Source organism: Methanoculleus horonobensis, assembly GCF_001602375.1.
Taxonomy (GTDB): domain Archaea; phylum Halobacteriota; class Methanomicrobia; order Methanomicrobiales; family Methanoculleaceae; genus Methanoculleus; species Methanoculleus horonobensis.
Genome location: NZ_BCNY01000015.1, coordinates 223,110 through 278,940 on the forward strand (window position 1 = coordinate 223,110; position 55,831 = coordinate 278,940).

Annotated in this window: 56 protein-coding genes (2 of these 56 only partly in view); 34 read left to right on the forward strand and 22 right to left on the reverse strand. The window is 62.9% G+C overall.

Annotated features, from left to right (window positions below; all coding sequences use genetic code 11):
- On the forward strand, positions 1–427 hold the end of the coding sequence (locus MCUHO_RS08760; protein WP_067076980.1) for an RNB domain-containing ribonuclease. The gene continues 1,040 nt to the left of window position 1, outside the view; only the last 427 of its 1,467 coding nucleotides appear in the window; its start codon lies beyond the left edge, outside the window; its stop codon occupies positions 425–427.
- A 31-nt stretch (positions 428–458) separates the two neighbouring features.
- Here the strand turns inward: MCUHO_RS08760 and MCUHO_RS08765 are convergent, their stop codons facing one another.
- Positions 459–1,280 carry a mechanosensitive ion channel family protein gene (locus tag MCUHO_RS08765; RefSeq protein ID WP_067076984.1) on the reverse strand — a complete coding sequence of 274 codons (822 nt, stop codon included), beginning with the start codon at positions 1,278–1,280 and terminating at the stop codon, positions 459–461.
- A 167-nt stretch (positions 1,281–1,447) separates the two neighbouring features.
- Positions 1,448–2,140: a lactate utilization protein gene (locus MCUHO_RS08770; RefSeq protein ID WP_235808225.1), complete on the reverse strand. Its 693-nt coding sequence runs from the start codon at positions 2,138–2,140 to the stop codon at positions 1,448–1,450.
- 121 nt (positions 2,141–2,261) lie between these two features.
- Here MCUHO_RS08770 and MCUHO_RS08775 point away from each other — a divergent pair, with 121 nt between their 5' ends.
- Positions 2,262–3,221 (forward strand): cache domain-containing protein, encoded by a 960-nt coding sequence (locus tag MCUHO_RS08775; RefSeq protein ID WP_067076988.1) that lies wholly within the window; start codon positions 2,262–2,264, stop codon positions 3,219–3,221.
- A 36-nt stretch (positions 3,222–3,257) separates the two neighbouring features.
- On the opposite strand, the gene MCUHO_RS08780 is transcribed toward MCUHO_RS08775, so the two are convergent.
- From MCUHO_RS08780 to MCUHO_RS08790, 3 genes are all read right to left on the reverse strand, one after another.
- Positions 3,258–3,551: a hypothetical protein gene (locus MCUHO_RS08780; protein WP_067076992.1), complete on the reverse strand. Its 294-nt coding sequence runs from the start codon at positions 3,549–3,551 to the stop codon at positions 3,258–3,260.
- 164 nt (positions 3,552–3,715) lie between these two features.
- Positions 3,716–5,221 carry a glutamine synthetase family protein gene (locus MCUHO_RS08785; RefSeq protein WP_067076996.1) on the reverse strand — a complete coding sequence of 502 codons (1,506 nt, stop codon included), beginning with the start codon at positions 5,219–5,221 and terminating at the stop codon, positions 3,716–3,718.
- A 207-nt stretch (positions 5,222–5,428) separates the two neighbouring features.
- Positions 5,429–6,433 (reverse strand): M28 family metallopeptidase, encoded by a 1,005-nt coding sequence (locus MCUHO_RS08790; protein ID WP_067077000.1) that lies wholly within the window; start codon positions 6,431–6,433, stop codon positions 5,429–5,431.
- A 217-nt stretch (positions 6,434–6,650) separates the two neighbouring features.
- On the opposite strand from MCUHO_RS08790, the gene MCUHO_RS08795 reads away from it, so the two are divergent.
- The gene (locus tag MCUHO_RS08795; protein ID WP_067077003.1) at positions 6,651–7,082 is read left to right on the forward strand and encodes a DUF61 family protein; all 432 of its coding nucleotides are present in this window, start codon (positions 6,651–6,653) and stop codon (positions 7,080–7,082) included.
- A 12-nt stretch (positions 7,083–7,094) separates the two neighbouring features.
- Here MCUHO_RS08795 and MCUHO_RS12655 read toward each other — a convergent pair whose 3' ends face one another.
- Positions 7,095–7,325 carry a hypothetical protein gene (locus MCUHO_RS12655; protein ID WP_153020029.1) on the reverse strand — a complete coding sequence of 77 codons (231 nt, stop codon included), beginning with the start codon at positions 7,323–7,325 and terminating at the stop codon, positions 7,095–7,097.
- Between the two features lie 177 nt (positions 7,326–7,502).
- Positions 7,503–8,102, reverse strand: coding sequence for an ELKS/Rab6-interacting/CAST family protein (locus MCUHO_RS08800; protein ID WP_235808226.1), 600 nt, complete (start codon positions 8,100–8,102; stop codon positions 7,503–7,505).
- Positions 8,103–8,224: 122 nt separating this feature from the next.
- On the opposite strand from MCUHO_RS08800, the gene MCUHO_RS08805 reads away from it, so the two are divergent.
- Positions 8,225–8,908: a M48 family metallopeptidase gene (locus MCUHO_RS08805; RefSeq protein ID WP_067077009.1), complete on the forward strand. Its 684-nt coding sequence runs from the start codon at positions 8,225–8,227 to the stop codon at positions 8,906–8,908.
- An 8-nt stretch (positions 8,909–8,916) separates the two neighbouring features.
- On the opposite strand, the gene MCUHO_RS08810 is transcribed toward MCUHO_RS08805, so the two are convergent.
- The 6 genes from MCUHO_RS08810 to MCUHO_RS08835 form a co-directional block, all read right to left on the reverse strand.
- Complete coding sequence (locus tag MCUHO_RS08810; protein WP_067077013.1) at positions 8,917–10,473, reverse strand: PAS domain-containing protein; 1,557 nt, start codon at positions 10,471–10,473, stop codon at positions 8,917–8,919.
- A 160-nt stretch (positions 10,474–10,633) separates the two neighbouring features.
- Positions 10,634–11,308 carry a small multi-drug export protein gene (locus MCUHO_RS08815; RefSeq protein ID WP_067077018.1) on the reverse strand — a complete coding sequence of 225 codons (675 nt, stop codon included), beginning with the start codon at positions 11,306–11,308 and terminating at the stop codon, positions 10,634–10,636.
- Between the two features lie 35 nt (positions 11,309–11,343).
- Positions 11,344–11,793 carry an adenylyltransferase/cytidyltransferase family protein gene (locus MCUHO_RS08820; RefSeq protein ID WP_067077022.1) on the reverse strand — a complete coding sequence of 150 codons (450 nt, stop codon included), beginning with the start codon at positions 11,791–11,793 and terminating at the stop codon, positions 11,344–11,346.
- Positions 11,790–12,161 (reverse strand): Mov34/MPN/PAD-1 family protein, encoded by a 372-nt coding sequence (locus MCUHO_RS08825; RefSeq protein ID WP_067077026.1) that lies wholly within the window; start codon positions 12,159–12,161, stop codon positions 11,790–11,792. The genes MCUHO_RS08820 and MCUHO_RS08825 overlap by 4 nt, the downstream gene beginning before the upstream one ends.
- A gap of 90 nt (positions 12,162–12,251) precedes the next feature.
- Positions 12,252–13,220 (reverse strand): fasciclin domain-containing protein, encoded by a 969-nt coding sequence (locus MCUHO_RS08830; protein ID WP_235808227.1) that lies wholly within the window; start codon positions 13,218–13,220, stop codon positions 12,252–12,254.
- 204 nt (positions 13,221–13,424) lie between these two features.
- Positions 13,425–14,849: a dihydropteroate synthase-like protein gene (locus MCUHO_RS08835; RefSeq protein ID WP_067077035.1), complete on the reverse strand. Its 1,425-nt coding sequence runs from the start codon at positions 14,847–14,849 to the stop codon at positions 13,425–13,427.
- Positions 14,850–14,892: 43 nt separating this feature from the next.
- On the opposite strand from MCUHO_RS08835, the gene MCUHO_RS08840 reads away from it, so the two are divergent.
- From MCUHO_RS08840 to MCUHO_RS08875, 8 genes are all read left to right on the forward strand, one after another.
- Positions 14,893–15,558, forward strand: a complete 666-nt coding sequence (locus MCUHO_RS08840) for a CehA/McbA family metallohydrolase (protein ID WP_067077039.1) — start codon at positions 14,893–14,895, stop codon at positions 15,556–15,558.
- Positions 15,555–16,346 (forward strand): tRNA pseudouridine(38-40) synthase TruA, encoded by a 792-nt coding sequence (gene truA / locus MCUHO_RS08845; RefSeq protein WP_067077042.1) that lies wholly within the window; start codon positions 15,555–15,557, stop codon positions 16,344–16,346. Before MCUHO_RS08840 ends, truA begins: the two co-directional genes overlap by 4 nt.
- A 441-nt stretch (positions 16,347–16,787) precedes the next feature.
- Positions 16,788–17,942 (forward strand): glycosyltransferase family 2 protein, encoded by a 1,155-nt coding sequence (locus tag MCUHO_RS08850; protein WP_235808228.1) that lies wholly within the window; start codon positions 16,788–16,790, stop codon positions 17,940–17,942.
- Positions 17,943–17,979: 37 nt separating this feature from the next.
- On the forward strand, positions 17,980–19,059 hold the full coding sequence (gene wecB, locus MCUHO_RS08855) for a non-hydrolyzing UDP-N-acetylglucosamine 2-epimerase (protein WP_067077047.1): 1,080 nt from the start codon (positions 17,980–17,982) through the stop codon (positions 19,057–19,059).
- A gap of 19 nt (positions 19,060–19,078) precedes the next feature.
- Entirely contained in the window at positions 19,079–20,452 is a 1,374-nt protein-coding gene (locus MCUHO_RS08860) for a nucleotide sugar dehydrogenase (RefSeq protein ID WP_067077052.1), read from the forward strand.
- Positions 20,453–20,532: 80 nt separating this feature from the next.
- Positions 20,533–21,741, forward strand: coding sequence for a glycosyltransferase family 4 protein (locus MCUHO_RS08865; RefSeq protein ID WP_067077056.1), 1,209 nt, complete (start codon positions 20,533–20,535; stop codon positions 21,739–21,741).
- The gene (locus MCUHO_RS08870; RefSeq protein WP_067077060.1) at positions 21,726–22,916 is read left to right on the forward strand and encodes a prenyltransferase/squalene oxidase repeat-containing protein; all 1,191 of its coding nucleotides are present in this window, start codon (positions 21,726–21,728) and stop codon (positions 22,914–22,916) included. Before MCUHO_RS08865 ends, MCUHO_RS08870 begins: the two co-directional genes overlap by 16 nt.
- Entirely contained in the window at positions 22,913–25,060 is a 2,148-nt protein-coding gene (locus tag MCUHO_RS08875) for a bi-domain-containing oxidoreductase (protein WP_067077064.1), read from the forward strand. Before MCUHO_RS08870 ends, MCUHO_RS08875 begins: the two co-directional genes overlap by 4 nt.
- A gap of 433 nt (positions 25,061–25,493) precedes the next feature.
- Here the strand turns inward: MCUHO_RS08875 and MCUHO_RS08880 are convergent, their stop codons facing one another.
- On the reverse strand, positions 25,494–26,702 hold the full coding sequence (locus tag MCUHO_RS08880) for an archaeosine biosynthesis radical SAM protein RaSEA (protein ID WP_153020030.1): 1,209 nt from the start codon (positions 26,700–26,702) through the stop codon (positions 25,494–25,496).
- 458 nt (positions 26,703–27,160) lie between these two features.
- Between MCUHO_RS08880 and MCUHO_RS08885 the strand changes: the two genes are divergently transcribed.
- Together MCUHO_RS08885 and MCUHO_RS08890 are read left to right on the forward strand one after the other, a co-directional pair.
- Positions 27,161–28,588, forward strand: coding sequence for a phenylacetate--CoA ligase family protein (locus MCUHO_RS08885; protein WP_067077069.1), 1,428 nt, complete (start codon positions 27,161–27,163; stop codon positions 28,586–28,588).
- A gap of 10 nt (positions 28,589–28,598) precedes the next feature.
- Positions 28,599–29,993: a phenylacetate--CoA ligase family protein gene (locus tag MCUHO_RS08890; RefSeq protein WP_067077074.1), complete on the forward strand. Its 1,395-nt coding sequence runs from the start codon at positions 28,599–28,601 to the stop codon at positions 29,991–29,993.
- 4 nt (positions 29,994–29,997) lie between these two features.
- On the opposite strand, the gene MCUHO_RS08895 is transcribed toward MCUHO_RS08890, so the two are convergent.
- The 3 genes from MCUHO_RS08895 to MCUHO_RS08905 form a co-directional block, all read right to left on the reverse strand.
- Complete coding sequence (locus MCUHO_RS08895; RefSeq protein WP_235808229.1) at positions 29,998–31,056, reverse strand: GNAT family N-acetyltransferase; 1,059 nt, start codon at positions 31,054–31,056, stop codon at positions 29,998–30,000.
- A gap of 27 nt (positions 31,057–31,083) precedes the next feature.
- Positions 31,084–31,374, reverse strand: coding sequence for a hypothetical protein (locus MCUHO_RS08900; protein WP_067077083.1), 291 nt, complete (start codon positions 31,372–31,374; stop codon positions 31,084–31,086).
- Between the two features lie 118 nt (positions 31,375–31,492).
- Positions 31,493–32,509: a GNAT family N-acetyltransferase gene (locus MCUHO_RS08905; RefSeq protein WP_067077086.1), complete on the reverse strand. Its 1,017-nt coding sequence runs from the start codon at positions 32,507–32,509 to the stop codon at positions 31,493–31,495.
- Positions 32,510–32,710: 201 nt separating this feature from the next.
- Between MCUHO_RS08905 and MCUHO_RS08910 the strand changes: the two genes are divergently transcribed.
- The 7 genes from MCUHO_RS08910 (at position 32,711) to MCUHO_RS08940 (ending at position 38,465) form a co-directional block, all read left to right on the forward strand.
- Complete coding sequence (locus MCUHO_RS08910; RefSeq protein ID WP_067077090.1) at positions 32,711–32,902, forward strand: hypothetical protein; 192 nt, start codon at positions 32,711–32,713, stop codon at positions 32,900–32,902.
- Between the two features lie 161 nt (positions 32,903–33,063).
- On the forward strand, positions 33,064–34,416 hold the full coding sequence (locus MCUHO_RS08915) for a phenylacetate--CoA ligase family protein (protein ID WP_235808230.1): 1,353 nt from the start codon (positions 33,064–33,066) through the stop codon (positions 34,414–34,416).
- 5 nt (positions 34,417–34,421) lie between these two features.
- Positions 34,422–35,531 carry a CapA family protein gene (locus MCUHO_RS08920; protein ID WP_067078796.1) on the forward strand — a complete coding sequence of 370 codons (1,110 nt, stop codon included), beginning with the start codon at positions 34,422–34,424 and terminating at the stop codon, positions 35,529–35,531.
- Between the two features lie 151 nt (positions 35,532–35,682).
- Entirely contained in the window at positions 35,683–36,597 is a 915-nt protein-coding gene (locus MCUHO_RS08925) for a thiamine pyrophosphate-dependent enzyme (RefSeq protein ID WP_067077095.1), read from the forward strand.
- Positions 36,591–37,703 carry a transketolase C-terminal domain-containing protein gene (locus tag MCUHO_RS08930; RefSeq protein WP_067077099.1) on the forward strand — a complete coding sequence of 371 codons (1,113 nt, stop codon included), beginning with the start codon at positions 36,591–36,593 and terminating at the stop codon, positions 37,701–37,703. The genes MCUHO_RS08925 and MCUHO_RS08930 overlap by 7 nt, the downstream gene beginning before the upstream one ends.
- Positions 37,696–38,223: a 2-oxoacid:acceptor oxidoreductase family protein gene (locus tag MCUHO_RS08935; protein ID WP_067077104.1), complete on the forward strand. Its 528-nt coding sequence runs from the start codon at positions 37,696–37,698 to the stop codon at positions 38,221–38,223. The genes MCUHO_RS08930 and MCUHO_RS08935 overlap by 8 nt, the downstream gene beginning before the upstream one ends.
- Positions 38,220–38,465: a 4Fe-4S binding protein gene (locus tag MCUHO_RS08940; RefSeq protein ID WP_067077107.1), complete on the forward strand. Its 246-nt coding sequence runs from the start codon at positions 38,220–38,222 to the stop codon at positions 38,463–38,465. The genes MCUHO_RS08935 and MCUHO_RS08940 overlap by 4 nt, the downstream gene beginning before the upstream one ends.
- Here the strand turns inward: MCUHO_RS08940 and MCUHO_RS08945 are convergent.
- Positions 38,443–38,829 carry a hypothetical protein gene (locus tag MCUHO_RS08945; RefSeq protein ID WP_067077110.1) on the reverse strand — a complete coding sequence of 129 codons (387 nt, stop codon included), beginning with the start codon at positions 38,827–38,829 and terminating at the stop codon, positions 38,443–38,445. The two genes, MCUHO_RS08940 and MCUHO_RS08945, sit on opposite strands and share 23 nt — an antisense overlap.
- A 159-nt stretch (positions 38,830–38,988) precedes the next feature.
- On the opposite strand from MCUHO_RS08945, the gene MCUHO_RS08950 reads away from it, so the two are divergent.
- The 3 genes from MCUHO_RS08950 (at position 38,989) to MCUHO_RS08960 (ending at position 42,141) form a co-directional block, all read left to right on the forward strand.
- A complete protein-coding gene (locus MCUHO_RS08950; RefSeq protein WP_067077114.1) occupies positions 38,989–39,291 on the forward strand; it encodes an Hsp20/alpha crystallin family protein in 303 nt (100 codons plus the stop codon).
- 127 nt (positions 39,292–39,418) lie between these two features.
- Complete coding sequence (locus tag MCUHO_RS08955) at positions 39,419–41,584, forward strand: thioredoxin domain-containing protein (protein WP_084385981.1); 2,166 nt, start codon at positions 39,419–39,421, stop codon at positions 41,582–41,584.
- 14 nt (positions 41,585–41,598) lie between these two features.
- Positions 41,599–42,141 (forward strand): OsmC family protein, encoded by a 543-nt coding sequence (locus MCUHO_RS08960; protein WP_067078802.1) that lies wholly within the window; start codon positions 41,599–41,601, stop codon positions 42,139–42,141.
- 19 nt (positions 42,142–42,160) lie between these two features.
- Here the strand turns inward: MCUHO_RS08960 and MCUHO_RS08965 are convergent, their stop codons facing one another.
- Together MCUHO_RS08965 and MCUHO_RS08970 are read right to left on the reverse strand one after the other, a co-directional pair.
- Positions 42,161–43,564 (reverse strand): MBL fold metallo-hydrolase, encoded by a 1,404-nt coding sequence (locus tag MCUHO_RS08965; protein WP_067077118.1) that lies wholly within the window; start codon positions 43,562–43,564, stop codon positions 42,161–42,163.
- 130 nt (positions 43,565–43,694) lie between these two features.
- Positions 43,695–45,731 carry an acetate--CoA ligase family protein gene (locus tag MCUHO_RS08970; RefSeq protein ID WP_328585633.1) on the reverse strand — a complete coding sequence of 679 codons (2,037 nt, stop codon included), beginning with the start codon at positions 45,729–45,731 and terminating at the stop codon, positions 43,695–43,697.
- Positions 45,732–46,043: 312 nt separating this feature from the next.
- Between MCUHO_RS08970 and MCUHO_RS08975 the strand changes: the two genes are divergently transcribed.
- The 5 genes from MCUHO_RS08975 (at position 46,044) to MCUHO_RS08995 (ending at position 50,910) form a co-directional block, all read left to right on the forward strand.
- Positions 46,044–47,198, forward strand: a complete 1,155-nt coding sequence (locus MCUHO_RS08975; RefSeq protein WP_067077126.1) for an iron ABC transporter substrate-binding protein — start codon at positions 46,044–46,046, stop codon at positions 47,196–47,198.
- Positions 47,199–47,447: 249 nt separating this feature from the next.
- Positions 47,448–48,602, forward strand: coding sequence for an iron ABC transporter substrate-binding protein (locus MCUHO_RS08980; protein WP_067077130.1), 1,155 nt, complete (start codon positions 47,448–47,450; stop codon positions 48,600–48,602).
- 30 nt (positions 48,603–48,632) lie between these two features.
- The gene (locus MCUHO_RS08985; protein ID WP_067077134.1) at positions 48,633–49,745 is read left to right on the forward strand and encodes a FecCD family ABC transporter permease; all 1,113 of its coding nucleotides are present in this window, start codon (positions 48,633–48,635) and stop codon (positions 49,743–49,745) included.
- The gene (locus tag MCUHO_RS08990) at positions 49,742–50,509 is read left to right on the forward strand and encodes an ABC transporter ATP-binding protein (RefSeq protein ID WP_067077137.1); all 768 of its coding nucleotides are present in this window, start codon (positions 49,742–49,744) and stop codon (positions 50,507–50,509) included. The genes MCUHO_RS08985 and MCUHO_RS08990 overlap by 4 nt, the downstream gene beginning before the upstream one ends.
- Positions 50,510–50,577: 68 nt before the next feature.
- Positions 50,578–50,910: a DUF1622 domain-containing protein gene (locus MCUHO_RS08995; protein ID WP_067078804.1), complete on the forward strand. Its 333-nt coding sequence runs from the start codon at positions 50,578–50,580 to the stop codon at positions 50,908–50,910.
- 13 nt (positions 50,911–50,923) lie between these two features.
- On the opposite strand, the gene MCUHO_RS09000 is transcribed toward MCUHO_RS08995, so the two are convergent.
- Together MCUHO_RS09000 and udg are read right to left on the reverse strand one after the other, a co-directional pair.
- Entirely contained in the window at positions 50,924–51,355 is a 432-nt protein-coding gene (locus MCUHO_RS09000; RefSeq protein ID WP_067077140.1) for a bis(5'-nucleosyl)-tetraphosphatase, read from the reverse strand.
- 7 nt (positions 51,356–51,362) lie between these two features.
- Positions 51,363–51,980, reverse strand: coding sequence for a type-4 uracil-DNA glycosylase (gene udg, locus MCUHO_RS09005; protein WP_067077143.1), 618 nt, complete (start codon positions 51,978–51,980; stop codon positions 51,363–51,365).
- A gap of 428 nt (positions 51,981–52,408) precedes the next feature.
- On the opposite strand from udg, the gene MCUHO_RS09010 reads away from it, so the two are divergent.
- The 5 genes from MCUHO_RS09010 to lysS all read left to right on the forward strand — a co-directional run.
- Positions 52,409–52,993, forward strand: a complete 585-nt coding sequence (locus MCUHO_RS09010) for a hypothetical protein (RefSeq protein ID WP_067077146.1) — start codon at positions 52,409–52,411, stop codon at positions 52,991–52,993.
- 106 nt (positions 52,994–53,099) lie between these two features.
- Positions 53,100–53,792 carry a hypothetical protein gene (locus MCUHO_RS09015; RefSeq protein ID WP_084386020.1) on the forward strand — a complete coding sequence of 231 codons (693 nt, stop codon included), beginning with the start codon at positions 53,100–53,102 and terminating at the stop codon, positions 53,790–53,792.
- An 88-nt stretch (positions 53,793–53,880) separates the two neighbouring features.
- Positions 53,881–54,468 carry a hypothetical protein gene (locus tag MCUHO_RS09020; protein ID WP_011845170.1) on the forward strand — a complete coding sequence of 196 codons (588 nt, stop codon included), beginning with the start codon at positions 53,881–53,883 and terminating at the stop codon, positions 54,466–54,468.
- Positions 54,465–55,058: a hypothetical protein gene (locus MCUHO_RS09025; protein ID WP_067077152.1), complete on the forward strand. Its 594-nt coding sequence runs from the start codon at positions 54,465–54,467 to the stop codon at positions 55,056–55,058. The genes MCUHO_RS09020 and MCUHO_RS09025 overlap by 4 nt, the downstream gene beginning before the upstream one ends.
- 663 nt (positions 55,059–55,721) lie before the next feature.
- Positions 55,722–55,831: the 5' portion of a lysine--tRNA ligase gene (gene lysS / locus MCUHO_RS09030; RefSeq protein WP_067077157.1), read on the forward strand. It continues 1,417 nt past the right edge of the window; 110 of the gene's 1,527 nt are visible here — the first part of the coding sequence; the start codon lies at positions 55,722–55,724; its stop codon lies off the right edge, out of view.

Genomic DNA, 55,831 nt, shown 5'->3' on the forward strand with positions numbered 1-55,831 from the left:
CGGCCACTTCGCCCTCGCCGTCACCGACTACACCCACGGCACCGCCCCGAACCGGCGCTACGTCGACCTCGTCATCCAGCGGCTGGTGAAGTCCGTCGTCGGCGAGCACGACCCGCCCTACACGCCGGCGGACCTCGACGACCTCGCCGCACGGCTCACCGGCCGGGAGAAGGCATCGCAGAAGGTCGAGCGCTACGTCCGGAAGGCCGCGGCCGCCGTCCTCCTCCATGACCGGATCGGCGAGACGTTTGAAGCGTTCGTCACCGGCGCCTCTGAGAAGGGAACGTATGTCCGGCTGATCGACCCGGCCGTGGAAGGAAGGGTCGTGCTGGGCGAGCAGGGGCTCAGGGTCGGTCAGAGGGTGCGCGTCCGCCTGATGGCGGCCGACCCCTACAAAGGCTTCATCGACTTCGGGCGCACCCGGTGAGGAACAGGGATCGGTGCAAAAAAGAAGAGATTTATTGAACCCGGTTCAGGTGGACGTCCACCTGCGGGAAGGGAATCTCGATGCCGGCATCCTTGAACGCCCTGACGACGTCGCGGTTCAGGTCCCACTGGACGCCCCAGAAGTCCGCCGTCTTTGTCCACGCCCGGAGAGCGAGGTTCACCGAAGAGTCGGCGAGTTCGGTGACGACGACCACGGGTTCCGGGGACGGGAGCACCCCTTCGTGGGCCGCCATCAGGTCGGTGGCGACCCGGATCGCCGTACCAAAGTCGCTGTCGTAGGCGACCCCGACCTTGACGTCGGTACGGCGGGTCTCCATCCGGGTGGAGTTGATCACCGGGCTCCCCCAGACGAGGGAGTTCGGGATGGTGATGTAGGTGTTGTCGGGCTTCAGCAGCTCGGTCGCCATGATGCCGACCGAGGTGACCGTCCCGGATATGCCGTTGACCTCGACGAACTCATCCTTGTCGATGGGGCGGAACGCCGCCAGCCAGACCCCGGCTGCGAGGTTGGTGACGGTGTCCTGGAGGCCGAAACCGAGGATGAGCCCGATCACCGCCGAGAGCCCGAGCACCATGGAGGAGACGTCGAACCCGAGCGTCGCGAGGACGATGAGGGCGAGGATCACGTAGAGCAGAACCGAGAAGAACCGAACCAGGAACTCGACGACCAGGCCGGGCAGTTTCGAGGCCCGGGAGAGCATCTTTGTAAAGACGGCTGTGAGCACCTTCACCATGATCCACCCGATGATCGCGACAAGCACGGCGAGAACAACGCTTTCGAGTGTGATGTCGGAGAGCGGAACAGTGACGTTGAGGATTTCTGCGATCTCCATACATCAAGGTAGCACGGGAGTTCAGATATACTGAACCCTCCGGATAGAGGAGAGGAGGGGCGGAACTCGCGGAGGTGGCCGGGTCCCGGGGAGAGGATGCCGGGCATGGGCCTGCCGCATTATCCTTTACCAGGCAGGCCCGGTGCCGCTATGCGGGTCAACAGGGTTCAGTATCCAAGCGGCTGGCGGATCAGGACGAGCGTGATCCTCCCCTCGACGTCTTCGCGGTCGAGGATCACGTGCTTGCCGATGTAACTCCCGACGCCGTAGGTATGCTGTGCACGCTGGTTCTCGAGGGGGAGGCAGTACTCCCGGCACCGCCGGAGCCCCTCGTCGACGGTCGGCACGATCTTGTTCGTCCCGGAGACGAGGACGAGATGCGCCGCCGCGTGAGGCCATGCCCCCATCCGGCTCCCGGTCTTGTCGCACCCGACGATCTCGCCTGAGGCGGCGATCGCCTGCACCCCGGAGAGGAAGTAGTCCGCGGCGACGCTTTTCCGGCGGAGCGCGTGCCGCTTCTCGGTGTCGTTCTCGGCGGTGATGACCGCGTGGTAGTCCCGCCATCCCTTCGGGTTCTCTTTGAGCACCCGGTCAAACCCCATCTCGACCAGGGTCGTCGAGTAGCCGTTCATGACCTCCGCCCCCTCGGGGAGCAGGTCGACGAGCGCCCGGAGGGCATCCTCCGTCGAGTCAACGAGGATCACTCTGACGTTCCGGACCTCGATTGCCTCGATCGTCTTTCTGAGCGTCGCTTCGTCCGGTGCCCGGTTCCACCGCTCCACATCGACTCCGGCATCGGCCATCAGGTTGGCCGCACTGTATTCCGTGGCCTTCTCCATCTGCTGGATAACGTTCGCCATTCGATCACCTCGCGGTCGGGGGATGCGATCCCACATATACCTCTCGATGAGGAGGTCGCACCGATCTTACGGTGAGGGAGGTTCCGGCGGCTTTTTTGTCTATTCCATCACACAGACGAGTATGAATAGATTCTACCTCATCGGTCTGGTTCTGTTTCTGGTGTTCGCGGCCGGGTGTACCGGCCCTGCCGGAACGGAGGCCCCAGAAGAGAATATCACCCACGCGGATCTCGCGGGCTTCGTCCAGGAGGCCGCCGCCTACGCGGAGACTGCCGGAGAAGACGCAGCACTTGCCGAGTTCAACAACGAGGCGGGCAGGTTCACAGAGGGAGCCCTCTACGTCTACGCTTACGACTACAACGGGACGCTCCTCGCCCACCCCTACGAGAAGGATGCGATCGGTTCCGACCGCGGAGACTGGACCGACGTCCGGGGGCTGCCGGCGATCCGCATCGGTGCGGATACGGCGGCAAACGGTGGCGGATACATCGCCTACCTCTACCCGGCACCCAAGAACGGTTCGATCGACGAGGCGGCGGGAGATACCTACATCCCGAAGCTCGTCTACGTCGCCCCTGCCGGTGAGACGTGGTGGGTGGCCTCAGGCGTCTACCTCTCCGACGTGGCCGGGCACGGAGTCGAACCGTATCCCGAACCCGTCTCCGCGATGGTCGACCTCGTCGAGCGCGGCGCCGCCTACGGCCGCGAACAGGGAACACAGGCGGCGTTTGCCGAGATCTCGAATGCTTCGGGAGAGTTCGTCGACACAGAAGGGCACTACCTCTACGCCTACGACTACAACGGAACGCTCCTTGCCCACCCCCACCTGCAGGACGCGATCGGGACGAGCCTGATCGAGCGGCAGGACCCGTACGGGATGAAGAACATCCGGGCGCTCTGTGGCACCGCAGAGTCGGGAGGGGGGTTCATCGTCTTCATCTGGCCGAACCCCGCCCAGGAGGACCGCAACGAGCTCAAGATCGGCTACGTCCTCCCGGTCGATGATACCTGGTGGGTCGGGTCGGGGGTCTACCTCTCCGAGATCACCGAAAGCGGATCGCTCCCCTCCCCGGCGCCCTGAAAACTCGTTTTAGCGGCCGGACCGCCTGTGAAACGTTCAGGGGGCCTGACCGGCCCCCACCTCCTCGCTGTCCCATACGAGGGTGCTCTTCATCTCGGTCATGATCACCCTCGATCCCGGGGGAACCTGGATCGCGTCGCCGATATCCTCGGGCGCCCGCGCCCAGACGACCTGGTGCCTGAAATCCCCGTCGGGCAGCAGCACCACGACGCTGTAGGTGTTCATGCCCTCCTCGGGGGCACCCTCCTCCTCTCCCGGGGTGACGCGGTAGCACGTAAACGTGACCGGCCCCGCTTCTTCTGCCATCATCTCTTCTGATTCGCCTCTCATACGCGTTCCTCACCACCCGGGTGAGCGCCGGGGAACCCGCCTCACGCCCGGGAGCCACCTCCACTGGTGCCCTCCTGATAATAAGCTTGCCCCATGCCGGAGCCCGGGGATGAGCGTGGCGGCCAGGCCAATGCCGACCGTCGAAAAAAAGGATTCTTCTCTTCTCACGCGACGTGAAGGAACTCTTCGACCAGTTCCCGGATCGCATCGTTGTTGCCGTAGAGCCGCTCGCTCAGCCCCCGGTCGTCGAAGGCCTTCAGGGTGGCGATCCAGCTCTCGATCATCCCTGCCGGGAAGATCCCGTTCTCTTCGAAGATCGCCCGCTTCGCCTCGAGTGCCTCGGCGGACTCGACGCAGGAGGCCGGGAGCTGCCGGAACCCGGCAAGCCGCTCCCTGAACTCGGGGCGGAAGATGTTCCCGCTGACGTAGAGTCTCTCGGCCGCCTCGAGCGCGCCGGGCATCTCGATCCCGCGGAGCGCCGCCACGACGAGGCCGGCGACGATCAGGTAGGGATCGGCCGAGCCGTCGGCGACCCGGTACTCGAACGTCTGCTTTGAGGGGCGGTTCGCCGCACGGCCGTTCTCGCCGGGGTTGGCGTCACGGGTCATGCCGTCGGCCCCGACCCAGCCGAGAGGCACCCGGACCACGACCGAGCGGTTGCGGTCGCCCCAGCAGACCGTCGTCGGCGCTTCCTGGTGGGGGACGAGACGGAGGTAGGAGGTCGGGATGGTGTTCCCGAAGGCCGTCAGGGCGTCGGAGGCGTCGAGGATGCCGGCGATCATCTTCCGGGCGAGCGGGCTCAGTCTGCCCTCCTCGACCAGCAGATTCTTGCCGTCCTTCTCGACGAGCATGTGGAAGTGCATCCCGCTCCCGGCCTTGCCGACGGTGATCTTCGGGGCGAAGCTGATCTCGACGCCGTACTGGTTGCCAAGCATCCGCAAGACCCACTTCGCGACGATCAACTGCTCGACCGCCTGCTCCACCGGCATCGGCAGGAACTCGATCTCGTGCTGCTCGTAGTAGGTGTCGTCGTTATAGAAGCACCCCACCTCGGAGTGGCCGTACTTGATCCTGCCTCCGGCCCGGGCAATGAGGCGCATCGCCTCGTCCCGCAGGTCCGCGAACTTGACGAAGGGTTCGGCCGAGTGGTAGCCTTTCTGGTCGCGGCCGGGGTAGAGGTCGTCCCGCGGGCTGATGACGTAGTACTCGAGCTCGCCGAGCGTCTTGAAGGTGTATCCGGTCCGGCGGGTGAACTCCTCGTCCGCCTTGCGGAGCACGTACTCGGGCGCGCTCTCGAGGGGTTTCCCCTCGCTGTCGTAAAACGAGCAGAGGAACTCGAGCGTCGGCACCTCGGCAAACGGGCTCAAGAACGCCGTGCGGTACCGGGGGATGACGTAGAGATCGCTGCTCCCCGCCTCGATGAACGAGAAGAGGTTGCTGCCGTCGACGCGCTCGCCGTCCGAGAGGATGGTATCGAGGTGTTCTTTTGAAGAGACGACAAAATTGAGGGTCTTGAGTTTACCATCTTCGGCGGCGTAACGGAAGTTGATCATCTCAATCCCGTTCGCCTCGCAAAACCGTATTATGTCCTCTTTTGTAAATTCCGCTGGATCCTTCTTGAGAAAACGTACCAGCTCGTTGGGGTTCATCAGGATCTCAGAATCTTTCATATTTTTTTAACGTTGGCTTCGACCGTATAAAAAAGAGTCTTCTCCTCCCCGCATCAGGTCCGACAGAGGCACCGTGCTCCCGGATATCGGGGGGATAGATTGCCATATAGAGGAAGGTAGCAGCCCTCCGGGAGGGGAAAGCGGTTGCATAACCGCCTCACACCGCCTGCGCGACGGATAACGGCTCCGTTCCGATCGCTGGCCTGCTCAGTCCAGCCTTCCGGAGAGATCCCACACCAGCATCGGGGCTTTCGGGATAGCGTTACCGGCATCCTCTCCCCGGAACCCGGCCACCTCCGCGAGCACCGCCAGACCGAGCCGGGCGTTCCTCGCCGCATACCCGAACGAGACATGCTCGATGGTGTCGTCCGGGGTATGGCCCGGGCCGTGCCCCTCGCAGTGGGTCGTCACGGCCGGATAACCCTGTTCCCGGAAGGAGATGTGGTCCGAGGTGCAGGAGTAGGTGTTCTCGGTCAGGGTGAAGTTCGTAGAGTAACGGGCGTTGCAGTCGGTCATGAGTGCCGCGATATCCGCAGAACGCTCGTCGTAGCCGATATCGAGCACGGAACGGTTAAGGGGATCGTAGCAGGACGAGTCGTAGTTGAGGTAGAGCACGATCGGGGCCGCCGCCCGGGCAGCGTGGTCGATGCTGCCGAGACGCCCAACCTCTTCGCCGTTCCAGAACCCGAACTCGACCGTCCGATCGAACGAGTGCCCGCTCATCACCCGGGCGAGTTCCAGGACGATCGCGACGCCGCAGCCGTTGTCGGTGGCCCCGGGCGCGCGGGCGGGGTCGAACGACTTGCTGTCGTAGTGCGCCCCCACCACCACGACTCCGTCGGAGGCGTCGCCCCCGGGGAGCGTGGCGACGATGTTGTTCTGTTCGCCGCCCCCGGACTCCACCTCGAGCCCGGGGATGGCCGCAAGCCTCGCGGCGAGGTACTCGCCCGCCTCCCGGTTCCCGTCGGTGGCGTATGCCCGGGTCGAGAAGTTCTGCAGGTCGTAGGTCGTGTTCCGGAGTTCGGATTCATCGATCTCTGCGAGCATCGCGGCGATCCCGGGGTCGTACTCCACCCCGGGCGTGCCGGTGGCGGCTGCCGGGGGGGCGGCAAGGAGAACCACCATGCCGGCGAAGAGTAACATGCGGAACGGCATCCCGGTGAACCGGGCATACCGTCGGGTATGCTTTCCGTGCGCTGAATCCCGTTTCATGCATGATCACGTAGATTGCGTCGAAAGGAGAGGGAGAGATATATACTTTCTCCTGGCCGAACAGGGGATTACGATCGAGGAAACGAGTCGACCCCGACCGGAATCGCCAAAAAAACGCCCGGGGTAACCTTCATGGACGACGCAGATCTCGGGGCCAGGTATATATTGCATGCAACAGAGAGGTCTCCTGAAACGACGGATCGCAATAGGTGCATGCATGCCCGACCGACCATCAGCAAGCGACGAGTCGACCCTCTTACGATGGATGCGGCTTGAGATCGGCAGGATCAACGACGGCATCGTTTCGGAGCGTAAACGCCTCTCCCGGCTCCTCGCGGAGGAACACCCGTCGTCGGTCACGAAGGGGGGGAGCCGCTACGACTTCGACCGGGACGTCCTTCTTCACCTGGAGAGGACACTCCCGGGCGAGCTGCAGAGACGGCTCCGGCTCCCGATCCTCTTCTACTTCGACTCGACGGTTCCGGACAGTTTCTTCCTCGCGGACGAGGCCGCGGTGCAGGCACTCCAGACCCTCGGGGAGATCAGTAGCCTCAGGAGGATGCAGGGCGGGAGACTCTGGATCGCAAAACCCCTCGTCTACGCCGTCATGAACAGATACCCGACGGTCATGCAGATCGTGATGGGGTAGGGGAACTGTCCCCTACGAAAAGAGGATGAACGTCTCCCGGGCTCCCGACAGGATACCCGCCGCCTGGTGGCCGACGATGGGATACTCGGCCGGTGAGGCGCTTGCCATCCGGTCACCTGCATACCCCGCCTCGGTGATCGGCGGGATCACGGGAGACGACCGATCCTGTGTTCCAACAACAATACAGGCTATTAATCCGCCGACAATCAGTGCCTGAATGGCGACGGTCAATACTTGGGCCATCTTCTGCTGGGAGATTCTATCACCTCGCGTGCCGGAGGCGGGGAAGATATTTAAATTTTGTTATTTTTATACCTATGAATAATATATATTGCTACATATGCTTCGCGAGATAGCGGAGGGAGAGCAGCCGGACATTCTGCGGCTCACCATGGCCGCACCGCCGGAACCGACAGCCCGTCAGCCGGAACGGCCCGAAGACGGGGCGGAATCGCTCTTCTTCGCGACCGTCCTCCGGAACCGGTCAAGCACCGGGCGGGTGGCCTCGTCCATCTGCCGGTCGAAGTAGTCCACCCATTTCGCGATGAGGGCAAGCTGCTGCTGCTGCGCGGAGAGACGCTCCTCGAGGTCGGCGACGGCCTTCTGGAACCGCTCGGCCTCCTCGGCCCTCAGGTCGCGCTCCAGTTCGAGGTCTTCGGCCAGGCGAGCGATCCGGCGCTCCTGCCGGGCCAGCGTATCCCGCATCACCCCGAGATCGATCACCACCTCGGGTGGGAGCGGGGCGGCTGTCCGGTCGATCTCTTCCGCCGGTTCTTCTGCCGCATCCGACTTCCTGCCGGTTTTGACCTCTTCGGCGATCTCATCGGGCGAGAGCCCCCGCCCGGAGAGCTCCGCGAGTTCCCGGACGACCTTTACCGCCTTCTGCGGGAAGAGCCTGGCCTGCCCGATCTTCCGGTAGGTAAAGAGGCTGTCATAGGTCTGGATGAGCGCCCGGACATCCTGCTCCGAAAGTCCGGTGAGGTGCGCGATATCACCGATCTTCAATTCCTTCTCGTGCATGCTGCCATCCTCCGCGCCCGCCCGCATCCCGGGGCGGGAGCCCTACGTAATTCTTTGTCGCCATCAGGTATAGGTACGTGCCGGATCACGTTTTTTCCCGCCGGCGCCCCAGTACTGGTATCATGAGCCGGGGAGAGAGGGAGAGCGTCGCGGGCAAAACGACCATCGTCTTGAAGGCGGTGCGGTCCGCCCGCCTCCAGGTGAGGCCGGACGGAACCCTGCGCGTGGTCGCCCCCCCGTCGTTCGACGTCGAGGGGTTCCTGCAGCGCAACGCGGCCTGGATAGAGAAGCGGCGGCGGGAACTCGACCGCCTGGCCGCCGAAGGGCGCGGGCGGGAGGAGATGCTCCTCCTGCACGGGCGGTTCTGCCGCGTGGTTCCGGGCGCGCGGTTCGCGGTCGACGAGGCCGCGGGTACCGTCACCTTCCCCTCCGTCCCCGCTCTCCGGCGAGGGCTCTCCCGGATGCTGAAAGAGGAAGTGCTCGAACGGCTGAAGGCCTGCCCCGACCTCGCCGGCCGGTGGCAGGGGCGGATCGCGGTGAAGATGCAGAAGACACGGTGGGGGAGTTGCTCGACGCTCGGCAACGTAAACGTCAACCTGCGCGTCGTAGCCCTTCCGGAGACGCTACGCGAATACGTCGTCGCCCACGAGGCCGCCCACCTCCGCGAGCAGAACCACTCGAAACGGTTCTGGCGCCTCGTCGGCGAGCATTATTCCGATTACCGGACGGCGGAAGCCGAACTGCGCCGCTACTGGATCATCCTCGAGCGGAACAGGGTCTGGGGGACGCTCCGGGAGACGCGGTGAGCGGGGTATCAGGAGTACTTCCGCCAGAACATGGAGAGCTTCCTCGATTCGCCCCACCGCTCGTCGAGCTGGTCGATAATCCCGTTGATCCGCTGCACCTGCTGGCGGATCTTCTCCGTCGTCTCGATATCGTCGAGAAGTTCGGCCCGTCCCATGATCGCCTGGAGCGGGTTCCGTATATGGTCGGCCAGCAGGGCGAACTGCTCCATGTTCCTCTCGATCTGAGCGTAGGCTTTCGATTTCAGGTCTTCGATCTCTCTCTGGGCGGTAACGTCTCTCGCGACGGTGACGACCCTCGCGACCTCGCCGTGCTCGAAGATCGGGATCCGCATCTCCCGCATGATCATGGTCTTATCGCCCGAGACGAGAGACCGCTCCGACGTCAGCGGCCGGCCGGTCCGAATGACCCGCTCGTAGAGCTGCCGCGTCGCGGGCGGAAAGAACGGCACGACGGTGAAGAGATCCTTTCCGACGACGTTCGTCTCGAGTCCGAGGTCTTCGCACCAGGCGACGAAGGCGTCGTTCGCGAGAAGAACGGTGAGATGGGTATCGACGACGGTGACGGTGTCGGTGATGGCGTCGAGGACGATCTGGTAAAGATCCTCCGACTCCCGGAAGACGTACTCGGACTGTTTCCGGTCGAGCGCGCCCGCGATGATGTGAACGGCCGCAGAAAGAAGCACCACATCTTCGTCCGCAAAACAGGCCCCATCGACGTCCCTATCGCACCCGACGAAACCGACGACCGTCCCGTTCAGCAGAAGCGGGATCATCAGAGCCTCGGTTGCGCCGTGCCGCTCCAGGAACTCGCGCTCCTCCCTCTCAGGCCGCCCGTCCCCGGAGACCCCGTTCACGATCACGGTCTCGCCTTTGAGAACCCGCACCGCCCACCGGGGCGGCTCACCCTTGAAGAGGTTGCGCGACTCGCCCCGCAACGGAGCCTGACCCGCCCGGCACCACTCGTGCGTCGTGCCGAGAAGCGTTCGCTGATCGTTGAAGAGAGCGAGGTAGACCCTGCACGCCCCACACGCGCGGCCGAGCTCCTCGAACGAGTCGTCGATCGCCGGATCGATCGCCACCGGGTCCATGAACCGGGCGGGCATCGCCGCGATGGCCCGTTCAAGGCTGCGGCGGTGGTCGGGCGCATCTTCGGTTCCGCCCTTCACACCGGCCTCGATGCAGGAGAGGAGGAGCCAGACGTCGGCGGTTCCGGGGTCATGAACGGTGCTGAGCGCGATCCGGGAGTAAAACGAGGATGCATCCCCCCGCCGGGCGGCAATCGTCCCGGTCCACTCTCCGGCGGAGAGCGCGTGGTCGATGCAGTCCCGCCCCTCTTCGGGGGAGAGCCAGAGACGGGTCACCGGTTTTCCGACTACCTCTAAGAGGTTGTATCCCCATATGGCAAGCAGCGAAGCGTTGGCAAAAGCGATGCATCCCTCCTGATCGACGATACAGATCCCGGAGAGCGAGGTCTCGATCACCTGTTGCAGCATCGCAGCGGTGACATCAGGCGACGCGTGGGGAGTCTCGCCGGCCACCAGGCGACTTGTCGTATTCTTATTCATACCCAGACCGTCCCGGGCGACGGATCAAAGCCGCCCGCGGTCGTCCCGGAGAGCATCGACATGCGACCTCTCCGGATGACCTGGATGATTAATCCCCGGGGCGGGTATTATAACTTTTCGTTTCCGCTGCACCGACTCCTGCCCCGCAAAAACCCCGGGATCAGGCGCTTGCCTCAGCCCTTCGTGAATAACTCCGGTAGGTCACGAGGAGTGCGATGCCGATCAGGAGGAAGACGGCAAGCGAGACCCAGAACCCGGCTCCCGGCGGGATGAGGTTCACGACGTAGTCGATGCCGAGGGCGATGGCAAAACTGCCGATGAAGCCACCGACGGCGATGCAGGAGATGACCTCCATCTTCGTCATCCCGAGCATCCTGCCGACGACGGAACCGACGATGCTCCCCGACCCGTCGAAGGGGAGGGCCAGGAAGGCGACGAGACCGACGAAGTAGAGCCGTTCGAGCCACGGCCGCCGGTCGAGGAACGCCCTGCCCGCCTCCGTAAACCGGCGAACCCAGGGGCCGATGTAGGGGATGCGGAGAACCAGCGGGAAGTTCCAGGCCATGAAAAGCCCGCCGGCGAAGTCCAGGAACGCCAGGGCGAACGCGGCCAGCCACCATGGAATCCCGCAGAGGATGCAGACCGGGATGATCGTCTCCCGGCCGAGCGGGGGGACGATGTAGGCAACCATCATCCCGAAGAGGAGGAGCCACTGCTCCGCCGGAAGGAAGAACCATACGACAGCAAGGAAGAGCCCGCAGAGCAGGAACGGAATCGAGACCTTCAGCCAGCTCGTCGTATCGTCGCCGTCGCCCCAGATCTCGATCTGCCGCATAATCGCGTCACCTGCGGGTGATCCGGGGGCCGGAGTCACTCCTCACCGGCAGAGCCGGCGGGATCCGGAGAGCCCCGGGTGTTCAGGATGCGCTCGACGATCTTCGACGAACTGGCAAGCGAGCCGGGATACCCGGGTATCCGGACGACGTCCGCGTCGAGCCCGCGTTCCCTGAGCTTCTGCCGGAGATGCTCCTCGTCGAAGTGCTGGTTGAACCCGAGCGTGATGATATCCGGCCGGAGCTCCGCGATCGGCCTGAACATATCGTTGAGGTCGCCGAGGAGCGCGTGGTCGACCGGCCTTAACGCCCGTACCATCCGGAGCCGCTGGTCTTCCGGGAGGATCGGCCGCGGCTTATGCTTCACGTTCGCGTCCCGCGCCACGATCACAAAGAGTTCGTCGCCGAGGTTCCGGGACTCCTCGAGGTAGTAGAGGTGTCCGGGGTGGAGGATATCGAACGTCCCCGTTGCGACCACGCGGATCACTCGACCACCTCGAGGCGCGTCGCGCTGCCGTCAGCCCGGTAGCACCGCCAGTCCCGCTTCCCGTAGGGGTAGCCGACGATGATGTGATACCGCCCCACCGTGGGGAAGAACCTGAGATCCGCCGACGACGGGGAGAGGACGCCGTTCGGGTGGCTGTGGGCGCTGCCGGCCTGGTGGGTGTCCAGCGGGAGCATATCGATGAAGAACGAGGCGCTCTCTTCCCCGACGATGGTGCCGGGCACCAGGTCGAGGTCCCGGATAACGCCGTCCCGTTCCCGCAGCACGGCAACGAATTCGTCCGGGTGGTGTTCCCGCCCAAGTTCGAAGAGCATCGAAAGCAGATCCCTGCTGATCCCGCATATGGCCATTCTACTGAATGGTAGGGGAGATGGGGACATAAGCCCTCGCGTTGGATATACATGCCCGGGCCGCGGGGTCTTCGCGAAAAAGAGGATCGGTTAAGGAATGACCCGTTGCTCCTCCACAGGAGCCTCCGGCGTCACGTTCTCCATGAGGGTCACGTTCTCTTCAGAGGTCACATTCTCCACCGGAGTTACGTTCTCCACGGGAGTCACGTTCTCTTCAGGGGTCACGTTCTCCGGCGGCAGGAGATCCGGCGGCATCAAGACCATGTCAATGACGTGGACGACACCGTTCTCGGCCGTAAGATCGGAGACGACGAGGGTTGCATTCCCTACCGTGAGGTTGCCGTCGGCCGTGCTGACGTTGAGGCTGTCCCCGGTGAGGGCCTCAAGAACCGTCTCGTTGGTGGCGTTCGCCTCCCCCATCAGGTCTTCTGCGGTGTAGTTCCCCCTCACTACGTGGTGCAGGAGCAGGGTATCGAGCAGCTCCGTGTCGTTCAAGAGCGTAGCATAGGTCTCGTCATCAAGAGCCTCGAACGCGGCATCGTTCGGAGCAAAGACCGTGTACGGCCCGCCGGCGGAAAGAACCGTCCGCGTGAGCCCGGCCATCTCGACGGCATCCGCAAAAGAGGTCAGGTTCTCATCCCCGGCAACCAGATCGGCAAGCATCATCCCCGCCGGTTCCTCCTCTGTTGCATTCCCGTTCTCCTCGACCATCATCCCCTCCGGGACGACGATGACGACACCCTGCATGGGTGTCCGCCGCGTCGAGGCGTTGAGCGTACAGCCGTACGGGAATGTCCCCGTATCGGCAAACGAGTAGTTGAACGTCTCATTCTGCTCTATCGGCCCGGAGTCGAAGACCTCGCCCGTGCTGGTGACGGTATGGCTCACCTCATCGTAGTTCGTCCAGGTCACCGTTGTATTGCTCTCGACCGTGAGCGAGGCGGGGATATACTCCCCGCCGCGTATATCGACATCGGCGGTCGCCGCGAGAACCGGCAGGGCAACGAGCCCGATGGCCAGGACGGCTGCGATCCCGAGGATGGTTGAATTCATTCTCATGCAGTCTCACCACATTTAAGAGTCCTGGCAGGGAGAACAGCCGGGACCATCCCGGAAGAGAACCAGGATGATTCGGCACCGCTCGCCGCTGCCACGGGAGGAAGAATAAGCACGCAATTATATAAGTATTGCCATAAAATTCCGGGACCGGCACCCCCGGCGGTCTCTGCCTCGCAAGCATAGGAGTCTAGGGGAACAGGCCGCTCAGAACGGCCCGTCCTGTTCGAAACTCCTCTTCATCCTGATGGCGAGTTCCGCCCTGGAGAGCTCTTTTCCAAGGTAGGCGGCGTGATCGAGCCGTGAGAGGCTTGCGTTTGCAAGAAGCGCGTGAAAGACGTCTTCCCACCGCTTCCCCCGCACGGCACGACCATTATGGACCGCGACGATCCAGTCCTCCTCGACACCGATGCGGACGCATCCCAGGGGATCGTAGATGATCTCGTCCGGCACGGGAAGCGCATCCTCGATGCTCTCGTACTCAAGCGGAGGTTCCCGCCGCCGCCGCTTCTCCTTCAGGACGAGAAGGTCGAGCCCCAGGTCTTTGGGATACGGGCGACCGGTCATGAGGGCCATCATCTCGGTTGCCCGCCGCATCTCCGCGACCGAACCTCGCGTCTTGTCGCTGTGCTCGCTCGTAAAGACGACAGCGGCCCCGACCTCGTGCGCCATCCCGGCGAGGAGGGCATTTGCCCCCGGAGAGTCGGCATCCAGCAGTTCCACGACGTTGCCCGCCCCGAAGAAGAGCGGACGGGAAGCGTCGGAGAACCCGGCAAGTGAGTCCGTCAGCCCGGAACCCGCGGGCTGGAGGAGGGGATCGGCGATCAGGCAGCGGATTCCGGCTTCCCGTGCTGCCGCAAGGTTCTCTTCAAGCGTCCGCTCACGCGGCACCACGACCGCCGCCGCTCCAGCCTCCGCGACCGCCCGGCCGACGGCGGGGATATTCCCCTCGTGCAGGGAGAGCACAAGGTCGGCGCGGAAGAGTGCCGCCGCGATGAGATCGGGGTCCTGCGTATCGACGGCGAGCGGCCCTTCGACATCAGCGAGGAGCGAGAAGCACCGCGCGACATCGCCGGGGGTCGCGTCGAACCCGAACCCCAGGTCGACGATATCGGCTCCGTCGGTAAAGAACCGCCGGACGTCGGCGAGGAGATCGTCGCGCTTCTGCGCATCCATAATCTCCGCGAGCACCTTCATCCTCGAACCCCCGCCGACCTTCACGCCGCGGACGATGAACTCCGCCTCCGCCTCCCCTTCCCGGATCGCCACCTGCCGGCAGGCCTCCTCACGGCGGGTCTCCGCGAGGAACTCATCGGCGGGGACGGTCTTTGAGAGGGGTGCGGCCTCCAGCACCGAGAGAACCGGCACGAGATCGGCCGCATGGCGCGGGCCGCGGTAGACCGGGACGCCGGTCTCGCGCTCGACGTCGGCAAACGACGCGGTGCACATCCCGGAGACGATCGCCATGTCGTAGTTGCCGCCGGCAAGCAGTCTCCGGAGTTCTCCGGGGGCAAGAAACGATGCAATTTCGCCGGTGACCACCACATCGATCTCGTAACGATCGGAGAAGCGCCGGGCCGCCGACTTCACGATGCCGACCGTTGCCGATCCGGTCGGGAGGAGAATGTGCATACACTTCACTTATTATTCAGAGGATGACAAATAATCTGATCTCATGCTGCGGTGCGATCTGCATGTCCACACGAAGTTCTCCAAGGACGGAGAGAGCAGTGTGGAAGAAATTCTCCGGCGAGCGGAGGCGGTCGGCCTCGACGCCATCGCGATCACCGATCACGATACGGTGGAGGGTGCCCTCTACGCCCTCGATTGCGACACCTCCGTGACCGTGATCCCGGGCACCGAGGTCTCGACGAAACAGGGCCATCTCCTCGCACTCGGCATCACGGAACCCCTCCCGGACGGTCTTGACTTCTTCGAGACCGTCGCCGTCGCACGTGTGCGGGGTGCTCTCCTGATCCTCCCGCACCCCTACCACCGCTGGCGCCACGGTGTCGGGAGGAGACTCGCGGCCGGTATCGGCGCGGTGGACGCGGTGGAGGTCTTCAACAGCCGCTACATCACCGGGTCGGCGAACCGGAAAGCCGCAGTCATAGCAAAGAGGTTCGGGAAACCCGGCGTTGCCGGGAGCGACGCCCATAACGCCCGTTATGTCGGGTTCGGGGTCACCTACGTCACGGCCGAGCCCGATGCTGCCTCCATCCTCGCCGCGATCCGGGAAGGCCGGACGATGGCGGGAGGGAGGATGACCCCGCTTCACACCTACACCCGCCAGTCCATCAAGGGCGCCCTCCGTAGAATCCGGCGGACGGTACACCGATGAACCTGGCGTTCCGCTTCTCGTATTTCGGCGACCGGTTCTTCGGTTCGCAGATGCAGCCCGATCTCCCCACCGTGGAGGGAGAGTTCATCGGGGCCTGCAGGCATCTCGGGCTCTTCGAAGACTGGAGGGAGGCCTGCTTCGCCACCGCCGGCCGCACCGACCGCGGGGTGCACGCCCGGTGCCAGGTCTGTTCCTTTTTGACCGATAAGCCGGAACTGGCTATCGAGGCGCTGAACAGGGTGCTCCCGGCGGACATCTGGTGTACCGGGTGGGCCGAGGCCCCGGAGGGGTTCCATCCACGGTATAGCGCCGTATCGAGGACATACCGCTACTACTTTGTTGCCCCCGGCGATGTCGCTGCCATGCACGAAGCGGCACAGGAGTTCGTCGGGCGGCACGACTTCTCGGCGTTCGCCCGTGCCGGCGACCGGAACCCCGAGCGGAGGATCCTCGCGTCACGGGTCTTGATCGACGGGCGGTTCGCCGTATTCGAGGTGACGGGCGAGAGTTTCCTCTGGAACATGGTCAGGTGCATGGCGACTGCGCTCGGACGGGTGGGAAGGGGCGAGGCTGAAGCCACCGAGATCGCACGGCTTCTTGCCGGGCCGGCGGAGCAGAGAGTCGCCGCGGCACCCCCCGAGGGGCTGATCCTCTGGGATATCGATTACGGGATTCCCTTCACACCGCTTTCGATCGACGCCAGAAGCAGCCGGTATCTGGACGACCGTCACCGTTACCACGTCCTCATGGCGGAGGTCTCCGCACACCTCACGTCGGATCTCCGGTAGGCCCGACACACCCGGAATATAATACTTCCCAATGAAGCACAATGCTTCAGAGGGGATCGGGAAACCGACCCACCATATTATCGCTGCTTTGAAAGGATCAGGCCACAGGCGATGGATCTTCCGGAAGCGGTGCGGCAGGGGAAAAAAGCCGTTCCGCCCATCATCCTGAATCGCTTCACTTAACTCTTCCGGAAATCGACATCCGATAGAAGCGGACATCGCCGGAATCACGATGTGAGGAGTTCCTCCCCGCCCCCGGCAGGAGCTGGCGGCCATTCCCCTCCGGAAAGAAACATTTTAATAGTAAGACACGGGGCTAGGAGCCCCTTAGTAAGCAATATCCAATTTACTTTCGAAATAAGTTTAGCATTTTTACTTAATAATAACCTATTAATATATGCCAGCACAGTCCCGTTTCAGTACGTCAAGAGGGGAAAGTGGATGTACGACAAGGATCCGGTTCGGGCGAGGCCACCCGCTCACCTCGAGGGGTGTTTCGCCGAAGAAACAACTGTGCCGTTGCCGCAGTACTTAGATGCAGAGAGAGACAGATGGATCGACCGACATATCCCCCGGAGCGTCGGGCAGGAGAGCGCGATAGACGTCCCGGCCGTCCGCTGTGAGGTTCAGGAGCAGGTCAACCCCCTGAGGACGCCCGTGGCCCCGGGGAACCGGCGAGTGGTGAACGAGACCACCGAGGGTTCCGCCGTTGTGACCCGGCGGCCGAGCAGGATGCGGACGCTTGCGGCTATCCCCTGTCTCGACGAAGAGGTCGCGATCGGCTCCGTCGTCCTCCGGGCCCGGCAGCACGTCGACGAAGTCCTGGTGATAGATGACGGGTGCACGGACAACACCGCAAAGGTTGCCCGGGATGCAGGGGCAACCGTCATCTCGCACGGAACCCAGAGGGGGAAGGGACAGGGGATCAAGAGCGCTCTACGGTATGCTGTCGATCACGACTACGACTGCCTGGTCTTCATGGACGGCGACGGCCAGCACGACCCCGGGGAGATACCCCTCCTGATCGAGCAGATCCGCGCCGATACCGCCGATCTCGTCATCGGCTTTAGAACCTTCGACCAGATGCCGTTTTACCGGCGGTTCGGCCGGGCGGTACTCGATGTCGTCTCCAGTAACGGAAGTTCGATAACCGACTCGCAGTGCGGCTTCCGGGCACTGAACAGAAAGAGCATGGAATCGATGCTCGGAACGCTTCGGATGGACGATTTCTCGACGGAGTCGGAGATGCTCCAGATCGCCCAGGAGAGACGCTTGCGTATCGGGGAGACACCGATAAACTGCAAATACGGTGATTTCGATACATCCACAAAGAACCCCCTCTCTCATGGAATGGAGGTGCTCGGCTCGATATTCTGGCTTACCGTGGAGAGAAAACCACTTCTCCACATAGGTCTGCCCGGGCTTGCCGCGATGCTTGCCGGGATCTTTTTCTTCCTCCAGTTCCTCCGGGGATTCAGCGAGACCGGTCTCGTTCCGATCGAACAGGGCATGCTTGCATCGATCTTCCTGATCCCGGGGACCGTCGCACTCATGCTGGGCCTGGCGCTTGCCCTCGTTGCAAGGGTGCGGAAGTGAACAGGGTGAATTATACGATGCAGAGGAGGCATGAAGAATGATTGGAGTGATACTCGGCACGCGGCCGGAGATCATCAAGATGTCCCCCGTCATCAGGGAGTGCGAACGCAGAGGTATTGACTACTTCCTCCTTCATACCGGGCAGCACTACTCCTACGAGATGGATCGGCTCTTCTTCGAGGAACTCGAACTCCCCGAACCGAACTACAGCCTCGACGTGGGTTCCGGCACCCACGCTGGCCAGACGGCGAAGATCATGACCGGTGTCGAGGACGTCCTGGTAAAGGAGGCTCCCGACGTCGTTCTGGTGCAGGGGGACACGAACACCGTCATGGCCGCGGCTCTCGCGGCATCGAAGTTGCACACGAGGGTGGGGCATATCGAGGCAGGGCTCCGGAGTTTCAACCGCTGGATGCCGGAAGAGATCAACCGGGTGCTCACCGACCATATCTCGGATTACCTCTTCGCCCCGACGGAGAGCGCGAGAGAGAACCTTCTCCATGAGGGGATCGCCGAGCGGAAGATCTGCGTGACCGGTAACACCGTCGTCGATGCGGTATACCAGAACCTCGGCATAGCCCAGAAGAAGAGCAACGTGCTGAAAGAACTCGACCTCGAGCCCCGTGAATACTTCCTCGTCACCGCCCACCGGCAGGAGAACGTGGACAACCGCACGAGGCTCAAAGAGATCTTGAAAGGGCTCGAAGGGGTGCAGAAGGAGTTCTCCCTGCCGGTCGTCTTCCCCGTCCACCCGCGGACCGAGAAACGGATCAAGGAACTCGGCATCGGCGTCGACGGGCTGAACCTCACCAAACCCTTCGGGTTCCTGGAGTTCCTGCAACTGGAATCGCAGGCGAGACTCGTGCTGACCGATTCCGGCGGGGTCCAGGAAGAGGCCTGCGTTCTCGGCGTCCCCTGCGCTACGATGCGTTACGACACGGAGCGGCCCGAGACGCTGGACGTCGGATCGAACGTCCTGGTCGGTGCCGACTCAAGAAAGATACTCGAAGCGGTTCGTTCCTTAGAATCCTGGAAATGCGGATGGAAGAACCCCTACGGCGATGGAATCGCCGGAAAAATGATTATCATGGTCTGTGCTGCCGCACGGTCCCAATGATTGCCCGAGGAGAATGCACATGAAGATCTGTGTACTGGGATTAGGATACATAGGATTGCCAACTGCACTGTTGTTTGCGGCTCACGGAGCGGATGTTGTAGGCGTCGACGTGAAGCAGAGCGTGGTGGATTGCCTGAACCGTGGGAGCCTGCCGTTCGCAGAGCCGGGGCTCGAAGACCTGTATAGCGAGGCTAAAAGCCGGTTCCTCGTCAGAACCGAACCGGAGGCTGCGGACGTCTTCCTGATTGCCGTGCCGACACCCCTGGATCCGGCAACGAAAGTCTCCAACCTCGCCTACGTCAAGAGTGCCGCCGACATGATCGCCCCCCATCTTCGCAGAGGGAACCTGGTCGTCCTCGAATCGACCGTTCCTCCCGGAACCAGCGAACGGGTCGTCATCCCGCGGCTCGAGAAGAGAGGCGTTGCCATCGGGGACTTTTTCTACGCCCACTGTCCCGAGCGGGCGATACCGGGGCGAACCCTGCAGGAGATGCCGGGCAACAACCGCATCATCGGCGGCTACGACCGGGACTCCACCGACCGGGCGACCGCGATCTACCGGACCTTCGTCCGCGGGCAGATATACCAGACCGATACGAGGACGGCGGAGTTCGTCAAGTTGATGGAGAACACCTGCCGCGACGTGAACATCGCGCTCGCAAACGAGTTCGCCCAGCTCGCGGAAGAGTGCGGGATCAATGTCTGGGAGGCCATCACCCTCGCAAACAAGCACCCCCGGGTCACCGTCCTCAACCCCGGCCCGGGTGTCGGGGGGCACTGCATCGCCGTCGATCCCTGGTTCCTGACCGAGAACTCGACCCGGTGCAGGATGGTCTCCACCGCACGGGAGATCAACGACTCCATGCCGAACTACGTGCTGCATGTTGCGCGCGGCCTGCTCGCCGGCGTCCGGGACCCGACGATCAGTATCCTCGGCGTCGCCTACAAGGGCAACGTCGGCGACACCCGGGAGAGCCCGGCGTTCAAGTTCATCCAGCTCGCCGAGAACGAGGGATACGCCGTCCGGTGCCACGACCCGTATGCGGCGGAGTTCGCACACCCTCTCATGAATCTCCCGGAAGCGACCGCAGGGAGTGACTGTATCGTTATCCTTACCGATCACGACTGCTTCCGGGGACTCGATCCGGCAACGCTCCAAGTGAGGAACAAACTCGTCATAGATGCCCGGAACATCCTCGACCACGAGAAGTGGACAGACCAGGGCTTCGCCGTCCGGGTGCTGGGGGACGGTTCATCGGTGCAACAGACGGTTCCGGGAGATATCGCGGCCCCGGCAGGGCTGTATTCCGCAGGCGCCGCACGGTCGATCGCATCCTCATCGCCGCCGTCCATATCCTTGCTCTCTCCGAACGGGCGGGAGGGCTTCCTTTAGGCCTCCTGTTCAGGTTTCGCAGGGCAGGGATCGCCGACCGCGCCCCCCCACGACCCCATTCAGATACTATGAGGAGTTGCATGAAACAGGTATGCATCGTATCGCAACACTTTCCGCCGGAGAAATCGGGAAACGCATCACGCATCCACGACACCGCCGCGCACCTTGCAAAACTGGGTATCGGCGTGACCGTGCTTGCGCCGCACCCCACGTTCCCGACCGGCTCGTTCCCCCGCACCTGGAGACGCTCGGACGTGCAGGAGGTCGACGGGATCCGGGTCGTCCGCCTCTGGACATGGCAGCCGGGCTCCGGTGATCCGGGGTTTGTTAGCAGGATGGCCTACTACCTCTCCTTTCCCATCCACGCCGCACTCTGGCTCCTCTTCACCCGGAACCGGTTCGACGCAATCATGACGTCGGCGCCGCCGCTCTTCACCGGGATCCCGGGGTACGTCCTGAAACGGACATCACGGGTGAAGTGGATCCTCGATATCCGCGATCTCTGGATCGATGCATCGATCGGCCTCGGGTTCCTCAGAGAAGGAAGCCTCTACGAGAGGCTGAGCCGGAGGTTCGAGCAGGCCTGCCTTGACCGGGCGGATCTCGTCGGGGTCACGACGGAGGAGCTCGGGCGGAGGATCTCGTCGCGCTACCGGGTTACGGCGCCGATGGAACTGATGCCGAACGGCGTCAACACCGACTTCTTCTATCCCGCGAACGGCGGAAAGAAACGCCAGATCATCTACGCCGGAAACGTCGGGCACGCCCAGGATCTCGATAAGGTGGCCCTCGCCGTCAAGTCGATGAACGGCACCTACAACCTGAGGTTCGTCATCGTCGGCGACGGCGACACGCGGGAGAGCCTTGAAGCGCTGGTGAAGGCGGAGAGCCTGACCGACTCCGTCATCTTCACGGGCACCCTTCCGCGCGAGGAGATACCGCGGCTGATCTCCGAATCACTCGTGGGGGTTGCGCCCTTGAAGAGGCTCGCGAACCTTGAGTACGCCGCCCCCACCAAAGCCTACGAGTACATGGCCTGCGGGATACCCTTCGTCGGCTGCGGAAACGGTGAGATTGCCCATCTCGCGAAGGAATCGGGTGCGGGGGTCATCGCCGAGAACACGCCGGAAGCGATCGCCGCGACGCTTTCTGCGCTCCTCGACAACCCGGAGGAGATGGAGGAGATGGGCCGCCGGGGCAGGGAGTACGTCGCGGAACGCTACGACCGGCGATCGGTCGCCCTGAAACTGAAGCAGTGTATCGAGAGGATGACATGGACGGGCGTGTAAGATCGCTTCTTTCCCGCATTGCCGGGGAGGTTCGGGCGCTCGCCGTCGTCGACGGCGAGACCGCATACATCCGCGACCCGGTCTTTCCTGTCATCCGGAACCGCGTGCACGCCGAGGTCGCAAAAGCGATGCTCCGTCTCGGGGGTGATCCGCTCGTGGGTCCGGTCCTGAACTATGCCGTAGGGTGCCAGAACCCGGACGGATCCTGGAACGAGGTTCACGTCAACTACAACGAGCCTTCGGCTCTGATCACGGCGTTCATCGGCGACGCGCTCCTGGAAGCGGCGGAGCCGTATCCGCACGAGGAAGCACTCCGAAAGGCCCGGGACTACGTCCTCGCCGCCGAGAGGAGCCCCGGGTGCTTCCTGAAGTCCCGGGGATACACCGCCGACCACCTGAACGTCGACGCCTCCTGCGGGGCGTTCCTCGCCCGATACGCGGGGCGCTACGACGACGAGGAAGCCCGTGCGGCCGCGCTGCGGGCGGCGGAGAACGTCGTCAGCCACCAGCACCCCGGCGGCGTCTACCCCTACGCGGTCGATAAAGGGACCTATCCTTTCGTCTTCGATCTCCCCTGCGTGCACTACCAGGGGGTGACGGCTTACTACCTCGCAAAGGCAAACGACGTCTTGTGCGACGAGCGGATCGACGAGAGCATCGCAACGGGCATGCGGTGGCTCGCGAACGCCCAGCGCCCCGACGGGCGGTTCGACTGGTCAAAGAGCGGCCTCTCCTTCGCCTACTGCCTCTCCGGGGCGTACGCGTTCGGCCTTGCCTCGTTCGTCTACGCCTCGCGGGCGGACGAGCGCTACCGGGAGCACGCCGACCGCTGCCTCGAACGGCTCGAGCGGGACGTGCAGGGACTCGCCCCCCGGTGGGAGCCCGGCTCCTGGCCCGGTCTCGTCCCGTCCATCGCCACGGCGGCGAAGGCGGCGTCGCTCGGGCACTACCCGTTACAGCACCGGGCGTTCCGGTTCGGCTACGGCATGTACCGCGAGATCGCCCGCCGCCGGTACGGCAGAACTGCAGAGACACGGTCGTTCGAGGCCCTCTGCCGGCTGCTCCGGATCCGGTCATCGACCGTGGAACCGTCGAATAACTTCCCCGATCTCTTCATGACCTCGGAGGTGCTCGACTGTCTCAGCCAGTCGGGCGTATGGGAGAACCACGCATGAAACAAGTATTGCTCGACCTGCAGTCAGGGTCCATCCAGGTGGAGAACGTCCCCGTTCCCACCGTAACGAGGGGGGTCGTCGTCGAGAACGCCTATTCCCTCATCAGCGCCGGCACCGAGTCGTCGCTCATCAATCTCGCACAGCAGTCGCTCGTCGGCAAGGCAAAGGCACGCCCCGACGACGTGAAGAAAGTCCTCCAGAAGGTCGGAACGGACGGCCCTCTCTCGGCCTACCAGCAGGCGATGAGCCGTCTCTCCAAACCCGAACCGCTCGGCTACAGTTCTGCGGGCACGGTGGTGACGACGGCATCCGACGAGTTCGAGGTCGGCGACCGCGTCGCCTGCGCCGGGGCCGGGTATGCGGTGCATGCCGAGTACGTCTCGGTGCCAAAGAACCTCTGCGTCAGGATCCCCGACGGCGTCGAATTCCGGGAGGCGGCGTTCACGACCGTGGGAGCGATCGCGATGCACGGCGTCAGAAACGCGAACGTCACCGTGGGCGAGAACGTCGCGGTGATCGGGCTCGGGCTGATCGGGCTTCTCACCGTCCAGATCCTCAAAGCCGCGGGGTGCCGGGTGATCGGGATCGACATCGACCCCGAAAAACTCGCGCTTGCGGCTGACCTCGGCGCGGACGTCGCTTCAAACTACGACGGCCTCTTCGAGAGGGTGCGGGCGTTCTCGCCGTTCGGGGCGGACGCGGTCATCATCACCGCGGCCACTAAATCAAGCGCACCCATCGAGGCCGCCGGCCGCCTGGTTCGGGATAAGGGGAGGGTCGTGGTCGTCGGGAACGTCGGCATGGATCTGCCCCGCGACGTCTTCTACGAGAAAGAGGCGGAGGTCGTCGTCTCCCGATCCTATGGCCCCGGCCGCTACGACAGGAACTACGAGGAGCGGGGGATCGACTACCCGATCTACGTCAGGTGGACGGAGAAGAGGAACATGGAGGCGTTCCTCGAACTGGTGCGGCAGAAGAAGATCGATCTCGACCGCCTGATCACGCACACCTTCCCGCTCGACGACGCGCCGGGGGCCTACGACCTCATCAACACCGGAAAGGAACGGTTCATCGGGGTTCTCCTGCAGTACAGCCCGAACGGTTCGGGCGCCTCCGGCACCGTCGTCAGCCTCGCAAAGCCCGGCGCACGGAAGCGCAAGGTTCCGGCCGCGGCCCGGACGCTCGGGTGCATCGGCGCAGGGGTTCACGCCCAGAGCGCCCTCTATCCCCTCCTGCCGAACCTCCCGGTGAACCTCGGGGGGCTTGCGACCGCGACGGGACTCTCGGCGCAGACGGTCGCAAAGAAGTACGGCTTTTCCTACTGCACCACCGACTACCATAAGATCCTCGACGATCCCGATATCGACGCGGTGATGATTGCGACGAGAAACGATCTCCACGCGCCGATGGCGATCGACGCGCTCTATGCCGGAAAAGACGTCTTCGTGGAGAAGCCGCTCGCGACCGATATCGAGAGTCTCCGCCGGATCGTCGAGGCCAGAAACGAGTCCGGGCAGCGGCTGATGGTCGGGTTCAACCGCCGCCACTCCCCGCTTGCGGTGAGGATGAAGGGGTTCTTCGCAAACCGGGCAACCCCCACCGTCATGCACTACCGGGTCAACGCCGGGCAGATCCCGCCCGAACACTGGGTGCACGACGACGAGCAGGGCAGCGGGATGCTGATCTCGGAGTGCTGCCACTTCATCGACTTCATGCAGTACATCACCGGTGCGCGGCCGGTTCAGGTCGTCGCCCGGGCGATCGAACCGACCGGAACCATCCAGAAGTACGACAATTTCCAGGCGACCCTGACATTCGACGACGGGTCGCTCGGCACCGTCACCTACACGACGCTCGGCGACCGGTCCTACCCCAAAGAGACCGTCGAGGTCTTCGCCGGCAACGCTGTCGGGAGGATCACCGACTTCCGCGACCTCGAACTCCGGCGGGAGGGGAAGGCATCGAGGGAGAAGCGGTGGCTCACCCAGGAGAAGGGGTTTGCCGAGGAACTCCAGGCGTTCGTGAAGGGCGAGGAGCCGGACTTCGCCGGAAGCGTCGCGACGACGCTCGCTACATTTGCTGCATGGGAGTCGATCGATACCGGGGCGGCGCAGGAGATCGATCTCGGGCGGGTGGGGTTGTAGGACTGTCCCGGAGGGGCCCCCCACCGACCCCTTCGTCAGGCTCTGTTGAACTGTTACCCCTGCTCACTTTCGTATACGTCCACCAACCAATCTCTACCCGGCTGCATCATCCGCACGTAACGATGCATAATTCCTGTTCTATGACATTCCGTGCATCACACCAACCAAATCGTGTTAATTGCGCCCGGTGTATAGTGTCACGTTATTTTAGAGTTTGATGCATGAGACGTAACGCCAATAACCGCACGCGCAGAGGGCCAGGAGATCTCTAAATTCAAGATGGCGAAAAGCACTAGCACGGATGTATTGGGAGTATCACCGCACCTCGCACCTGGCGGTGCTCCCGCTCCGGCCGCTCGCTACGCTCACGCCCGTCGCGCAAAAAAAACACCCGGGGAGAGCCCGGGCCCCCCGCCTGATACCGGCTCAGCGTTTACAGAGACGAAATCCGGGTGTTCTGGATATACGCCAGCTGTTCGCTGATTCGCTCCGGGATCGTGCGGGCATCCTGCCCCATAACGGCCTCATGCCACTCCTCCCGGCACGAGCAGTCCAGTCCGTCGAACTCCGACGTATCGAAATGGGAGTTGTAGCGCTGGATCGCTTCGGTGATCTCGGTATCGCACTTCCCGCAGTTCCGGGCCCAGTCGAGCGACTCGACCGAGTAGTTCCAGGGGCTGACGTAGACGTGGGCACGATCCCCGAACCGCTCCCGGCACTGCTGCAGGAGTTCGACGAGCGTCCAGAGCCACGGCGGGCGGTAGAGATCGTTCTTCCAGAGTTCGTGCACGACGGTGTTCTTCTCGACCGTCGTCACCTCGAGGTCGACGGAGTCGATCCCGCGGGAGACGCAGTAGGAGATGGTCTGCAGGATATCGTCTATCGCCTCGCCTTCGGCGAGGAACGGCGGTTTCACCAGGAGAAGCGGTTTCGTCAGCACGCCCATCCCTCGCATCCTCGAATGGAAGACGTCGAAGTTGTTCGCCGAGAACCCCTTGTTGATGCAGAGGTTCATCACCTGGGCGTTTGCAGACTCGAACCCGAACGCCACCTCGAGCTGCCGCCCGTTTAAGGCTTTCTTCATCCTTGCCACGTGCTCGTCGGGGGAATAATCGATCCTCGATTCGACGACCACCCTCTTGATGTTTTTGTAGCCGTCGATGTACGAGCAGATCTTCTCGATGGCGGCAACCGGCATCTCTCGTTCGTTAAAGATATTGCCGTCGTTGTAGATCGAGACGATCGGGTAATCCCCGAGATCGACGGCGTCCATCACGTGCTCGAACTGCGCAACGTATTCGTCCGCCGAGACCTCCCTGCCCCGGGAGGTTGCACAGTAGAATCCGCACATGGTGCACCCCCCCGTCTTCTCGACCCACTCGCACCCCGTGGAGCGAAGGAAGATGATCAGTCTTCGTATGGGCTGATCGTCGAGATGTCCGATCCGCTCCTCCCACCCGATGGGAACCGTAAAATCGAGGTCTTGTGGAGCGTTTCCATTCCGCTTGCGCAGGCCCCCGGCCAGTGCCCGGATCTCGTTTAAAATGTCATTCTCCGATGAGTGACCCGTGAAGGTCTCTGCGCTGCTACTGCTATCAGGTACGGCCCGATCTAGAATAATTATCCCCCCTGCTCCGGGCATGCGCCCTCATGCCGACGGCACACGTTCCCGGTGACTGTCGCCTTATCTTACCAAGACATACCCCTGATAGGCTTTCGCATATTTAAAGTTTGTCCAATTCGCCAGATTATCGGGTCATGTTTCGGAAAAGGTATTCTCTGACAGGAAATCCAGGAAATCAGGCAGTTCGTTGAGAAGAACCGGATCCCGGCGCCCGCCGTATTTCATCCGGAGGGCGATCCGCTCATCCATAGAACCCTGATCCCGAAGGGGAGAGGTGACAGCATGCCAATTTTTATATACGTTGTTTGGGGGTATACTATCCCGATGCACCGGTGGACGGCCGTCCGGGGAATCTCCCCGGGAAACAGCCGGAAAGAGCCCGGTGAAGACCGGAAAGCAGCGGGGAGAAGAGGCGGGATGACCGTGCGTTTTCGGTACATACGGCAGAAGACCGCACGAGATGGAGAACAACGAGTATGATTCGTCTGGGAGAAAGGATCTGCGGCAGGGAATCGTTCACTACAAAAGCTCTCGGGCTTCTCCCGGCTTACAGCGTCTATCGAAGAACCTACGCCTTACTCCAGGAGTCCCAGAGGTGGAGCCGGGAAGAACTCGCGGCCTACCAGGCCCGGGCGCTCTCGCGCCTGCTCGACCACGCCTACGAGAATGTCCCCTACTACCGCCGGGTCTTTCGGGAGCGCGGTCTCGTCCCGGAGGACATCCAAAGCCCGGAGGATCTCGGACTCCTCCCGTTCCTGACCCGTGAAGACCTCCAGACCAACCTCCCCGACTTAAAAGCCCGGAACTACCCCGACTCTGCGTTCGAGTACGTCACCACCGGCGGCTCCACCGGGATCCCGGTCGGCTTCTACTACGAGAAAGGCGTCTCCCGCGCCCGGGAATGGGCGTTCATGAAGACCCAGTGGGACCGCGTCGGCTACCGGTTCACCGACCGCTGCGTCGTCCTCCGGGGCTACACCATCGAGTCCGCCCGAGACGGTGTCTACTGGAAGAAGACCCTCTGCGGCCGGTGGCTGCTGATGTCCTCCCATCACATGACCGAGGAGACGCTGCCCGCCTACATCGACCGGATCAAGAGGTTCAAACCCCGGTTCATCCAGGGATACCCCTCCACGGCCGTGATACTCGCTCGGTATATGCGGGAGCACGGCATCGAACCGTTCCCGACCGTCAAAGCCATCCTCTGCGGGTCGGAGAACCTCTACCCCTGGCAGCGCGACCTCCTCACCGGGGTCTTCGGGTGCCGCGTCTTCTCCTGGTACGGCAACTCCGAGCAGACGGTGCTTGCCGGCGAGTGCGAGGAGAGCACCCACTACCACATCTTCCCCGAATACGGGATCGTCGAACTGATCGGCAGGAACGGACAGCCCGTCCAGGGCACAGGAGCCATGGGCGAGGTGGTCGCGACCAACCTCACCAACTTCATCTGCCCCCTCATCCGCTACCGCACCATGGATCTTGCCACGGCGGCCGGGGGGCCCTGTTCCTGCGGGCGGAGTTACCCGATACTCGAACGCGTGGAAGGAAGGGTCCAGGACTTCATCGTGACGGGCAAAGGCGAACTCCTCTCCGGGATCGCCATGAACATCGATACCGACGCGTTCGATAACGTTAAACAATTTCAGTTCTACCAGGAGAAGGTCGGAGAGGTCATACTGAATATCGTGAGAAAACCAGCGTTCAGCAAGCAGGACGCGGAGTACCTCTACCAGGAGGTGAGCAGGAGTTGCGGCGACGACGTTCGTATCGCCATCAGGTACGTCGACAACATACCGCTCACCGCTCGCGGCAAGTACCGCTACTTTGTTCAGGATCTGCCGATAAACTTCAGCGACCGCGAAGGGGGGATCGTCGAACATGTCTCTCCCGACCTGCTCGCCTGACCAGGGAGGTATGCATACGAAGACAGGGCTTCATCGATGGGTGTCGCGTGCAAACCCGCTCACCGTCAAAGCACTCAGTCTGGTGCCGTCTTACCACACCTACCGGCAGATGTATGCGCTCCTCCAGCGGTCACAGTGGTGGAGCCGGGAAGAACTCGCGGCCTACCAGTCCCGGGCGCTCTCGCGCCTGCTCGACCACGCCTACGAGAATGTCCCCTACTACCGCCGGGTCTTTCGGGAGCGCGGTCTCGTGCCCGGGGACATCCGGAGTCCTGAAGATCTCGGACTCCTCCCGTTCCTGACCAAGGAGATCGTCCAGGCCAATCTCCCCGACCTGAAGGCCAGAAACTACCCCGAGTCCGCCTTCGAGTACGTGCGGACGTCCGGCTCAACCGGCACCCCCATGGGGTTCTACTACGAGAAAGGTGTCTCCCGCGCCCAGGAATGGGCGTTCATGAAGACCCAGTGGGACCGCGTCGGTTACCGGTTCGGCGACCGTTGCATCGTCCTCCGGGGGCATGTCGTGGACGCAGCGGCGAGCGGCAACTACTGGAGGCGTGCGCTCTTCGGCCGGTGGCTGATCATGTCCTCCCACCAGATGACCGAGGAGACGCTGCCGGACTACGTCAACCGGATCCAGAGGTTCAAACCCCGGTTCATCCACGCCTACCCTTCCACGGCCGTGATACTCGCCCGGCATATGCGGGAGCACGGCATCGAGCCGTTCCCGACCGTCAAAGCCATCCTCTGCGGGTCGGAGAACCTCTACCCCTGGCAGCGCGACCTGCTTACCGAGGTCTTCGGGTGTCGCGTCTTCTCCTGGTACGGCAACTCCGAGCAGACGGTGCTTGCCGGCGAGTGCGAGGAGAGCACCCACTACCATATCTTCCCCGAGTATGGGATCGTCGAACTGATCGGCAGGAACGGACAGCCCGTCCAGGGCACAGGAGCGATGGGCGAGGTGGTCGCGACCAGCCTCACCAACTTCGTCTGCCCCCTCATCCGCTACCGCACCATGGACGTCGCGGTTCTCGGGAAGGACTCCTGCACCTGCGGAAGACAGTATCCCTTGCTCGATAAGGTGGAGGGGAGGCTCCAGGAGTTCATCGTAACCCGGAGCGGGCACCTGATCTCCGTCACCCCCATCAACTACGAATCCGAAGCGTTCGAGAATATACGGCAGTTCCAGATGTACCAGGAGGAGGTTGGCGAGCTCATCATGAAAGTCGTCAGGAAACCGGCTTACACCGAGAAGGACACCCGGCAGCTGACCGCTGAACTCCGGTGCCAGCTCGGTGACGGGGTGAACGTCCACGTCCGGTTCGTCGACGAGATCCCCCGCACCCAGGGCGGGAAGTTCCGGTACCTCATCCAGAAACTCCCCATCTCGCTCGGCGACCTCTGACTGTTCAGTCGATGTAGGAGACGAACCGGCGTTTCAGCCAGGGTTTATTGATGACGTTGCTGTATGCCCATTCCGCCAGCGTCCCGACAGCATCCTTCTGAAAGACCTCCATATACATGCCGAGACTCGAACAGAACTTGGATTTGAAGAAGTTTAGATCCGGTGTGTTCGCTCCGATGTTCTCCAGGTACGAGTAGCCTTCGGCCTTTGCACGCTGGATCAGGAGCCACTGGAGATACTCGTTCCCGGCATGAGCCCCTTCGAACCGCGGCGTCCCGATCCAGAGCAGGAACCGCTTGTACTCCTGCGTGGCGACGGCTCCCGTGAGGGCGCCTTCCCGGTCGTAGAGGTAATAGGCCGCGAGATTCTCCGGGTACGCCCGGAAGAGCTCCTTGAAGTAGCGCCGGCTGATCATCGGGATCTTCATCTCCGGCTGACTGAACCGCTCGGCGAGCGACGCATACAGCGCTGAAACATCGGCGCTTCGCACGAGATCCATCCCGGCCTTCTCGGCCTTCCGGAGCTTGTTGCGAAGTTTGTAGTGAAAATCGCTCCAGATCGTCTCGGCCGGCCGCGAGATGTCGACAACGTAGGTGTAGTGAATCTTCGGGTCGTATCCGCGCCAGAGGAACTGCCTGACGTCGGTGAGGCCGGGGACGAGGGTCAGGGAGAAGTAGTGCGGCGAGATAGCATCGATCTCCGCGGAGAGATCCCCCGCGATGAGATCCATGATCTCCTCCTTCTTGCCCAGTTTCAGCGTATCGAATGACTTCGCCGGGACGAATCCCTGGTAGGGGACGACCGCCTGCATGGGCGGCGGAGAGAAGAGCATCTTCACGCCATGTGTGCTCTTTACGTAGAGCGGAGCGAGGCAGACCAGTTCCTCCCCCTTGTAGATCCCGTAGGGGAGGAGCCGGTAGCCTGCGTGCTCTGCGGTGATCGTTATGTAGTCCCACCTGTGGAAAAGCAAACCATACGTGCTTGCATCTACGAAAGAATCCCACAATTCCCGGTCTTTGATGATCTCGAGCACCATAGAGCCTGCCATCCGGCGATCGGCCATGCCGAACCGCGCCTGCTACTGGATACCTCAAACGGGATATTTATATCTTTCCCGGGCACTGCCGGGAGCGATGGCCTGAAGGTTTTTCGACCGGCCGGGAAGCCCCGCTGCCCCGGGAGAGCACTCTCCGGTTCGGTTGATGGAAAGGACAGACCTCTTCTCGATCAGCGGTGCAAGGCCGATCGTATACGGGTAGTCAGTCGCGATCCGGTAGCCATCCCGGGTGAACCGGCGGATATCGTGAAAGCCCGGGACGAGCGTCATCGAGAGATAGTTCGGCGCGAGACCCCGGATCGCCTTCCCGGAGCCCGTCGACAACCGCCTGCAGAAGAGGGACAGACCGCGAGCAGTTCTCCACCCCTGGAAATGCCGCAGGGAAGAAACGTATCCCCGGTATGCTGCCCTGTGCCGTGAGGCACCGGGACGGCGGTAAACCCTAAACCCTGCCGGTCGCCATCATCAACCGTTTCACAAAGGAGCGATATGCCCACTCGGAGAACGCACCGAGGCCGTCTTTCTTCTCGACCTCAAAGTACATCGTGAGATCGGGGTTGAACTTCGATTTGAAGAAGGCCAGATCGGGGTTGTTCGCACCCATATTCTCGAACGTCCGGTAGCCCTCGGCACGTGCACGCTCTATCAGGAGCCACTGGAGATACTCGTTCCCCGCGTGAGCGTTCTCAAGCCTCGGCGTCCCGATCCAGAGCAGGAACCGCTTGTACTCCTGGGCGGCCACCACGGCCGCGACCTCGTCCTCCGCATCGTAAAGGGTGTAGATCCCGATCCGGTCCGGATAGGCACGCACGAGATCTTCGAGGTAGTCGTGCTTGATCGGCGGGATGTCGAGCGACGGGTCACGGAAACGCTCGGAGATGAGCGCATAAAGCGTGGAGATATCGCCGGACCTCTCCAGCCGGAGACCCGCTTTCGACTCCTTCTTCAGTTTGTTGCGGAGTTTATAGTGGAGGTTGTTCCAGATCTCCTCGAGTGGCCGCTCCAGGTCGATGGTGTAGGTGTACCTGACCCGTGCATCGCACCGGTCCCAGAGGTAGTGGCGTATATCGTCGAATCCCGGGACAAAAGCGATCGAGAGGTAGTTCGGCGATATCTCCTGGAGTTCCCGGCGAACCTCACCTGCGATCAGCGCGAGAAGGGATTCTTTCTTGCTCCGTTTGAGCGATCCGAACTTCCCGCTCATCACGCACCCGAGGTGGGGGATCACCGTGAGGGGCGGGGGTGAGAAGACGGCGTTGATCCCATGCATCCGCTTCCAGAAGAGTGGGAATACGCAGAGCGGTTCGTCGCCGTGATAGATCGCGTACGGAAGAAGCGTGCTATTCGTATGATTTGCCGTCAGGTGCAGGTAGTCCCACCTGTGAAAGAGAAGGCCCGATGGGCTCTCGTCGATGAAGGTATCCCATGTATCTCTGTCCTCGACCCTGATCGCTGTCATCCCTTCCGTCACTCCGGTGCTGTCATGCAGTCTGCGGCTCGGTGACCTCTAATCATCTCCCGGACTCATATAAACCTTTCCAAGGCTCTGCCGGATCGCGCAGCCGGTTGCCGCGAGGCCGGGCACAGCAACCCCGCCCGGTCGGCGAGCCCGGCCTCGCAGGCAGGAATCATTATATACCGGAGCACGTGAGGTAGGGGCATGGTCGCACTCCGCCTCCTCGCCATGGACGATGTTTCGTTCCGCTCGTGGGAAGGCAACGGTTCCGATGCATACGGCGACATCTGGGTGCTCATCCCGGAAAACAGCCTTTTTCCGGAGTTCCTGAAGCATTTTTCTCGTGCATCCGGCCGGGATCTGATCTCAATACCCTACTCTGAGAACTTCTTCTGAACGCTCCCGGTCTCCGGGCATGCCGGTCGCCTTCACCGTGCTGCCGGTGTGATCCAACCGTACCGGGAGCAAAACGTTTAATGCCGAGTATAGATATGAGCACTTCGATGGGTGTGCGGATGAACTATCGGGGGTTGCGGCCTCTCCGGCTTGAAAATTCTGTGACGGCGAGGGCACTCCGGATCCTCCCCGCATACTCTGCATACATAAAGACCTACACCCTCCTCCGGGAGTCCCGGAGATGGAGCCGGGAAGAACACGCGGCCCACCAGGCCCGGGCGCTCTCGCGCCTGCTCGACCACGCCTACGAGAACGTTCCCTATTACCGCCGGGTCTTTCAGGAGCGCGGTCTCGTCCCGGAGGACATCCAAAGCCCGGATGATCTCGGACTCCTCCCGTTCCTGACCCGTGAAGACCTCCAGACCAACCTCCCCGACTTAAAAGCCCGGAACTACCCCGACTCTGCGTTCGAGTACGTCACTACCGGCGGCTCCACCGGGATCCCGGTCGGCTTCTACTACGAGAAAGGCGTCTCCCGCGCCCGGGAATGGGCGTTCATGAAGACCCAGTGGGACCGCGTCGGCTACCGGTTCACCGACCGCTGCGTCGTCCTCCGGGGCTACACCATCGAGTCCGCCCGAGACGGTGTCTACTGGAAGAAGACCCTCTGCGGCCGGTGGCTGCTGATGTCCTCCCACCACATGACCGAGGAGACGCTGCCCGCCTACATCGACCGGATCAAGAGGTTCAAACCCCGGTTCATCCAGGCGTACCCCTCGGTGGCGACGATACTCGCCCGCTACATGCGGGAGCACGGCATCGAGCCGTTCCCGACCGTCAAAGCCATCCTCTGCGGGTCGGAGAACCTCTACCCCTGGCAGCGCGACCTGCTTACCGAGGTCTTCGGCTGCCGCGTCTTCTCCTGGTACGGCAACTCCGAGCAGACAGTGCTTGCCGGCGAGTGCGAGGAGAGCACCCACTACCACATCTTCCCCGAATACGGGATCGTCGAACTGATCGGGCGGAACGGACAGCCCGTCCAGGACCCGGGAGCCATGGGGGAGGTGGTCACGACCAGCCTCATAAACCCCATCTGCCCCCTCATCCGCTACCGCACCATGGACGTCGCGGTTCGCGGGACGGACTCCTGCACCTGCGACCGTGCCTACCCGCTCCTCGAGCGGGTCGAGGGGAGGCTCCAGGAGTTCATCGTGACGAAGAACCGCCGGTTCATATCGATGACCGCGGTGAACATGCACTCCGACATCTTCGACAACGTTGCACAGTTCCAGTTCCACCAGGAGAAGGAAGGCGAGGCCCTGCTTCGAATCGTGAAAAAAACCGGATACGGCGACCGCGACACGGAACGCATTCTCCGGGAGCTCGACAGAAAATTCGACGGCGACGTGGATGTGACCATCCGCTTCGTCGATGAGATTCCCCGCACCCAGCGCGGTAAATACCAGTTCTTGACACAGGAACTCCCGCTGGATCAGTGGGGCATTTCGGTGTGAGAACCATGCAAAAACTCAGGCTAATTGCAGTAGGAGACATATGGGTTCGGACGGCGAACCATCGATACCCGTTCGGGGAGGTCGGCCATCTTCTCGAGGGCAAGGACGTCCTCTTCGGGAACCTGGAGACCACCCTCTCGGATACGGGCGAGCCGGCAGAGAAGCACCACGTGATCTTCACATGTCCGGATGCGGCCCGGTACCTGAAGGAGGCGGGGTTCGACGTCATGAGCGTTGCAAACAACCACTCCGGCGACCTCGGGCCCCAGGGGTTCAAGAACACCCTGAGCGCACTCGAACGACGGGGGATTCTCGCCGTCGGCGGATCGGCGACCGAAGACCGGCAGGGGCCGGTCATCCTCGAGAGGAACGGCGTCTCGATCGGGTTTGCGGGCTATACGATCGGCAAACTCGCCATCTCGCGCGAGGTCTCGGTCAACCGGCTGGTCGAGGAGGATGTCCTCAAGGATATCGCCTCCCTCAAAGGCCGGTGCGACCATATCGCCGTCTCGCTGCACTGGGGAACGGAGATGGCCTACTACCCGTCTCCCGAGCAGATCGACCTCGCGCACCGGTTCATCGATGCAGGGGCCACCCTGATCCTCGGGCACCACCCCCATACCATGCAGGCGATCGAACGCTACCACGGCGGGCTCATCGCCTACTCGCTCGGCATGTTCCAGTTCGAGCCGCGCTGGCCCCACAACATCTCGCGGGAGGCGATCATGCTCTCGGTCGACCTGCAGAAGAACGGCGTCGTCGGGGCGCATGAGACGGTGCCGCTCATCATCGACGACGATTACATACCCCGTCCGGCGGAAGGGGCGATGGCCGAGGAGATCCAGAACTTCCTATCCGAGATCTCGCGGCCGGTCGCCGAGGGGAGGCTCACCAGGAGCAGGTGGTTTGAGGAGATCGCGCCGGTCTACATGAAGATGAACCTCGAGAGTTACCGCTACCGGATACGCCGCAAAGGCCTCTTCCCGCTCCTGGAGATGGGGGCCTGGTTCTTCACGCCGTTCTGCCTGAAATGCTGCGCCGGCCTCGTCCGGCGGTTATTTCGCCCGGAACTTGCGCGCAGGAGGCGCGCCCCGGGACAGAACGCCGGGAACTGAGCGAAGGTGAATACGGGGGCGCAGAGGAGTCCGGTTTAACCGGACACCGCCCCGGGCCTTTTCTTCACCGCATCCCTCATTGCAGCCGGCCGTTTCCGGGGAAGACCATCGGGCGCCCGGCGCCCGGATCGCAAAACCCTCATTACAATTGATGACAGATATAAACGCGAGGAGTGTAACCAATTTGTCAGCGATTCCAAAGGAAGAGTATCTCTATAAGTGCACGTCCGCCTGCGCGGGGTGCAGCTCTTCCCTATGTCTGCGTTACGTGCTCAAAGCCGCCGGATCCGACTCCGTCCTGGTCGTACCCGCCTGCTGCACCAGCGTCATCCAGGGGATCTACCCCGGCACCGCGATGAACGTCCCCGTCTACAACGTGGCGTTTGCTGCAGCTGCGGCCTGCGCATCCGGCATGAGCGAGGCGTTTGCGGCAATGGGGAGAGAGACCAACGTCATCGTCTACGCGGGCGACGGTGGAACGGTCGATATCGGGATTCAGGCCCTCTCCGGAGCTTTCGAGCGCGGCACCAATTTCCTGTACATCTGCTACGACAACGAGGCATACGGCAACACCGGCATGCAGCGGTCGGGTTCGACACCGCTCGGGGCGCGCACCACCACGACTCCCGGCGGCAAGCCCACGACCAAGAAAGACCTCGACAGGATCGTCGAGGCGCACAACCCGCCCTACATGGCGACCGCCTGCAGCGCCTACCCCCTCGATCTCTACAAGAAGGTCGAGAAGGCGCTCTCGATCGAGGGGCCCAAGTTCATCCACATCCTCGCACCGTGCCCGCCGGGGTGGCGCTACCCCACGGAGAAGACGGTCGAGATGGGGAAACTCGCCGTGAAGACCGGGACATGGATCCTCTACGAGCGCGAGTTCGGGAAACTCTCGATCAGCGGCCCGTCGAAGGCTGCCATGAAGCGGCCCGCCCTGCTTGAGGACTACATCAAGGGCCAGGGCCGGTTCAAGAACGTGAGCCCCGAGACCCTCGATCTGATGCGCCAGCAGGTGCAGCAGAACATCCAGCGGCTCGCCCGCGAGGAGGCAGGCGTATGCTGACGATCGCGACCGGCAACAGGGCGGTGGCCGACGCGGTGAAGGCCGCGAAACCCGGCGTCATCGCCGCATACCCGATCACCCCCCAGACCGAGATCGTTGAGCAGATCGCCGAGTACGTTACCGCCGGCGACCTTTCAAGCCGCTACATCCCGGTGGAGAGCGAGCACTCGGCGATGGCGGCCTGCATCGGGGCGAGCGTCGGGGGCGTTCGGACGTTCACGGCGACGAGTTCCCACGGCCTCCTCTACATGCACGAGATGGTTCACTGGGCCGCGGGCGCGCGTCTCCCCATTGTGATGGCGAACGTCAACCGCGCCCTCGGGCCCGGGTGGAACACCTGGGCGGAGCATACCGACGCCTTCTCCCAGCGCGACACGGGCTGGCTCCAGGTCTTCGTCGGCACCGTCCAGGAGGCCTACGACGCCACCCTGATGGCGTTCAAGATCGCCGAGGACGAGAGGGTTCTTCTCCCGGTGATGGTCAACCTGGACGGGTTCACGCTCAGCCACATCACGCAGTCGCTCGATACGGTGGAGATCGGCGACTTCCTGCCGCCCTTCCATCTCCCGCACGCCATCGACACGGCAAACCCCCTCGGCTACGGCCCCATGACCGGCCCGGCCGACCACTTCCGGTTCCGGTGGGACATTGAGCGGTCGATGCGCGACTCCCGGGGCGTTATCACGGAGGTCGAGCACGAGTTTGCTGAGCGGTTCGGCCGCTCTTACGGCCCCACCGAGGACTACCGGTGCGAGGATGCCGACGTCGTCGTCGTCGCGATGGGAACCCTCGGCAAAGAGGCGGAGGTGGCGATCGACCGTCTCCGCGACGAGGGGATCAAAGCAGGATCCATGCGCCTGCGCTGGTTCCGCCCCTTCCCCGACCTCGATCTTGCCGGGCGGGAGGTCGTCGTCATCGACCGCGACTACTCCTTCGGCTTCGGCGGCGTGGTGGCGCACTCGATCAAATCGAAGACCGGCATCCAGCCCTACAGCGTCATCGCCGGCCTCGGCGGCCAGGAAGTCACCTACAACGATATCGCAGACTTTGTTCGGAACCGGCATCCCGGCGAGGAGATGTGGTTCGGGGTGAACGACCATGTATGAGATCAGGATCCACTCCCGGGGCGGGCAGGGCGGCGTCACCGCCGCGAAACTCCTCGCTCTCGCGGCATTCAGGGACGGCAGGCACGCAACCGCCTGCCCGTTCTACGGGGCGGAGCGGCGCGGGGCGCCGGTCGTCTCGTTCGTCAGGATCGACGACGAACCGATCAAGGTATACAGCCAGATCCACGAGCCGGATCTCGTGATAGTCCTCGATACGAGCATCATGGACGTGGTGGACGTCCTGGACGGCCTCAAGGCCGACGGGACGGTTCTCTTGAACAGCGCCCATCAGGTTGCCGGGTACAACGGAACCTGCCGTCACGTCGACCTGACGGGGATCGCGCTCGCGCAGAACCTGGTGGTCGCGGGAAGCCCGATCCTGAACACCCCGGTGCTCGGGGCGCTCGCGAAGATGGGGATCGTCACCCTCCCCTCGGCGGAGCAGGCGATCCGCGAGATGTTTGCCGACGAACGGAACGTAAAGGCTGCCAGAGCGGCATACGAGGAGCTGAAGGTATGAGAGAGAGACTTGCGCTCAGCAGGCCGAAAGAGGCCGCGTCGGGGAAGACCGGGACGTGGCGGACGTTCCGGCCCGTCGTAGACAGGGAGACGTGCAACGCCTGCGGGCTCTGTGCCCAGTACTGCCCGGACGGGGTCATCGACGAGGAACTGAACATCGACCTCGACTACTGCAAGGGGTGCGGCATCTGCGCGAACGAGTGCCCCAAAGGGGCGATCGCTATGGTGCGGGAGGAGCGCTGACCTCCTCGTCGATAGGACACCGTGCCATATACTCCAGGTTGAACCGGTAGAAGTGGGTGTAATTGCAGTTGCGGCACCGGGTCGTGAACTGGTTGCACCCGATCGCGAGGGCGTGCGGGCCCGTGACCCCACAATTTTTGCATCGCCCGTCGTCCTCGAACGTCCAGAGATCGTAACGCCCGATCGGGGTGCAGGTTCCGACCGCCCCGGTGTTCTCGAACCGCGGAATGAATATCCGGGTCGCTCCGCAGGCTGAGCAGATCACCTGAGCCTGCGCGGAGACCGCTTTTACGATCTGGTCGGCCTCCTCCCCGCAGTGGTAGCAGCGGGTGCGATTCCGGGTGAAGATGAACCGCTCGCTCATGCATCCTACTTGAGGAGCGCAAGATAAAACCTCCGCTCCGGGGTACGGCCGCCCCCGCTCCGGGACGGCAGGTCGGTGTCGCGTTCGGGCCGGGTCACGGGGAGAGGGAAACGTTAAATAGCACACCCGTACCTCTGTTGCCGAATAGGAGGTTATGAGATGGCAGCGTTGAGAGTTGCACCCTATGTCTGCGCTTACTCGGATGAGAACGAAGAGAACTTGCACATCGAGATAGAGCTACCCGGGGTCGATAAGAAGGACATCACGTTCAAGATGCAGGAGACCAGTTTTTCCATCGATGCGACCCGCGGTGACGTCCGCTACGTCGGCACCTATGCGATCGGATGCCCGGTCGACACCAGCGGGGCGAAGGCGACATTCCGAAACGGCCTCCTCGCCGTGGATGTCCCCTACGTGCAGCCGGCCGCGGAGGAGACAAAGGAGATCCCCATCGCGGAGTGAGGGGCGCACTATTTTTTACCGCCGGTGCTCTCCGCCCCGGTAGCGGGAGAGAGGTGTCTGCACCCCGTGGCCCCTACGTCCGCCGGGAGGAGTCACCTTTATTAGCCTGCATCCGCACGTCAGGGATATGAACCCGGCACGCGGATACGACCCGGAAGCACCGGAAGCATCGGTGCGGGAACGATCACCACCGAACCGGCTGGCGAGCGAACAGAGTCCGTACCTGCTCCAGCACGCCCATAACCCCGTTGACTGGTACCCCTGGGGCGAGGAGGCCTTTCTTCGGGCGCGGGAGGAGGGGAGACCGATATTCCTCTCCATCGGCTACTCGGCCTGCCACTGGTGCCACGTCATGGAGGAGGAGTCGTTTGCCGACCCGCAGGTCGCGAAACTCTTAAACGATGTCTTCGTCTGCATCAAGGTGGATCGCGAGGAGCGGCCGGATATCGACCAGGTCTACATGGCGGCCGCCCACGCCCTGACCGGGACAGGAGGATGGCCGCTCACCATCTTCATGACCGCCGATAAAAAACCCTTCTTTGCCGCGAGTTACATCCCGAAAGAGAGCCGCTACGGGATGACCGGCCTTTTAGACCTCGTCCCCCGGATCAGCAAGGTCTGGCAGACCCAGCGGCAGGAGCTCGAGAACGCCGGCGACCAGGTGCTGGAGGCGCTGCAGAGCGCGGCGAAGACCCCGCCCAAGGAGGGCGAACTCGGCGAGGCGGCCCTCGACGATGCCTATAACACCTTCTTCCGGGTCTTCGACGGGGAGAACGGGGGGTTCGGGGACGCGCCCAAGTTCCCTACCCCGCACAACCTCATCTTCCTGCTCCGGTACGGGAACCGGACCGGGAAGGAGCCGGCATACACGATGGTCGAGAAGACGCTGCACGCCATGCGCCGGGGCGGGATCTTCGACCAGGTCGGCTATGGGTTCCATCGTTACTCGACGGACGCGGAGTGGTTCGTTCCGCACTTCGAGAAGATGCTCTACGACCAGGCGCTCCTCGTCATGGCGTATACGGAGGCTTACCTCGCGACGGGGAGGGAAGAGTTCGCGAGAACCGCACGGGAGACGATCGCCTACGTCCTGCGCGACATGACCGATCCGGATGGAGGCTTCTACTCGGCGGAGGATGCCGACAGCGAGGGCGAGGAGGGGAAGTTCTACCTCTGGACGAAGGATGAGATCCTCGGCGTCCTCGGGGAAGAGGACGGCGAACGGTTCTCCCGGATCTTCAACGTCATGGAGCCCGGGAACTACCGGGAGCAGCCCGGCGGGAGGAGAACCGGCAAAAACATCCTTCGCCTGCGCCGGCCCCTCGCATCCTGGGCGCACGAGTTCGCAACCTCGGAGGAGGATCTGGCGTGGTTCGTGGAGGAGGGCCGGCAGAAACTCCTTGCGGCCCGCGACCGGCGTGTCCGCCCGGGCAAGGACGACAAGATCCTCACCGACTGGAACGGCCTCATGATCGCCGCCCTCGCGAAAGCCGCCCGGGCCTTCGACGAACCGGACTACCTGGCGGCAGCGGAGAGAGCGGCCGCGTTCGTCCTCACGCATCTTCGCCGGCAGGACGGACGGCTCCTCCATCGCTATCGGGGCGGCGAGGCCGCCCTCGCGGCAACCCTCGACGACTACGCGTTCATGCTGTGGGCGCTCATCGAGGTCTACGAGGCGTCGTTCGCCCCCCGCCACCTCAAGACCGCCGTCGACCTCTCCCGGGATCTCATCGCCCGCTACTGGGACTGCAACGAAGGAGGGTTCTTCTTCGTGCCGGACGATGCGGACGTCCCCGTCCGCCAGAAACCGGTCTACGACGGGGCGATCCCTTCCGGAAACAGCGCCGCCATGTACGCCCTCTTCATCCTCGGCCGGATGACGGCGAACCTCGAACTCGAGGAGACGGCGGAGCGCATACGCCGCGTCTTTGCCGGAACCGTCAGCGAGTCTCCCACCGCCTGCTCCCACTTCCTGACCGGCCTCGAGTTCATGCTGGGGCCGAACTTCGAGGTGATCATATCCGGCGTTCCGGGGGCGGAGGATACGAAAGCGCTGATCGACGCCATCCGTTCGCACTACGCACCCGACGCCATCGTCATCTTCCGCCCTTCCAACGAAGAGGAACCGGAGATCGTGAGAGTTGCCGGGTTTACCCGGGATGTCGTGACGATCGAGGAGAAGGCGACGGCATACGTCTGCACCAACTACGCCTGCGACATCCCGACGACCGATCCCGGCGAGATGGTGCAGCTCGTGAGAACGACGGGACGGTCGCCGGAACCGATCGTCTGATGCAGGGGGAGACCATGAACGGGCGAAACGGGGTCGATATGGAGCGGGTGAAGACCCTCAAAGCAGTGATGCAGGAGAACCCGGCGGCGGGCAGAAGAACCCTCTCCGGTATCACGAGCTGGAATGGCGGCGCCCATTCCACCACGATCGTCCGGAACTTCGCCGTCCCGGCCGACGAACCGGCAGTCCTCGGCGGAACCGGCCGTGGAGCAAGCCCGACGGAACTGATGCTCACGGCGCTCTCCGCCTGCATCACGATCGGTATCGCCTATAGCGCGGCGGAAGACGGGATCGAGGTCGATTCAATCGAGATCGATGTTGCGGGCGACCTCGATCTCAGGGGGTTCCTCAACATCGGCGATCTCCGACCGGGACTCGCGGAGATCCGTCTGGCCGTCCGGGTGGATGCCGACGCGCCGCAGGAGTTGATCGAGGAACTCGTCGACCGCGGCTACCGGCGATCGCCGGTCGCGGCCTCGCTTGAAGGCAGGGTGCCGGTCAGGGTCTGCATCGGGCGGGAGGAAGCGACCCTCTCCGAACCGCGATCCGGGGCCTGATCGCCTCCCGACCCCGCCTCTACGGCGCCGGAGAGGTGGACAGCGGTTTCTTCTCGTCCTTGAGGAGCGGGTAGTTCGCCGCGTTCCACCCGAACGTACCGCCGAGCAGGTTTATGACGTTTCTAAACCCGTAATTCTCGAGGATGCTCGCCGCAAGACTCCCCTTGTACCCGGCGTCGCAATGGACGACGATCTGCTTATCCTCCGGGATCTCCTCGATATGCTCCTCGAGATGCCCGACATAGATGTGGTGCGAACCCTGGATGTAGCCATCCCTCTCCCGGTGATTGACGTTCCTGACGTCGAGCACCCAGACGGACGGGTCGTCCAGGTTCTCGGCGAGATCGGGAGGAGACCAGGTACCGGAGCGCCCGACGATCTCCCCCTGCTTGAACCAGGCCGCAAACCCGCCGGCGAGGTATCCGGCGATGTTGTCGTAGCCGAGCCGGACAAAGTGGCGCACCACGTGATCCAGGTCCAGGTTGAAGTCGTCCACGAGGACGATCGGGTCCTCGTAGTTCAGGTAGTAGCCCATGTAGAGCGGAAGACCCTCCCGCCAGATGCTGAGCGCCCCGGGGATGTGCCCGCCGGCGAAACTCGTCGGGGACCGAATATCGACGATCTGTGCGCCTCGGTCCATCAATGAGCGGATCTCCCGGGCGGAGTATGCCTGCAGGTGCGGCAGGTTGTAGATCAGGGGCGGCCCTTCCCGGTTGAGTTTACGCATCATCCCGAAATACTGCGGCTCGTAGAGCCGCTCGTTCACCTTCTGCTCGACGAACTCTCCCTTCGAGAGGGAGAGCAGCCCGTTCGCCGCCTTCTCGAAACCGATGGTCGTGTACTCCCGGTCGCCGATGTTCCCGCCGCAGACGGATCCCGCGCCGTGGGCGGGGCAGACGATCGTGCTGTCGGGGAGCGGGAGGATCTTCTGGTGCAGGCTCGCATACAACATCTCGGACATCTCCCGCCGCTTATCCTCGCCGGCAAGATCGGTTCTCCCCACATCCCCGGCAAAGAGCGCATCGCCGGTAAAGATCATCAGGGGTTTGTCGGAGACCGATCGGTCGCGGAGCAGGAGCGATATGCTCTCTACGGTATGGCCGGGCGTCTCCAGAACCTCGAGCTCGAGCGAACCGATCGAGAACGTCTCCCCTTCCCGGACGCCGGTGCCGAACCCGAACTCCTCCCGGGCGCCGTGCAGGATCTCCGCCCCGGTCGGGCGAGCGAGCTCACGGGAGCCGATGACGTAATCCTCGTTCTTATGGGTCTCAAAAATCTTCGTGATCTTCATGCCCTCGCGCCCGGCGATGGCCGCGTAGACCAGGCAGTCGCGCCTCGGATCGATGACCGCCGCCTCCCCGCCCGCCCCGACGATGTATGAGTTGTGAGCAAGGAGATCGGACTTAATCTTCTCAAACAGCATCCGTATTCATCTCCCGGGTGGTGGAACCCGTTCCGATAAGCCGGGATACGGGGCGGTTGTATAAAAGGTTTCCGGGAGATACGGGGAGAGAGCGGGCGCTGTCTGCCGGCGAACGGGGAGCGCAGCCCGTTCACTCCTGTCGGGCTCCCCTGACCTCAAGGATACTGCCCACCGCCTTGAACGCGTCCTCAAGCTCCGAGAAGTTCGGGATCCGGGAGGCCCGCAGGATGCGCAGACCGCTCCTGATGCTGTCGCCGCCGAGCATGCAGCCCACCACCATCTTCTCCGTGTTCCGGGAGAACCGGACGATCTCGTTCGCGACGTGCGCCGGATCGACGAGTGTGGTCGGCACGGCGATCACGAACGCGATATCCCAGAACTCCTGGTGGCGTATCAGCATGTCGAAGAGAGCGGCGAACCGGGTGGCGTCGGCATCGCCGAGGATGTCCATGGGGTTTGAGTGGTTCCAGAACGGCGGGAGGAATGCATTGAGCTCGCGGAGCACCTCGTCGGGGAGGTCGACCATATCGACCCCGTAGGCCTCGGCGTAGTCGGAGGCGAGGACGGCGAAACCTCCCGCACTGGTGACGGCGATCGCGCGACTCCCCTTCGGGTAGCCCTCGGAGGCCAGGAGTTCCGCGAGGTTGAAGGCGTCCCGCAGGCTCCGGGCCACAATCACCCCCGCCTGCCTGAACGCCGCGACGTAGACCTCGTAGCTTCCGGCAAGCGACCCGGTGTGGGAGGACGCCGCGGCCTTCCCCTTCCGGGACGAACCGGACTTCACCGCCACCACCGGCTTTCTTCCGGCGACCTCGCCGACGATCTGCATGAACCCGTGTCCGTCCTGGATCTCCTCGATGTACAGGGTGACCGATCGGGTCATGGTGTCCTGCTCGGCGAACCGAAGAAAATGCTCGAACCCGAGATCCGCCTGGTTGCCGACGCTGATGACGGTCGAGAACCCGAACTCCTCGGGGAGGCTCCAGTCGACGACGGTGGTGATGATCGCGCCGCTCTGGGAGATGAAGGCGACGTCTCCCGCTCTCGGCGAGACGGGGTCGAACGTGGCATTGATCCCCATATGAGGCATCATGATCCCGAGACAGTTCGGGCCGATGATCCTGATGGAGTGCCGCTTTGCGATCGCCGTGACCTTCTCTTCGAGCGCTGTGCCTTCCCCGCCGGTCTCGCGGAACCCGGCGGTGACGATGATCGCGAGACGGACGCCTTTCTCCCCGCACTCCTCCATCACCTCCGGGACGATGCGGGCGGGCACGGCGACGACCGCCCAGTCGACCGGGCCCGGGATATCAAGAACGGAGGGGTAGGTCTTTCGTCCGAAGAGCTCCGTTCGGGACGGGTTGACCGGGTAGAGGTTTCCGGGGAACGAGAGCAGGTTCCGGAGCACCGAGTAGCCCACCTTGTTCGGGCTTCCGGAGGCGCCGATCACGGCGATGGATTCCGGGTAGAAGAGATCCGGGGGCGCCCGGACCCTGAGCCGGGCAGCCGCGCCCCCGGCGGTATCCCCGACGATGATCCGTGCATCGACGACGCTGACCCCTTTCTCGTAGACGATCACCGGGTTCAGGTCGAACTCCCTGATACGGGGATCCGCGACGAAGGCCTGTGCCATCGCGGCGATGATGCGGACGAGCGCCTCCTCATCCTTCGGGGGCTCTCCACGGTATCCCCGGATGAGCCGGTAGCCCTCGATCTCGCGGATCATCGTGCGGATCTCGCCGTCGGTGACGGGCAGCACCCGGACGGAGACATCCGCGAGAAGTTCCACCAGTTTCCCCCCGAGACCGAACGTGATCACCTTCCCAAACGACGGATCGGTCTTTCCGCCGATCAGCACCTCGAGCCCCGCGGTCATCTCCTTCTCGACGATGATCCCGGTGATCGGCGCCTCCGGGGCACGGGCGGCTGCGTTCCGCATGATCGTCCCAAACGCCTCTTCGGCCCCTTCAGGGCTCTCGATCCCGGTGATGACTCCGCCGACATCGCTTTTGTGAACGATCTCCGGGGAGACGACCTTCATGACGACGGGGTAGCCTATTCGCCCGGCGGCCGCCCGTGCCTCCCCGGCGCTGGTAGCAAGGTGATGGGGGGGCACCGGTATCCCGCATGACTCGAGCAGGTGGTAGCCCTCAGATTCGGTTAACATCCTCTCCGGCATGGGTATTCCTCGCGGTAGGCCGATCCTGCCAGGCATGCCCGGCGTCCTGTTGCACCGGTTGGTCGGGTCTTCCATAATAATTATCCGTCCCGGGAGGGGAGAGCAGGATCTCACGGGAGAAAACGACGGAAGACGCGTTTAACCTGCCCGATGCCGTGAGAAGGCAACTGCCGGTCAGACCCGCCCCCAAACCCGCCGGGATCTGCGATCCATCACTCCGAACTATTGCAAATATATTCACACCCAATAATCAAAATTTAGAAAGACATAATAATGATTGCTACTACGATCCCTGATCGTATGCACCACTCAAGATACACCGGATTGCTCACGGCCGCGGTCGTTGCGGCCGTCGTTCTTACCATGCTCGCCGCCGGGTGCACCGGCACCGGGATCGCACGGGGCGGTTCCGACCAGACCGCCATGATCACCGACGGGTTCGGCAGAACCGTCACCATCCCGTCGCCGCCGGAGAGTGTCGTCTGCTCGGGTTCCGGGTGCCTCCGCTACCTCGTCTACCTGCAGAGCCAGAACCTCGCCGTCGGCGTCGATGACATCGAGAAGGAGGGGCGGGCAATCGAAGGCCGGCCTTACGCCCTCGCCTACGGGTCGCAGTTCAAGAATCTCCCCCTGATCGGTGAGTTCCGCGGCAAGGACGACCCCGAGAAGATCCTCGGGATCGGTCCTGCAGTCATCCTCAAGACCGGCTCCACCGGAACGGCATACGCGACCAGTGCCGACGATGCCGACAAACTCGAGGCGAAGACCGGCATCCCGGTCGTGGCCTTCCCCTACGGCTCGCTCAGAAACGACGCCGAAAAAGCCGAGATGTACACCGGGCTCCGCACGATGGGCGAGGTGCTCGGGAAACAGGACCGGGCCGAAGAGGTGATCGCCTACATCGAGGCGACGATCGCCGACCTTGAAGCCCGGACCGCCGACATCCCCCAGAACGAACAGAAGACGGCCTACATCGGCGGCGTCTCCTCGGCAGGCGCCCACGGCATCATCTCGACCGAACCCGCCTACCCGCCATTCCTCTGGATCAACGCAAAGAACGCCGCGGCCGGACTCGGCACCGCCCACGCCGACGTCGCGAAAGAGGCGCTCGTCGACTGGGACCCCGGGTACATCTTCATCGATGTCGGCACGATCCAGATGGAGAGCGACGGGGCGATCGGGGAACTGAAGAGCGACCCCGCGCTCCAGGGGCTCTCCGCCGTGAAGGAAAGCCGGGTCTACGGCGTTCTCCCGTACAACTTCTACAACACGAACTACGGGACCGTGCTCGCCGACGCCTACTTCATCGGCAAGACCCTGTATCCCGACCGGTTTGCCGACATCGACCCGGAGGAGAAGGCGGACGAGATCTACACCTTCTTCATCGGGAAACCAGTCTTCGGCGACCTGAACGGCCAGTACAGAAACCTCGGCTTTGTGGAGATCCCGCTGTAACCCGGGATCGAACACGCCCGGTGGAAGAGAAAAAACGCGTGTGCAGCAGATAGAAACTCACTTCTTTTCCCCCGGCCGGAGCCCGGGGCATGGGATTCTCCTCCCACGCTCCGGGCATGCAGACCGGAGGGAGAACTGCACCCATTCGGCTGATTGTCGGTGCACGTATTACGAATCAAAATTAAGTCACACCCGATAGAGGGTATTTCGATAACTATAATACACAATGTTACTACTACAGATATTAGTATGCCGCCGTTCCGATACAGAGGAGTCCTCGTGGCCGCAGTGCTTGCGGCCCTCGTTCTTGTCATGCTTGCCGCAGGATGCACCGGCACCGAATCCGTCCAGGGCGGCACCGGCGAGACCGTCACGATCACCGACGGATTCGGCCGGTCGGTCGCCGTCCCCTCGCCCCCGGAGAGCGTCGTCTGCTCGGGCTCCGGATGCCTCCGCTACCTCGTCTACCTGCAGAGCCAGGATCTCGCCGCAGGCGTCGACGACCAGGAGAAGAGAGATCAGGTGATGGAAGGCCGTCCCTACGCCCTCGCCTACGGGGCGCAGTTCAAGGATCTCCCCCTGATCGGTGAGTTCCGCGGCAAGGACGACCCGGAGAAGATCCTCGGGATCGGTCCCGCGGTCATCTTCAAGACCGGCTCCACCGGAACGGCGTACAGCACCAGCGGCCCCGAGGCCGATAAACTCGAGGCAAGAACCGGCATCCCGGTCGTGGCCTTCCCCTACGGATCGCTCAGAAACGACGCCGAACAGGCCGAGATGTATGCCGGGCTTCGCACGATGAGCGAGGTGCTCGAGAAAGAGGATCGAGCCGAAGAGGTGATCGCCTACATCGAGGCGACGATCGCCGACCTCGAAGCCCGGACGGCCGACATCCCCGAGAGCGAACAGAAGACGGCCTACATCGGCGGCGTCTCCTCGGCGGGTGCCCACGGCATCATCTCCACCGAGCCCGCCTACCCGCCGTTCACCTGGGTGAACGCAAAGAACCCCGCCGCAGGACTCGGCACCGCGCATGCCGATGTCGCGAAGGAGGCGCTCGTCGACTGGGATCCGGAGTACATCTTCGTCGACCTCGGGACGACCCAGCTCGAGAACGACGGCGCGATCGGGGAACTGAAGAACGATCCCGCACTCCAGGGGCTCACTGCCGCAAAGGAAGGCAGGGTCTACGGCGTCCTCCCGTACAACTTCTACAACGTGAACTACGAGACCATCCTTGCCGACGCCTACTTCGTCGGCAAGACCCTCTACCCCGACCGGTTCGCCGACATCGATCCCGAGGAGAAGGCGGACGAGATCTACACGTTCTTCGTCGGCAAACCGGTCTTTTGCGAGCACAACAATGAGTACCGGAACCTCGGGTTTCGGGAGATCCCGCTCTGATGTCGGACCTTTACAGGAGGAGATAACGAGATGCACTTTGCAGACGGGGCCATCCCCGCCGACTATATGGGCTATGTCCGCCGAAAGCACATCTGGATACTCGGGGGCGTGGTTCTCCTCGTTCTCCTCCTGATCGTATCCATATCGGTCGGTGCGGTGAGCATCCCCCCGTACGAGGTCTTCCTCTCCATCGTGAACGGTATCGTCGACCGGATTAACCTGCTCCTCCATCCCGGCACCACCCTCTCCGTCTCCAGCACCGACAGGATCGTCTGGAACATCCGTCTCCCGCAGGCGCTTGCCGCGGTCGTCGCCGGGGTAGGGCTCTCGGTGGCAGGCGTCGCCATGCAGTCGATCCTTCGTAACCCGCTCGGCTCGCCGTTCACGCTCGGCATCTCGAACGCCGGGGCATTCGGGGCGGCCGTCTCGGTCATCGTCCTCGGCACCGGACAGATGCATTCCTCGGTCGCCGACGCCGTCACCTTAAACAACCCCTACGTGACGACGCTGGTGGCGTTCATCTTCTGTCTCCTTGCGACGGCCGTGATCCTCCTCATATCCCGGATACGCGGGGCGTCGCCCGAGGTGATGGTGCTCGCCGGCGTCGCCCTCTCCTCGCTCTTCACGGCGGGGACGATGTTTCTGCAGTACTTCGCCGACGACACCCAGCTCGCCGCCGTCGTCTTCTGGACGTTCGGCGACGTCGGCCGGGCGGGCTGGCAGGAACTCGGGATCATGGCCTTCGTCACGATAGCGGCCTTGCTCTACTTCATCGCGAACCGCTGGAACTACAACGCGATCGACGCCGGCGACGAGACCGCAAAGGGCCTCGGCGTCAGCGTCGAGAGGGTTCGCGACGTCGGGATGGTCGTCGCGGCGCTCGTATCCGCCGTGATCGTCTCGTTCCTCGGGGTCATCGGCTTCGTCGGGCTCGTCTGCCCGCACATGGTGAGGAGGCTCATCGGCGACGACCAGCGCTTCCTGATCCCGGGTTCATGCGTCATGGGGGGGATCCTCCTTCTCGCCTCGGACACGGTCGCCAGGATCATCGTGGCTCCCTACATCCTCCCGGTAGCCGTGCTCACGGCATTTTTAGGCGCACCGGTCTTCATCTACCTGCTCTTACGGGGGTACCGGCGATGATCCTCGACGTCGACGGCGTGGCGTTCAATTACCGGAGCGCTCCGGTCATCCGGGATATCACGTTCGACCTCTCGCCGCACCAGATTCTCGCGATCCTGGGGCCGAACGGTGTCGGGAAGACGACGCTCTTGAAGTGCATGAACGCAATCCTGCGGCCGAAGGCCGGATCCGTCCTCATCGAGGGGGCGGACCTCCTCACCGCAGACAGAATGGAGATCGCCCGGAAGGTAGGCTACGTCCCGCAGCGGTGCGAAGCCGGCCGGATGACCGTCTTCGACGCCGTCCTCCTCGGCCGCCGGCCGCATATCGGGTGGGACGTGACGGATAAGGATATCCGGATCGTCGAGGCGGCAGTCCGGATGCTCCACCTCGAAGACCTGGCGCTGCGCTACATCGACGAGATGAGCGGCGGGGAACTCCAGAAGGTGAGCATCGCGAGAGCGCTCGTGCAGGAACCCCGGGTGCTCCTCCTCGACGAACCGACGAGCAGCCTCGACCTCAAGAACCAGATCGAGATCCTCGGGCTCGTCAGGCATGTGACGGCGGAGCACGACGTCGCCGCGGTGATGACGATGCACGACCTGAACATGGCGCTCCGCTACGCCGACCGGTTCATTCTCTTAAAAGACGGCGTCATCCATGCCGCAGGGGGCCCCGACGTGGTGACGCCGGAGATCATCGAGGCGGTCTACGGCGTCCCGGTGACGGTCGAACGCTACAACGGGTTCCGCTTCGTCGTGCCCCTGGAACCGGAAACCGCCTGAGAGCCCGGGGGCGCCTCTCCGGGGTAACGTATAAGCCCGTCGTCACCGATATGCCCGGCCGGGGGCATATGGTGCTCGAGACGTTCGTCGGGATCACCGGGACAGTTCTTGGGGTGTTCGGGGCGCTCTTCATCGTCTATGGAGCGGCGATCGCGATCGTCGAACTCCTGGCGCGTGAGATGCGCATCCAGAAGCGGAGTTACCGCGACATCCGGTGGGTCTTCACGACGCGTATCCTGATCGGCCTCGAGTTCTTCGTTGCCGCCGACGTCATCAAGACGATCCTCGAACCGACGTTCCAGGACCTGATCATCCTCGGGTCGCTCGTCACGATCAGGACGGTCGTGAGTTACTTCCTCGGAAAAGAGGTGAGCGAACTCCCGGAGGCACGAAAGATGTAGCGATAGGCGGGGCTCACGCGCTCTCCGGGTTCCGACGCGCCTTCAGGTGCTCGTGCGCCCCCTCGACGACCCGTCTTGAGTTCGCGAAGGTGATCGTCTGCAGCGCCTCGGCGTAGGGGAGCCACCGGTAGTCGATATGCTCGTCCGAGAGCGTCACCTTCTCCTCCGGCGTCTCGATCAGGTAGTAGACGACCTCCTTGTAGACCGTATGCGCCCGGCGCTGGAAGAAGTAATGAACCTCCTCGCGGAACCCGGGAACGAACTCTGCGCGGGTTATCCCGGTCTCCTCCTCAAGTTCGCGGAGCACCGTCTCCTCTTCGCTCTCGCCGCGTATGCCGTGCCCCTTCACCAGATCCCAGTGACCGGCACCATACTGCAGGATGAGGTACTGGAGATCCGCATCCCCTCGGACGACGACTGCCCCGCATGAACGCTCTTTTGCCATAATATCTTCAATCCTGTCTCGTGGAATCTCCGGCCGCCGCGAGTTCGCGCCCGATGATCCGGAAGTCCTCTTCCAGGGCCTCCCGGTATCGGGGGTTGTAGAGCGCGGCGGCGGGGTGGAGGGTGGGGATGAGGCGGACCGGATGGTCGAAGAGGACGCCGGGGTAGACCGTCCCCCGGATCTCCGTGATCCGGTCGAACTCGACCGGCAGGAAGGAGAGGATATACCTGCTCGAGTGCCGGCCGAGCATCACGATCACCTTCGGCCCGATGATCCGGATCTGCTCCTCGAGGTACGGGGTGCAGGCCCGGATCTCCTCGTCCCGGGGGTCGCGGTTCCCGGGCGGCCGGTGCTTGACGATGTTCGCGATGAAGACGTCGTCGCGCGATAAGCCGATACCCGATAGGAGGCCTTCGAGGAGTTTTCCCGCCCGGCCGACGAACGGTCTCCCGGTGAGGTCTTCCTGCTTTCCCGGCGCTTCGCCGATGAGCATGAGGTCGGCTCCGGGGTTCCCATCACCCGGAACCGCATGATGCGTGTTCTCCCAGAGGGGGCATTTCCGGCATTCGCCGATGACGGCGGCAAGGTTCTCTATCGCCGCCTCCCCCCTCGCATCCTGTAGCATGCCCACACTATTGAGGATAACTCGTATAACCTTCTTATGCATTGTGTTTTGGCGCCGGACCTTATCTTGCCCACGACGGAACGGCCTGCGAGGAGGCGGGAGGGGGCGGCGGCAGGGATGTGATCGAGCACGGCACCACCAGGCCGGAGAGCCGTCATACAGGCCTGGGACGATCCGGAACTGTGAAACACTACCATGCCGCGCGGCCCCGACTAGCAGCCTGTTACGGTAGATTTCAGGTAAGGATTCTACCCGGCAGTCTCAACGTGTAGACGTGTGAGACAGAAATCGTTTATAGAGGAACGCCGAGTCTCAATCATGACGTACAGCCTCCGACAGCCGTCCCCGCACGGATCGGGTACTACCGGCAGGCGGAGACCGGCCAGAACCCCTCATGGGCACGACTCCACGCCCGCGGAGAGAGCCGGATGAGACAGAACTCCGTTCTCCTTGTTGCACTGCTGCTCCTGGCGCTCGGGGCAGGATGCACCAGCACACCGGAAAACGTCACCCCCGCCCCGGTCCTCCATTACGAGCAGGGAGACACCTCGATCCCGATCAACGTCTCCGAGATCCCGGTGAGAAGGTTCGATGTCAACGCAACAGAGGTGATCGGGATTGTCCTCGCCGACCAGCGGGCCGGGATCCTGCTTGAGGGCGGCTGGAAGATCGCTTCGATCCGGGCGGGCTTTGAGGAGGAGGACCCGAACCGGGAGCACATCGACGTGGAGTTCAGGAACGATGAACTGTCGCTGTCGTTCTTCATCGAAGTGGACGAACGGGAGAGGCAGACCGGCAGAGGGCGTTGCAGCGCCACGATCTGGATGGGACACCCGTGGACATCGGAACCCTTCCCCGAGGAGGAGGACTACTACCAGACGGGAGACCCGCACAGGGACCAACTCTATGTCCTCGATCATCACAACGAGAGGCTGGTGATGGTCTATAATGAAACAACGATCTTCTACCTCTACCCCTCGTATGGGGATGTGACTAAATGGATGGGGGATTGAAGCGAAACCGGCGCACCTCTCCCCTCTCATACAGGGCAGAGCGGCGTAAATGCACAGGAAAGCGCGATCAGAAAAAATGTGGATAAAACCACAGGAGGAAAACAAGATGGACAAAAATACAGGAAGGCGCCCCCCCTGCTTCGGGCTATGTTACCGGCAGACGCAAGCCATACCTCTCCTTTCCCTTGTGCTGCTGCTCCTGGCGTTCGGGGCCGGGTGTACCGACTCCCCGGAGACGAACACAACGGAAAACGTTACCTCTCCCCCGGTCCTCCACTACGAGCGAGGGGATGTCTCGATCCCCATCAACACCTCCGAGATTCCGGTGAGGGGTTTCGACGCCAACGCAACAGAGGTGATCGAGATCCTCCTCGCCGACCAGCGAGCCGGGGCCCTGCTTGAAAACGGGTGGAAGATCGCTTCAATCAGGACGAACTTTGAGGGGGTCTACTCGGTCGACCCGGCCAGGACGTATGTCGACGTTGAGTTCCGGGGCGATGAACAGTCACCGTCGTTCTTCATCGAAGTGGACGACCAGGAGGGGCACACGGGAAGAGGTTTCTGCAACGTCCCACGCTGGCGCGGGGGGCCGTTTGCAGGTCCACGTCCCGAGGACTACCACAAAGACGAGGCGGTGAGAGATGGCACAAACTGGTGGTATGTTTACGATCACCACAACGACAGGGTGGCAATGGTCTATAATGGAACGACGATCATCTACCTCTACCCATCGTACGGGACACAGTGGTACGAAACCGTAGGGAAAACAGGCGACACGCGCCATCTGGGGGCATTGTAATGTTCCGGAATGGACAGAGGGGCGCGACAATCATCTATCTCTACCCCTCATACGGGAGAGAGTGGTATGAAAGCGTGGAGGCGTCAGGATGAAGCGAATCTTCATTCTCTCCCTTGCGCTGCTGCTCCTGGCGTTCGGGGCCGGATGCATCGGCTCCCCGGAGATGAATGCAACGGAGAACGTCACCCCCGCCCCGGTCCTCCACTACGAGCAGGGGGATGTCTCGATCCCGATCAACACTTCCGAGATCCCGGTGAGAAGGTTTGATGTCAACGTCACGGAGGTGATCGAGATCGTTCTTGCCGACCAGCGGGCCGGGGCTCTGCTTGAGGGCGGGTGGAAGATCGCCTCGGTCCGGACAGGCTTTGATTACGACTTGAGGACGCATGTCGACGTAGAGTTCCGAAGCGACGAGCCGTCACCGTCGTTCTTCATTGAAGTGGACGAACAGGAGGGGCAGACCGGCTGGGGACGCTGCAACGTCCCACGCTGGCTTGGGGGGCCGTTTGCAGGCCCCTATCCTGAAGACTACCACCAGAACCGGACATTCTACCACACCTATGTCTTCGATCACCACAACGATCGGGTGACGATGGTCTACAACGATACGACGATCTTCTACCTCTACCCCTCATACGGGAGAGAGTGGTATGAAAGGGTGGAGGTGTCAGGATGAAGCAGGTCTTCATTCTCTCCCTTGTGCTGCTGCTTCTGGCGTTCGGGGCCGGTTGCATCGACTTTCCGGAGACGAACACCACGAAAACTGCCGCGTCGACCCCGATCCTTCACTACGAGCGGGGGAACATCTTAATCCCGATCAATACTTCCGAGATCCCGGTGAGAACGTTCGATGTCAACGCGACAGAGGTGATCGAGATCGTCCTTGCCGACCCGCGGGCCGGGATTCTGCTTGAGGGGGGCTGGAAGATCACTTCGATCCGGACGGGCTTTGAGGAGGAGGACCCGAACCGGGAGCACATCGACGTGGAGTTCAGGAACGATGAACTGTCACTCTCGTTCTTCATCGAAGTGGACGAACGGGAGAGGCAAACCGGCAGAGGGCGTTGCAGCGCCACGATCTGGAGGGGACACCCGTGGACATCGGAACCCTTCCCTGAAGAGGAGGACTATCACCAGGCAGTAAACCCGTATATGGGCCTGTTTGTGGTCGTCGATCATCACAACGAGCGGGTGATGATGGCCTATGACGACACGACGATCTTCTACCTCTACCCATCATACGGGGATGTAACTGAATGGGAGTGATCGAAGCGGAACCGGCGCCCCTCTCACACGGAACAGGGCGATATGAAAGCGTAGGGGAGGGCGATCCGGGAAAATACAGGTTGCCGGAACGATCATGGAACCACCAATAGGAGGGAAGCAAAATGAACCAAAAAGCGGGAAGGCAGGCGCAAGCCGTACCTGCAACCGGCGGGAGCAATTACGTGAAGCAGATCGCCATTCTCTCCCTTGCGCTGCTGCTCCTGGGCGCGCTGTCTCTCCTGCACGGATCTGGCCCTGCGGCCAGTCGCACTACGCTCCTCCCACCAGATGGTGCTCAAACTCCGGCCGCTCGTAGTCGCACCTCTGGTGCTCTTGCTCCGCTCCTGCGGAGCATCGCACTCCACCCCCGCCCGTCGTTCGTCGCCACTCGCGCCTTACGGTGCTTCGGCTCCTGCTCGAAGACGCTTCCGCGTCTTCTCAAGCTCCTGCCGTTCCGGCAGTCGCACCCTTCGGCCAGTCGACCACTCGCACCTGCGGTGCTCGGGCTCCGCTCCTCACGGAGCGTCGCCAATTTAATACCCCCAGAGATGAACACTATATAGAATTTCCCGGCGACTTCACCGCCCGGTCTCGCCGGAGCGGCGCCTGACCCGGATTTCCGGCCGGGTTCCGGGCTGCAGGACGAATGGAGCGATTTGTACAATGAGCGATATAGATCACACCTGTTTTGACACGGCAAAGATCGACAAGATACAGGAACTGCGCGAACGCGGGGTGACGATCTACCCCTACACCTTCGACCGCAGGGATAC

Bases quoted from the DNA above. Each gene is read 5' to 3' on its own strand.
- MCUHO_RS09020 (WP_011845170.1), top strand. From the start codon at position 53,881: ATGAAGCGAATCTTCATTCTCTCCCTTGCGCTGCTGCTCCTGGCGTTC.
- MCUHO_RS08795 (WP_067077003.1), top strand. From the start codon at position 6,651: ATGCCCGACCGACCATCAGCAAGCGACGAGTCGACCCTCTTACGATGG.
- MCUHO_RS08850 (WP_235808228.1), top strand. From the start codon at position 16,788: ATGTACGACAAGGATCCGGTTCGGGCGAGGCCACCCGCTCACCTCGAG.
- wecB (WP_067077047.1), top strand. From the start codon at position 17,980: ATGATTGGAGTGATACTCGGCACGCGGCCGGAGATCATCAAGATGTCC.
- MCUHO_RS09025 (WP_067077152.1), top strand. From the start codon at position 54,465: ATGAAGCAGGTCTTCATTCTCTCCCTTGTGCTGCTGCTTCTGGCGTTC.
- MCUHO_RS08880 (WP_153020030.1), bottom strand. From the start codon at position 26,702: ATGCCCGGAGCAGGGGGGATAATTATTCTAGATCGGGCCGTACCTGAT.
- MCUHO_RS08790 (WP_067077000.1), bottom strand. From the start codon at position 6,433: ATGAAACGGGATTCAGCGCACGGAAAGCATACCCGACGGTATGCCCGG.
- MCUHO_RS08860 (WP_067077052.1), top strand. From the start codon at position 19,079: ATGAAGATCTGTGTACTGGGATTAGGATACATAGGATTGCCAACTGCA.
- MCUHO_RS08920 (WP_067078796.1), top strand. From the start codon at position 34,422: ATGCAAAAACTCAGGCTAATTGCAGTAGGAGACATATGGGTTCGGACG.
- MCUHO_RS09000 (WP_067077140.1), bottom strand. From the start codon at position 51,355: ATGGCAAAAGAGCGTTCATGCGGGGCAGTCGTCGTCCGAGGGGATGCG.
- MCUHO_RS08780 (WP_067076992.1), bottom strand. From the start codon at position 3,551: ATGAGAGGCGAATCAGAAGAGATGATGGCAGAAGAAGCGGGGCCGGTC.
- MCUHO_RS08835 (WP_067077035.1), bottom strand. From the start codon at position 14,849: ATGCACATTCTCCTCCCGACCGGATCGGCAACGGTCGGCATCGTGAAG.
- MCUHO_RS08970 (WP_328585633.1), bottom strand. From the start codon at position 45,731: ATGTTAACCGAATCTGAGGGCTACCACCTGCTCGAGTCATGCGGGATA.
- MCUHO_RS08940 (WP_067077107.1), top strand. From the start codon at position 38,220: ATGAGAGAGAGACTTGCGCTCAGCAGGCCGAAAGAGGCCGCGTCGGGG.
- MCUHO_RS08935 (WP_067077104.1), top strand. From the start codon at position 37,696: ATGTATGAGATCAGGATCCACTCCCGGGGCGGGCAGGGCGGCGTCACC.
- MCUHO_RS08985 (WP_067077134.1), top strand. From the start codon at position 48,633: ATGCACTTTGCAGACGGGGCCATCCCCGCCGACTATATGGGCTATGTC.
- MCUHO_RS08965 (WP_067077118.1), bottom strand. From the start codon at position 43,564: ATGCTGTTTGAGAAGATTAAGTCCGATCTCCTTGCTCACAACTCATAC.
- MCUHO_RS08990 (WP_067077137.1), top strand. From the start codon at position 49,742: ATGATCCTCGACGTCGACGGCGTGGCGTTCAATTACCGGAGCGCTCCG.
- MCUHO_RS08980 (WP_067077130.1), top strand. From the start codon at position 47,448: ATGCCGCCGTTCCGATACAGAGGAGTCCTCGTGGCCGCAGTGCTTGCG.
- MCUHO_RS08805 (WP_067077009.1), top strand. From the start codon at position 8,225: ATGAGCCGGGGAGAGAGGGAGAGCGTCGCGGGCAAAACGACCATCGTC.
- MCUHO_RS08895 (WP_235808229.1), bottom strand. From the start codon at position 31,056: ATGGCCGATCGCCGGATGGCAGGCTCTATGGTGCTCGAGATCATCAAA.
- MCUHO_RS08925 (WP_067077095.1), top strand. From the start codon at position 35,683: ATGACAGATATAAACGCGAGGAGTGTAACCAATTTGTCAGCGATTCCA.
- udg (WP_067077143.1), bottom strand. From the start codon at position 51,980: ATGCTACAGGATGCGAGGGGGGAGGCGGCGATAGAGAACCTTGCCGCC.
- MCUHO_RS08885 (WP_067077069.1), top strand. From the start codon at position 27,161: ATGATTCGTCTGGGAGAAAGGATCTGCGGCAGGGAATCGTTCACTACA.
- MCUHO_RS08800 (WP_235808226.1), bottom strand. From the start codon at position 8,102: ATGCACGAGAAGGAATTGAAGATCGGTGATATCGCGCACCTCACCGGA.
- MCUHO_RS08910 (WP_067077090.1), top strand. From the start codon at position 32,711: ATGGTCGCACTCCGCCTCCTCGCCATGGACGATGTTTCGTTCCGCTCG.
- MCUHO_RS08930 (WP_067077099.1), top strand. From the start codon at position 36,591: ATGCTGACGATCGCGACCGGCAACAGGGCGGTGGCCGACGCGGTGAAG.
- MCUHO_RS08865 (WP_067077056.1), top strand. From the start codon at position 20,533: ATGAAACAGGTATGCATCGTATCGCAACACTTTCCGCCGGAGAAATCG.
- truA (WP_067077042.1), top strand. From the start codon at position 15,555: ATGAACCTGGCGTTCCGCTTCTCGTATTTCGGCGACCGGTTCTTCGGT.
- MCUHO_RS08950 (WP_067077114.1), top strand. From the start codon at position 38,989: ATGGCAGCGTTGAGAGTTGCACCCTATGTCTGCGCTTACTCGGATGAG.
- MCUHO_RS08945 (WP_067077110.1), bottom strand. From the start codon at position 38,829: ATGAGCGAGCGGTTCATCTTCACCCGGAATCGCACCCGCTGCTACCAC.
- MCUHO_RS09015 (WP_084386020.1), top strand. From the start codon at position 53,100: ATGGACAAAAATACAGGAAGGCGCCCCCCCTGCTTCGGGCTATGTTAC.
- MCUHO_RS08905 (WP_067077086.1), bottom strand. From the start codon at position 32,509: ATGACAGCGATCAGGGTCGAGGACAGAGATACATGGGATACCTTCATC.
- MCUHO_RS08875 (WP_067077064.1), top strand. From the start codon at position 22,913: ATGAAACAAGTATTGCTCGACCTGCAGTCAGGGTCCATCCAGGTGGAG.
- MCUHO_RS08890 (WP_067077074.1), top strand. From the start codon at position 28,599: ATGCATACGAAGACAGGGCTTCATCGATGGGTGTCGCGTGCAAACCCG.
- MCUHO_RS08765 (WP_067076984.1), bottom strand. From the start codon at position 1,280: ATGGAGATCGCAGAAATCCTCAACGTCACTGTTCCGCTCTCCGACATC.
- MCUHO_RS08995 (WP_067078804.1), top strand. From the start codon at position 50,578: ATGGTGCTCGAGACGTTCGTCGGGATCACCGGGACAGTTCTTGGGGTG.
- MCUHO_RS08975 (WP_067077126.1), top strand. From the start codon at position 46,044: ATGCACCACTCAAGATACACCGGATTGCTCACGGCCGCGGTCGTTGCG.
- MCUHO_RS08840 (WP_067077039.1), top strand. From the start codon at position 14,893: ATGCTGCGGTGCGATCTGCATGTCCACACGAAGTTCTCCAAGGACGGA.
- MCUHO_RS08830 (WP_235808227.1), bottom strand. From the start codon at position 13,220: ATGAGAATGAATTCAACCATCCTCGGGATCGCAGCCGTCCTGGCCATC.
- MCUHO_RS12655 (WP_153020029.1), bottom strand. From the start codon at position 7,325: ATGGCCCAAGTATTGACCGTCGCCATTCAGGCACTGATTGTCGGCGGA.
- MCUHO_RS08770 (WP_235808225.1), bottom strand. From the start codon at position 2,140: ATGGCGAACGTTATCCAGCAGATGGAGAAGGCCACGGAATACAGTGCG.
- MCUHO_RS08815 (WP_067077018.1), bottom strand. From the start codon at position 11,308: ATGCGGCAGATCGAGATCTGGGGCGACGGCGACGATACGACGAGCTGG.
- MCUHO_RS09010 (WP_067077146.1), top strand. From the start codon at position 52,409: ATGAGACAGAACTCCGTTCTCCTTGTTGCACTGCTGCTCCTGGCGCTC.
- MCUHO_RS08785 (WP_067076996.1), bottom strand. From the start codon at position 5,221: ATGAAAGATTCTGAGATCCTGATGAACCCCAACGAGCTGGTACGTTTT.
- MCUHO_RS08870 (WP_067077060.1), top strand. From the start codon at position 21,726: ATGGACGGGCGTGTAAGATCGCTTCTTTCCCGCATTGCCGGGGAGGTT.
- MCUHO_RS08775 (WP_067076988.1), top strand. From the start codon at position 2,262: ATGAATAGATTCTACCTCATCGGTCTGGTTCTGTTTCTGGTGTTCGCG.
- MCUHO_RS08810 (WP_067077013.1), bottom strand. From the start codon at position 10,473: ATGAATAAGAATACGACAAGTCGCCTGGTGGCCGGCGAGACTCCCCAC.
- MCUHO_RS08825 (WP_067077026.1), bottom strand. From the start codon at position 12,161: ATGGCCATATGCGGGATCAGCAGGGATCTGCTTTCGATGCTCTTCGAA.
- MCUHO_RS08955 (WP_084385981.1), top strand. From the start codon at position 39,419: ATGAACCCGGCACGCGGATACGACCCGGAAGCACCGGAAGCATCGGTG.
- MCUHO_RS08960 (WP_067078802.1), top strand. From the start codon at position 41,599: ATGAACGGGCGAAACGGGGTCGATATGGAGCGGGTGAAGACCCTCAAA.